This window comes from Streptomyces sp. NPDC004609 (assembly GCF_042873655.1).
GTDB lineage: Bacteria > Actinomycetota > Actinomycetes > Streptomycetales > Streptomycetaceae > Streptomyces.
Genome location: NZ_JBIALS010000018.1, coordinates 57,672 through 115,342, shown reverse-complemented (window position 1 = coordinate 115,342; position 57,671 = coordinate 57,672). Strand labels below are relative to the sequence as shown.

Below are 57,671 nucleotides of genomic sequence, written 5' to 3'. Positions count from 1 at the left end.
CCGAAGGGGGAGGAAGTGTCGCTCATGGGGTTCCTGTCGAATGAGACCGGTGAGGTGATAGGGGGAATCCTAGGGGCCGAAGCGGTGTGTCATCGAGCGGATGCCGGTTTGATCTGGAGAATGTCCAGCCTTTTGAGTGGCTAGCCGTCCGACGACTTGCCACTCGAACGGGTAACACCGGCCGTCGCACCGGCTTTGACGGCCCCTCCGGAGCCGCCCGACGACGACTTGCCGCCGGACGAGGACGGAGTCTCGAAGGACTCCAGGGCCTCCAACACGTCCTGGACACGGGAGATCTCGGCCTGGATGTCCTCGCGCCTGCGCACCAGTACATCCAGCTCCCGCTTGCCGTCGCCGACCATCCGCCGGGCCTCGGCGTCGGCGTCCGTCTTGATCCGCTCGGCCTCACGGATCAGTTCGGCCTTCTTCTGCTCGGCCTCCTTCAGGAGGCCCTCGGCCTTCTTGACCGCGGCGATCCGCACCCGGCCGGCCTCCGAAGTGGCCTCCGACAGCAGCTCCTTGGCCTTCTGCGCGGACTCGGCCCGCTGCTCGGTCGCGGCCTTCACCAGCTGATCGACCCGCTCGCCCGCGGTCTTCATCTGCTCGGACGTCTCACGGCGGGCCCGCTCGTGCAGCGCCTCGACCTCGTTCTCGACGCGGATACGCAGCTCGTCCGAGCGCTCCCTGATGGCGGTGGCGTCCCGGCGCGCGCCGACCAGCAGCTCGTCGGCGTCCGTACGGGCCCTCTCCACCAGGGAGTTGCCCTCGACCGTCGCCTCCGAGACCAGCCGCTCGGCCTCCTTGCGCGCCGCGCCCACCATCGCGTCGGCCTGCTTCTCCGCCTCCAGGGCGGCGCGCAGCCCCTCCTCCTGGGCCTTGTTGATGAGCTGGTCCGCCTGCTCGGCCGCGTCCCGGCGCCGCTTGGCCGACGCCTCGCGCGCCTCGTCCACGGTCCGGTCCGCCGCCGCCCGCGCCTCGCCGCGCATCCGCTCGGCCGCCGCCTGGGCGTCCGACCTGATCTGCCGCGCCTCCGTCCGGATACGTTCCGCCGCCTGCTGCGCGGAACCCACGGTCTCGGCGGCCTCGGCCCGCAGCCGCTCCGCCTCGGCGCCCGCCTCGGCGACGAGCTGGTCAGCCTGCTCTGCCGCGTCCCGCCGCCGCTGGTCGGCGGCCTGGCGGGCCTCGTCCAGCAGCGTCTGCGCCTCGGCCCTGATCCGCTCGTTCTCGCTCGTCGCCTCGCCGATCAGCCGGTCCGCCTGCGCCGCCGCCTCCGAACGGATGCGGTTGGCGTCGTCGCGGGCGTCCGCCCTGGTCCGGGACGCGTCCTGCTCGGCGGAGGCCACCGCGTCGGACGCCTCCGTACGCATCCGCTGGACGTACTCGGCGGTGTCCACGCGCAGCCGCTCGGACTCCGCGATCGCGTCGGTGACGGTCCGTTCGGCGAGCGCGTTCGCCGCCTCGGTCTCCTCCTGGGCGCGCGTCCGCAGCCGGGCCGCGTCCTCGGCGGCCCGCTCCAGCGCGGCGTGCGCGTCGGCGCGGACCCGGTCCGCCTCCTCCTGCGCCTCGCTCCTGGTGCGCTCGGCCGCGTGCTCGGCGGCGGACCGCAGCCCGGCGATCTCCTGCTCCGCCTGCTCCTGGAGCCCGGCGACGGTGTCCCGCACCTGCTTGGCGGTCTGCTCCGCCGCGGCGACCGACTCACCGGCGCGCCGGTCGGCCTCCTCCACCAGCCGCTGCGCCTCGGCCCCCGCCTCCTCGACCCGGTTGCGGGCCGACGCCAGCAGCTCCTCGCTCTGCTCGCGGGCCCGCTCACGCTCCCGGTCCGCCTCGCCGCGCGCGGACTCCAGAATGCCCTCGGCCTCCCGGCGGCGGCGCACGGCCTCCTCCTGGGCGGCGGCCAGCGCCTCGGCGGCCTCGGCACCCACCCGGTCGGCGGCGGCGGCGGCCTCCGCGCGCAGCCGGTCGGCGGTCTCCTGCGCCTCGCTCTTGAGCCGCTCGGCCTCGTTCGAGGCGTCGCTGCGCAGCCGTACCGCGACGTTCTCCGCCTCGGCGCGGGCCGTCGACGCGTCCTGCGCCGCCTCGGTCCGCAGCCGCTCGGCCTCCTGCTCGGCCTGCCCCTGGAGCGTACGGATGCGCTCGGCGGCCTCCGTACGGAGCCGGTCGATCTCCTCGGCGGCCTCCCGGCGGATCCGCTCGCCCTCCGCCCGGGAGTCCGTGAGGTGCTGCTCGGCGGACTCGACCCGGGCCTCGGCCTCGCCCTGGAGGCGGGCCAGCTCGTCGGCGGCCTCCTGCTGACGGGCCGCGATCGCCCGCTCGGCCTCGTCACGCAGTCCGTCGGCGGCCTGCTCGGCGGCGGCCCGCATCACGCCGGCCTGCTCCTCCGCCTCCGCCCGCAGCCGCTCGGCCTCGGCGCGGGTGCGCTCCAGCGTCTCCTCGGCCTGCCGGCGCAGACCGGACGCGCGCTCGATGGCCTCCGTACGGACCCGCTCGCTGTCGGTGGACGCGCCCGAGCGCAGTTCGTCGGCGTCCGTACGCGCCTTGGTCAGCAGGTCCTCGGCGGTACTGGCCGCCTCCTCGATCTGCTGGACGGCCTCACGGCGGGCCTCGCCGCGGATCCGCTCGCCCTCGGCGACCGCCTCGGAACGCAGCTGCTCCGCCTCGCCGCGCAGCCGCCGCGCCTCCTCCTGGAGCTCGACGGTCCTGGCGCGGTACTCCTTGGTGTCGTCCTTGGCCGCGCCCTTGAGCTGATCGGCCTGCTCGGCGGCCTCGCCGCGCAGCCGGTCCGCCTCCGCCTCGGCCTCCCGGCGGATCCGCTCGGCCTCCTCGCCCGCCTTGCGGGTGGTCTCCCGGGCGTCCTCGGACGCCTTGCTCAGGACCTCCTCGGCGGTCCTCGCCGCCTTCGCCAGCTGGGCCGCAGAGTCCTCCGCCGCGAGCGTACGGGCCTTCTCGGCGGCGGCCGCGAGCCGCTTCTCCGCCTCCGCGCGGGCGTCGGCGAGCAGCTGCTCGGCCTCCGTCTTCACCGCCTCGGCCTCGGAGGTCGCCTCCGCGACCAGCCGGGCGATCTCCGCCTTGGCGGTACGGGTGCGCTGCTCGGTGTCGGACTCGGCGGACGCCTGCTGCCGGGCGGCGGCCTCCTTGGCCTCCGTGACCAGCTTCTCGGCCTCCGCGCGGGCCTCGCGGAGCCTGTCCTCCGCCTCCTGCATCCGCTGTTCGGCCGCCCGGCTCAGTTCGCCGGCCTGCTGGCGGGCCTGGTCGGACTCGGCGGTGGTCGACGAGCGCAGCTGCTCGGCGTGGCTGGTGGCCTCACGCGCCTGGGTGGACGCCGCGTTCAGCAGCCGCTCGGCGTCCTTGCGGGCCCGCAGCAGGATCGACTCCGCCTCGGCGCGGGCCGACTCCGCCTCGGAGCCCACCCGGGAACGGGCCTCGTCGGCGGCCCTCTTGGCCTCCGAGCGGGCCTGTGCCAGGGACTGCTCGGCCTCCGCGCGGGACTCGTCGAGCAGGCGGCGGGCCTGCGACTCCGTACGGGCGCGCAGCTGCTCGGCCCAGGCGACGTTCTCGTTGACGTGCGCCTCGACGGTCTGGCGGCGCTCGGCCAGCTCCTGGTCGAGCCGCTGCCGGCGCTGATTGGCCTCCGCGTGCAGCTCGGCCTGGAGGCGGGCCTGCTGCTCGGCGTGCTCCTGGAGCAGCCGCTGGGCCTGGGCGCGTACCTCCCGCAGCTCCCGCTCGGCGTCGGAGCGCAGCTGGTCGGCCTGGATCTGGGCGTTACGGAGCATCTGCTCGGCCTGATAGCCGAGGTCGGCGCTGTCGTACGCGGGGCGGGACGCGAGATTGCGGCGCGCCTCGTGGAGCTTGGCGCGCAACACCTCGACCTGGTAGCCGAGGTCCTCGGCATGCTGGACGGCCTTCTCCCGCTCGGTCTTCAGCCGGTCCATCTCGGCTTCGAACCGCGAGAGGTGGTCGTCGTCAGCTCGGTGGCTCTCCTGGCGTTCGTAGCCCCGCACTGCGCGGTCCCATCCGTCCCCTGGTCGCAACTGACTCCACACACAAGCACCGCCCGCCGGGCGAACGGCCCCCCGGGGAATGGTGACAGAACAATATGAGAGGACGCGGCGCGGCCCCGACCCGGCCCCGGCCCGGAATTGCCCACTCTACCGGGCCGGGAATCCGGAGGTCAGTGCTCCGTTGCAGAGGTGACGAGTTCGGTCAGTACGCCGTGGCAGTCCTTGGGGTGGAGGAAGGTGATCCGGGAGCCCATCGAGCCGGTCCGCGGCTCGTCGTACAGGACGCGGACGCCCTTGTCGCGGACCGACTGGGCGTCCCCGTCGACATCGGCGGTCCCGAAGGCGATGTGATGGACGCCCTCACCGTTCTTGGCCAGCCACTTCCCCACGGCGGAGTCCTCGCGGGTGGGCTCCAGCAGCTGGAGGTAGGACGCCCCGCCGTCGGACGTATCGTTGATCTTGAGCATGGCCTCGCGTACGCCCTGCTCCTCGTTGATCTCCGTGTGGAAGACCTCGAAGCCGTACGTGGCCCGGTAGAACTCGACGGTCCGGTCGAGGTCGAAACAGGCGATCCCGATGTGGTCGATGCGCGTCAGCATCCCACCAGTGCACCCCCGTACCGATGGTTACGCAACGTGCGGGCGATCACACCGGCCGCACGATGACCCGAAGCGGAACCGCTCAGTACATTGAGGTAAACCCTCGTTCACTCCTCAGCCTCAGAGCTGGAAGGGGATCGTCTCTCATGTCAGGAACGACCGGTACCACCACAGTGATCGTCGCGGGCGCGCGGACGCCCATGGGACGGCTCCTCGGCTCCCTCAAGTCCTTCTCCGCCGCCGATCTCGGCGGCTTCGCGATCAAGGCGGCCCTGGACCGGGCGGGCATCGGACCCGACCAGGTGCAGTACGTGATCATGGGCCAGGTGCTCCAGGCGGGTGCGGGACAGATTCCGGCGCGCCAGGCGGCCGTCAAGGCGGGCATTCCGATGGACGTACCCGCGCTGACCGTCAACAAGGTCTGTCTCTCCGGGCTCGACGCGATCGCTCTCGCCGACCAGCTGATCCGTGCGGGTGAGTTCGACGTGGTCGTCGCGGGCGGCCAGGAGTCGATGACCAACGCGCCGCATCTGCTGCCGAAGTCGCGCGAGGGCTACAAGTACGGCGCGGTCGAGATGCTCGACGCGATGGCGTACGACGGACTCACCGACGTCTTCGACGGCATCGCCATGGGCGAGTCCACGGAGAAGCACAACACCCGGCTCGGCATCGCCCGTACGGAGCAGGACGCGATCGGGGCGGCGTCCCACCAACGGGCCGCGGCGGCGCAGAAGAACGGGATCTTCGAGGCGGAGATCACCCCCGTCGAGATCCCGCAGCGCAAGGGCGACCCGGTGGTCTTCGCCAAGGACGAGGGCATCCGGCCGGAGACCACCGCCGAGTCCCTGAGCAGGCTGCGGCCCGCCTTCGCCAAGGACGGCACCATCACCGCGGGCACGTCCTCGCAGATCTCCGACGGTGCGGCGGCCGTCGTCGTCATGAGCAGGGCGAAGGCCGAGGAGCTGGGCCTGGAGTGGATCGCGGAGATCGGCGCGCACGGCAATGTCGCCGGCCCCGACAACTCGCTCCAGTCGCAGCCGTCCAACGCCATCAAGCATGCCCTCTCCAAGGAGGGCATCGGGGTCGGGGACCTCGACCTCATCGAGATCAACGAGGCCTTCGCGGCGGTCGCCGTGCAGTCGATGAAGGATCTCGGGGTGTCCCCGGAAAAGGTGAACGTCAACGGCGGCGCGATCGCCCTCGGCCACCCCATCGGCATGTCCGGGGCGCGCCTGGTGCTCCATCTGGCGCTGGAGCTGAAGCGCCGTGGCGGCGGGGTCGGCGCGGCGGCGCTGTGCGGCGGCGGCGGGCAGGGCGACGCGCTGATCGTCCGCGTACCGGCGAAGTAAGCCCTTCACCCGATCGAGGAGAGCGTGATGGTGGACGTCCCCCAGCTGGTCGCCCAGGCGCGGGCGGGCAGGCCCAGGGCCGTGGCCCGGCTGATCTCTCTGGTGGAGGGGGCGTCACCCCAGCTGCGCGAGGTGATGGCGGCACTGGCGCCGCTGACCGGCGGCGCGTACGTGGTGGGCCTGACGGGCTCGCCCGGGGTGGGCAAGTCCACCACCACGTCCGCGCTGGTGAGCGCGTACCGCAAGGCGGGCAGGCGGGTGGGGGTGCTGGCCGTCGACCCCTCCTCGCCGTTCTCCGGCGGAGCGCTCCTCGGCGACCGTGTCCGGATGTCCGACCACGCGTCCGACCCCGGTGTCTACATCCGCTCCATGGCGACCCGCGGTCATCTCGGCGGGCTCGCCTGGGCCGCCCCGCAGGCCGTCCGGGTCCTTGACGCGGCCGGCTGCGAGGTGATCCTCGTCGAGACCGTCGGCGTCGGGCAGTCCGAGGTCGAGATCGCGGCGCAGGCCGATACGTCGGTGGTGCTGCTCGCCCCCGGTATGGGCGACGGGATCCAGGCCGCGAAGGCGGGCATCCTGGAGATCGGCGACGTGTACGTGGTCAACAAGGCCGACCGCGACGGCGCGGACGCGACCGCGCGCGAGCTGAACCACATGCTGGGCCTCGGGGAGTCCCGGGGGCCCGGTGACTGGCGACCGCCCATCGTCAAGACGGTCGCCGCGCGGGCGGAGGGGATCGACGAGGTCGTCGAGGCCCTGGAGAAGCACCGCGCCTGGATGGAGGAGCGGGGGGTGCTCGCCGAGCGGCGGCACCGCCGGGCCGCGGGCGAGGTGGAGACCATCGCCGTCACCAGGCTGCGTGAGCGCATCTCCGATCTGCACGGAGACCGCCGGCTGGAGGCGCTGGCGGACCGGATCGTGGCGGGGGGCCTGGACCCGTACGCGGCGGCGGACGAGCTGGTGGCGGGGCTGACGGAGCGCGGCTGAGCGGTACGCGGGGGCCGGTGTCGGTCCCGGTGGGCCGAGGGCGTTTCCGAGGATCTTGCTGGGCTCGGGGTCCCGGAGGCGTGGGGCCTGGGGCTCGGGGTCCCGGGAGCGTGCTCGGTCTCACGGTCCGGGCGGGCCGTGCTCCGGTGTCAGGGCCCTGGCACGGGCCGGGGGTGCGGGCGGGCGCGGGTGGGCCGGGCGTGTACGGCCGTGCGGGTGGATTGTGGGATTCACCGGCCTTCCCGGGCCGTCGGCGGCGCCGGTCGGGTGCCGGGCCGGTGTGGACGGGGTGCGCGGGCGCGGTGGGCCGAGATGGGTGCCTGCGGGCCAGGGGGGCCAGGCCCGCAGGCGGTTCATGGGGGAGGGTCAGTCGTCCGACGCGGGGGCGGCGGTCGCCTTGGCCGTCCGGGGGTCGACCAGGATGTCGTGCGAGGCGCCGTCGTCCGTCCGGATCTCGACCTGCCAGTGGGCGTCGTCGAGCTCGATCTCCGTGATCGTGCCGGAGCGGAGGGCGAGGGCCGCGTCGGCGGCCTGCTGGGCGGTGACCTCGGGCCGGGGGAGGGCGCCGTCCGCGGTGTCGGCCCCTTCGTTCCCGTCCTCGGCGTCGTTCCCGGCGCCGTGGTCTCCGGCGTCGCCGGTGTCGCCGGCGCCGTCCACCCGGGAGTCCAGCACCGCGCCCGAGGCCGCGTCCACCCTGACCTCGTGGTCGCGGCCGTCGGCGGCGCGGATGTCGATCTCCCAGTCGCCCTTGCCCTCGTCGTCGCGGTCGGCGGACTCGACCGAGCCGGGGGTCTTCTCCTGCGCGATCCTCAGGGCCTCGGCGGCCGTGACCTTCGCGGTGGGGACGGAATCGTCGCCGGACGCGGCGTAGGCGGTGACGGCTCCGCCCACGACCAGTGCCGCGGCGGCAGCGGCGATGACGATCTTGCGCTTCATGAGGAGCCTCCGGAACGGTACGGGTTCGACGGATGCCAATGTCCCCGCCCGACCCTGAAGGCAGGCTGAAGCCACCTGAAGCGATCTTCAGGTCCGGTTTGCGACCCTGAAGACATGCGTTTGCTGATCGTGGAGGACGAGAAGAGGCTCGCCCTCTCCCTCGCCAAGGGCCTGACCGCCGAGGGCTACGCCGTGGACGTGGTCCACGACGGCGTGGAAGGGCTGCACCGCGCCTCCGAAGGGGCGTACGACCTGATCGTCCTCGACATCATGCTGCCCGGCATGAACGGCTACCGCGTATGCGGCGCGCTGCGCGCCGCCGGCAGCGATGTGCCGATCCTGATGCTCACCGCCAAGGACGGCGAGTACGACGAGGCGGAGGGACTGGACACCGGCGCCGACGACTATCTGACCAAGCCCTTCTCGTACGTCGTCCTGGTGGCGAGGATCAAGGCGCTGCTCCGCCGCCGCGCCCGCGCCGGCGGCTCGCCGGTGCTGAGGGTGGGGGACCTGCGGGTGGAGACCGCCGCCCGGCGCGTGTTCCGCGGGGAGGCGGAGGTCGCTCTCACGGCGAAGGAGTTCGCCGTTCTGGAACAGCTCGCCGTCCGCGCCGGGGACGTCGTCAGCAAGGCGCAGATCCTCGACCACGTCTGGGACTTCGCCTACGACGGCGACCCGAACATCATCGAGGTCTACATCAGCGCGCTCCGCCGCAAGCTCGGCGCCGAGCGCATCCAGACCGTGCGCGGCGCCGGGTACCGGCTGGTGGCCGCGCCATGAGATCGGTACGGGCCAAGGCCGCGCTCGGCGCCACCGGCGTCGTCGCCGTCGCGCTGATCGCCGCGGGTGCGGCCGTACTCCTCGTGCTGCGGGCGTACCTCGTCGACCAGGCGCAGCTCCAGGCCGAGGTCGCCGCCCGGGACATCGCCTCGCGGATCGTCCGCGAGCTGCCCGCCGACCGGCACGATCTGCGGGCGGGCGAGGGCCGGCCGGTCCAGGTCGTCGACGAGGACGGGCGCGTGCTCGCCGTGAGCGAGGACCTGGAGAAGATCTCCGGCACCGGCAGTACGAGCGTGACGCCCGTGTCGCCGTCCGGCGGCGACACGGACGAGGGCGGCGGGGACGGGGACGGCACCCCCGCGCGGGGTGAAGTCGCCGCCGGGAAGCCCGTGTTCAGCACGGGCGAGGCGACCGTGGACGGCGACACCGTCGCGTACCGCTTCGCCGCCGTGGAGGCGACTATGGACTCGGGCCCGACCGTGACCGTCTACGCGGGCGCCCCGCTCTCCGTCGAGGAGGACGCCGTGGGGTCGGTCCGCGACGCCATGCTCGTGGGGCTGCCGGTGCTGCTCGTGGTGGTCGGTTCGGTGACCTGGTTGGTGACCCGGCGCGCGCTCCGCCCCGTCGAGGCCATCCGGGGCGAGATGGCCGCGATCACGGCGTCGGAGGACCTCTCCCGGCGGGTCCCGGAGCCCGGTACCCGGGACGAGGTCGCCCGGCTGGCACGGACCACCAACGAGACCCTCGCCGCGCTGGAGGCGTCCGTCGAGCGGCAGCGCCGGTTCGTCGCGGACGCCTCGCACGAGTTGCGCAGCCCCATCGCGTCCCTGCGCACCCAGCTCGAAGTGGGGCAGGCGCACCCGGAGCTGCTGGACGTCCCGGGCGCGGTCGCCGACACCGTACGGCTGCAGCAGCTCGCCGCGGATCTGCTGCTGCTGGCGCGGCTGGACGCGGGGGAGCGGCCCGGCCGGTCCCGGATCGACCTCGGCGCGCTGGTACGCGAGCGGGTGGCGCAGCAGCCCCGCGGCGAGGGTGTCCCCGTGACCGTGGACGCGGCCGACGGGGTCGAGGTCTCGGGGTCCCCGGGGCAGTTGGCGCGGGTGCTCGGCAATCTGCTGGACAACGCGCGGCGGCACGCGACGACGGCGGTCACGGTGACCGTGCGCCGGGAGGGTGATCACGCGGTGCTGAGGGTCGCGGACGACGGGGAGGGCGTACCGGTGGCGGAGCGCGAGCGGATCTTCGAGCGCTTCGTCCGCCTGGACGACGCGCGCAGCCGGGACGAGGGCGGCGCGGGGCTGGGCCTCGCGATCGCCCGGGACGTCGCGGAGCGCCACGGCGGCAGTCTCGCGGTGGTCGGGCCGAAGGGGCCGGGCGCGGTGTTCGAGCTTCGCCTGCGGGCGGTCTGACGGGGGCGGTGCCGTGGTGTGACCGGTTCCCGGTCTCGCCCTCCGTCCGCCATCGCCGGACGGGCTGGGGGGTGGTCCGGGCGGGCTTGGGGTGGTCCAGGGGTGGTCCGGACGGGCTGGGTGGGGGTGTGCCGGACGGGCCCCGGTGGGGCGGGCCGGGGGTGGGTACCGCCGGACGGGTGGGGTCAGGGCTTGCCGCGGTGGCCGCGGAGGTGGGTGGCCACCGGGGAGAGGGACGTTCTCAGGTCCGAGAGGGCCTCCGGGGTCATCAGGTCGATGAAGTGCTTGCGCACCGACGCGACATGGTGCGGCGCGACCCGGCGCATGGTCTCCGCGCCCTGCTCGGTGAGCACCGCGTACAGCCCGCGCCGGTCCGACTCGCAGTTCTCCCTGCGGACGAGGCCCGCGTTCTCCATCCGGGTGATCTGGTGGGACAGCCGGCTCTTGGACTGCAGGGTGGCCGCGGCGAGGTCGCTCATCCGCATGCGCTGTTCCGCGGACTCGGAGAGATTGACCAGGATCTCGTAGTCGTTGTTGGTCAGGCCGAACGGCTGGAGGTCCTTTTCGAGCTGGTGCATCAGCAGCCGGCTGACGTCCAGATGCGTACGCCAGGTGACTTGCTCGTCATCGGTGAGCCAGCGGGTGGCCGTCTCGGTCTCCATATGTGGATTCTACCTAAGAAGTTGAAAGACGTACGAACTGGGAGTGTGACGCCGGGCACCCAAACGCCGGGCATCCGGCACGCGAATGCGCAGTGTACGCAGTGCCCGTGGGGCGCAGACGTTCGACGTCACACTCCGCAGACGTCTCTCACAGGCCGAAACGGCGCTGGAGATCCCCCAGCTGGCCGGGCAGACGCGGGGCGGACCCGTGTTGACCAGGGGCTCCCGACCCTCCGTGACCGCCCGGAACCCCCGCCTGCGCCGGAGGCACCCCCGTCGCCGTCTCCGCCATCAGCGCCTCGGACGACTGGAGCAGTACGGTCCCGGCGCCGACGAACTCGAACTGGTGCTCCTCGCCGGAGGCCCCGCCGATCCCCGTCAGCGCCCGCAGGCCGCCCATCACGCCGGTCATATAGCCGTGGTCGTAGTGGTGGCAGGGCGACGGGCAGTCCGCCCAGCCGACCAGGGCCTGCGGATCCACCCGGATCGGGGGCTCCATGAACACCACGGGCCCATTGGACGCGGCGACGAACTTCCCGGTGCCGATCAGGGTCAGAAAGCCCGGCACGATCGACTGCTTCAGCGCCAGGGACGGCTGGTAGGCCAGCAGATTCCCGGACCGGATCGTCAGATTCCCGTCGTCCAGGTCGAAGGAGTTCACATCGAAGGCGCGGTCCGCGAGCAGCATCTTGCCGCTGCCCTCCGCCACCACCCAGTCACTCGCGTGCAGCGGGGAGTGGAACGAGGTCCGGAGCAGCCGGTCGAGGCGCCCGTGGCCGATGCCGTTGAACTCGATCTGCCCGTAATAGGCGATCATCTTGCCCTTCTGGAGGAACCACTGGCTGCTCTTCAGTTCCACACAGAAGGTGTACGCGTTGACGTTGTCGTCGCTCGGCAGCGACATCGGGTCGAGAACGTCAGGGCCCATCACAGCTTCTCCTCCGATGCCTGGACATACACCGCGCCACTGCCGCTCAGCTCCAGCTGGAATCCCTCGCCCGAGCCGCGCCCCACCATGTCGCGCCACCCGAGCGCGGTGGAGAGCTTGTTCTGGACATCGCCGTGGTGGGCGACGTACGCCTGGGGGTCCACATGGACCGGCCGCCCGGGCACGATCGGCAGCTCGACCACCCCGCCGTGCGCCATCACCGCGACGGCGCCGTGGCCGCGCAGGGTGGTCGTGAACAGCCCCTGGCCGGTCACCTGGCCGCGCACCATGCCCATGACCCCGCCCTGCGAGCCCATGAACATCGTGTTCTGCTCCAGCGTCCCGTCGAAGGCGAGCAGCCGGTCCGCCTCCACGTACAGCATGTTGCCGGTCAGATTGACGACCTGGATGTGATGGCCGCCGTGGCCGAACCACACCGTGCCCTGGCCTTCGACGGTCATCAGCGGCGTCGCCTCGCCCGCGACCCGTCGCCCGATCATGGAGCCGATGCCGCCCTGGCCGCCCGCCGAGTTGGGGGTGAAGGCGACGTCACCCTTGTACGCCAGCATCGCGCCGCGCTGGCTGAACATCCGCTGGCCGGGGACGACCGTCGCCTCGACCATCTTCGAGTTGATCTCACGGAAGGGCATCTCAGACATCCCCTCCGACGGTGTTGCGCTCACTGGGCTGTACGTAGACCAGACCGTCGCCCTCGAAGCGGATCTGGAACGCCTCGCCGCCGCCCTCGCCCATGAAGGTGCGGAAGGTCACACCGGACTGGAAGTTCTGCTGGAGGTTGCCCTGGTGGGCGATGTACGCGCCGGGGTCGACCGAGAGCGGGTACTGCGGGGTCACCCGCAGCACCACCGCGGGGCCGTCCGACATGATCGCGGCCTGGCCGCTGCCCTCGACGGTGGTGGTGAACAAGCCGTTGCCGCTCGCCCCGCCGCGCAGACCGGTGAAGCTGGTGCCCGTGCGCAGCCCCGCGTCCGCGGCGAGCAGATTGCTCGACTCGACGTACAGCTTGTCGCCCTGCAGGCTCACCAGATTGATCTCGGACGCGCGGTCGGCGAAGAAGCAGGTGCCCTGGCCCTTCACCTCCATCATCACCATCTGCTCACCGGTGAGCCGGCGGGTGACCATCCCGCGGATGCCCTCACCGCCACCGGACAGCTTCATGAAGGCCATCTGGCCGTCGTAGGCGACCATCGACCCGTTCTTCGCTTTGACGGTGTCGCCGGCCATGTCGACCGCGAGCACCTTGCTCCCCTGGAGCCTGAACGTTGCCACGGGCCGACGGTAGCCGCCCGTAGTGGGGCGGGAACAGGTATCGCGGGAGGTTCCCGGCCCGCCGGACGGACCCCGGACAAAGCCTTGGCAAAGGCGGCTGTCAGAATGGGTCCGCGCTTGTGAGCGCGTTCACAAGATCGAATCCCGTCGTCCCCCCGAAGGTGCACCCGTGGACATCAAGACCGCCTCGTCCCTCCACCGCCTCCGTCTGGTCTCCGCTCCGGAGGCCGTCTCGTTCATCCTGCTGATCATCGCCTCGGTGCTGAAGCGCACGACGGACTTCAACGCGGTCCCGGTCCTGGGCATGATCCACGGCGTGCTGTTCATCATCTACGTCCTCTTCTGGGCGGACGCGTGGAACCGCACCAAGTGGGATCTGAAGACGGCGGCCCTCTACTTCGTGCTCTCCGTCCTCCCGCTCGGCGGCTTCGTCGCGGAGCGCAGGCTCAAGCGGGCCGCGGAGGCCGAGGTGATCGCGTCGCGTGCGCGTCGTGAGGGCACGGTCAGCGCGTAACGCCCGGCAGGGGCCGCCCCTCGCGGCCCGTCCGGGGGCTCTCCACCGGGCCCGCCGCCCCCGGCCCCGCGGGTTCTCTTGCTCGTGTGTCTCCGGGGTGTGTCTCCGGCGGGAGGGCGCTCCCGGCGCGAGGACGCGCGTACACCCGCGGCCCGGGGCGGAGGTTTCCCCACGGCTGTCCCCGGGGCCCGGCGCGGCCCGAGGACGGCCATCGGAAGCGCGCGGGCCGAAAGGACCGAGGAGCGAGACGGGGCTGACTGCCATATGACCAGTCGGTAGGGTCTCAGACGTGCCCAAGCCGCTCAGCCTCCCCTTCGATCCCATCGCCCGTGCCGACGAGTTGTGGCAGCAGCGCTGGGGGCCCGTCCCCTCGATGGCCGCGATCACCTCGATCATGCGGGCGCACCAGATCCTGCTCGCCGAGGTCGACGCCGTCGTCAAGCCGTACGGGCTGACCTTCGCGCGCTACGAGGCGCTGGTGCTGCTCACCTTCTCCAAGGCCGGTGAGCTGCCCATGTCCAAGATCGGCGAGCGGCTGATGGTCCACCCGACCTCGGTGACCAACACGGTGGACCGGCTGGTCAGGTCCGGGCTGGTCGACAAGCGGCCCAATCCGAACGACGGCCGCGGCACCCTCGCCTCCATCACGGACAAGGGGCGCGAGGTCGTGGAGGCGGCCACCCGCGAACTGATGGAGATGGACTTCGGGCTGGGCGCGTACGACGCCGAGGAGTGCGCGGAGATCTTCGCGATGCTGCGCCCGCTGCGGGTCTCCGCGCAGGACTTCGAGGAGAAGTAGCCGGCCGGCACCTTGTCCGACCCGGCCACGGGGTGATATTTGCGCCCCGTTAGGCTCGGCGCCATGAAACAAACCGTGCTGACCCGCTACCGGGTGATGGCGTACATCACCGCCGTCTGGCTGCTAGTGTTCACCGGCGCCATCGTGCTGAAGTACGGCTTCGACACCGGCGACACCATGCTGATCTCGCAGATCCACGGTGTGCTGTTCATCGTCTACGTGATCTTCGCCTTCGATCTCGGCTCCAAGGCGAAGTGGCCCTTCGGCAAGCTGCTGTGGGTGCTGGCGGCCGGCTGTATCCCCGTGGCCTCCTTCTTCGTCGAGCCCAAGATCACCCGTGAGGTCCGGGCGCTGATCGACGACGGCGTCGCCGAGCCGGTGAAGGCGTAAGCGACACCGACACCTGGCGCCTTTGCCGTCGGCGTCACCCGTTCGGTCCGCCGCCGCCCCGCCCCGCGCCGGACCCCTCACCGCCACGTGTCCATGCCCGTGGCGGTCCGCCGTTTCCACGGTTCCACGGTGTGGCATCGACATTTACTAGGACGTCCTAGTAAATTGGTGGCATGGACGCTGACGCGATCGAGGAAGGCCGCCGTCGCTGGCAGGCCCGCTACGACAAGGCCCGCACGCGCGACGCGGACTTCACCACGCTCTCCGGGGACCCCGTGGAGCCGGTCTACGGGCCCCGGCCCGGGGACTCGTACGAAGGCTTCGAGCGGATCGGCTGGCCCGGTGAGTACCCCTTCACCCGCGGTCTGTACCCGACCGGCTACCGGGGCCGCACCTGGACCATCCGCCAGTTCGCCGGCTTCGGCAACGCCGAGCAGACGAACGAGCGCTACAAGATGATCCTGGCCGCGGGCGGCGGCGGACTGTCCGTCGCCTTCGACATGCCCACCCTCATGGGGCGGGACTCCGACGACCCCCGCTCCCTCGGCGAGGTCGGCCACTGCGGGGTCGCCATCGACTCCGCCGCCGACATGGAGGTCCTCTTCAAGGACATCCCCCTCGGCGATGTGACCACGTCCATGACCATCAGCGGGCCCGCCGTGCCCGTCTTCTGCATGTATCTGGTCGCGGCCGAGCGCCAGGGCATCGACCCCTCCGTGCTGAACGGCACCCTCCAGACCGACATCTTCAAGGAGTACATCGCCCAGAAGGAGTGGCTCTTCCAGCCCGAGCCCCATCTGCGGCTGATCGGCGATCTGATGGAGCACTGCGCCGAGGGCATCCCCGCGTACAAGCCGCTCTCGGTCTCCGGCTACCACATCCGCGAGGCGGGGGCCACGGCCGCGCAGGAGCTGGCGTACACCATCGCCGACGGCTTCGGCTATGTGGAGCTGGGGCTCAGCCGGGGGCTGGACGTCGACACCTTCGCGCCCGGCCTCTCCTTCTTCTTCGACGCGCATCTCGACTTCTTCGAGGAGATCGCCAAGTTCCGCGCGGCCCGGCGGATCTGGGCCCGCTGGATGCGCGATGTGTACGGCGCGCGGTCCGACAAGGCGCAGTGGCTCCGCTTCCACACCCAGACCGCGGGTGTCTCGCTGACCGCCCAGCAGCCGTACAACAACGTCGTACGGACGGCGGTCGAGGCGCTCTCCGCCGTTCTCGGCGGCACCAACTCCCTGCACACCAACGCGCTGGACGAGACCCTCGCGCTGCCGAGCGAGCAGGCCGCCGAGATCGCGCTGCGCACCCAGCAGGTGCTGATGGAGGAGACCGGGGTCGCCAACGTCGCCGACCCGCTGGGCGGCTCGTGGTACGTGGAGCAGCTCACCGACCGGATCGAGGCCGAGGCCGAGAAGATCTTCGAGCAGATCAAGGAGCGCGGCAGGCGGGCGCACCCCGACGGGCAGCACCCCATCGGGCCCATCACGTCGGGGATTCTGCGCGGGATCGAGGACGGCTGGTTCACCGGTGAGATCGCCGAGTCCGCGTTCCGCTACCAGCAGGCCCTGGAGAAGGGCGACAAGCGGGTCGTCGGCGTCAACGCGCACCACGGCTCCGTCACCGGCGATCTGGAGATCCTGCGGGTCAGCCATGAGGTGGAGCACGAGCAGGTGCGGGAGCTGGGCCGGCGCAGGGCCCGGCGGGACGACGCTCTCGTACGGTCGGCGCTGGACACCATGCTGGTGGCCGCGCGCGACGGCTCGAACATGATCGGTCCGATGCTGGACGCGGTCCGCGCTGAGGCGACGCTGGGCGAGATCTGCGACGCCCTGCGCGAGGAATGGGGCACCTACACCGAGCCGCCCGGCTTCTGACCCCGTACACCGAGCGCCCCGGCTTCTGGCCCGGCTCCCGGCCGCCGCCTCGCACAGCGCCATGCCGTCCCCGGCGGCTCAGCGGCTCAGGGACGCCAGGCCCGACAGCAGCAGGGTGGTGAGGCTGCGCGCCCACGGGCGGTCCACCGGCTCCGCGCTGACCAGGGTCCGGTGCACGACCGCCCCGGCGATCACATCGAAGATCAGGTCCGCGTTGCGGGCCGCCTGTGCCGGGTCCGTCTCGTACGGCAGCTCACCGCGGGCCTGCGCACGGGCGCGCCCCTCCAGGACCAGGCGCTTCTGACGGTCCACGACCGCCCGGCGGATACGGCGGCGCAGGGCCTCGTCGTGGGCCGACTCGGCGACCACCGCCATCAGCGCGGTCCTGGCCTCCGGGCGCTCCAGCAGTGCCGCGAACCGGAGGACCACGCCCTCGACGTCGGCGGCCAGGCTGCCGAGATCGGGGAGGTCCAGCTCGTCGAAGAGGACGGCGACGGCATCGACGACCAGCTCGTTCTTGTTCGCCCACCGGCGGTAGAGGGTGGTCTTGGCGACCCCCGCGCGGGTGGCGACATCGCCCATGGTCACCTTCGACCAGCCGAGCTCGACGAGCGCCTGACGCGTCGCGTGGAGGATCGCGCCGTCGGCCTCGGCGCTCCGGGGGCGTCCCGTACGACTCGCACGGACGCCTTCAGGGGGGACGCGGCTCTGCATGACGGCGACCATACCGGCGGGTAAGCCCCTCGGTGTGAGGCAGTTCACCGGAGGAATCTCACAGGGCTCCGGTCCCGCACAGTTACGCTACGGCCCGTAGCGAAAGCCGTGACCGGCTGTGCGACAACCACCGGCGCGGGGTGGGGACCCCGCGCCAAGGATTCACCCGTTGCGGTTCTACCGGCCGCACTTTTCCCCTGAGCGTGCCGAGGGGGGAGGATGTACTCATGCAGCCTAGGAACATGTCCATGAGTGGCGTCGTCGACCTCGCCGCGCTGAAGGCGGCCAGTGAGGCCAAGGCGAAGGCGGAGCAGGCCCGTGCCGAGGCCGCCCGCCAGGGTGGCGGCGGTGCCGTAGCTCCCTCCAGTCTCGTGATCGACGTCGACGAGGCGGGTTTCGAGCGCGATGTCATCCAGCGGTCCGCCGAGGTCCCGGTCGTTCTCGACTTCTGGGCCGAGTGGTGCCAGCCCTGCAAGCAGCTCAGCCCCCTGCTGGAGCGCCTGACGCAGGAGTACAACGGCCGCTTCGTGCTGGCCAAGATCGATGTCGATGCCAACCAGATGCTGATGCAGCAGTTCGGCATCCAGGGGATTCCCGCCGTGTTCGCGGTGGTCGCCGGGCAGGCGCTGCCCCTCTTCCAGGGCGCGGCCCCCGAGGAGCAGATCCGCCAGACGCTGGATCAGCTGATCCAGGTCGCCGAGCAGCGCTTCGGGCTGACCGGCGTGGCGGTCGACCCGGACGCCGAGGGAGCCGAGCCCGCGCCGGTCCAGGAGCCCGCCGGTCCCTACGACGCGCTGCTGGAGGCCGCCGTACAGGCCCTGGACGCCGGTGACTTCGGCGGCGCGGTCCAGGCGTACCGGAACGTGCTGTCCGACGACCCCGGCAATACGGAGGCGAAGCTCGGTCTGGCCCAGGCCGAACTGCTGCGCCGGGTCGGCGACCTGGACCCGCAGAAGGTCCGCCAGGACGCCGCCGAGAAGCCGGACGACGTGACGGCGCAGATCGCCGCGGCCGATCTGGATCTGGTCGGCGGCCATGTCGAGGACGCTTTCGGCCGACTTGTCGAGACGGTGCGCCGGACGGCCGGCGAGGACCGTGACGCGGCGCGGGTGCGGCTGCTCGAACTGTTCGAGGTGGTCGGAGGGGACGACCCCCGGGTGACGGCCGCGCGGTCGGCGCTCGCGAGGGTGCTGTTCTGAGGCGGGTTGCGAAAGTCCTGGCCCGATCGCTGTATTGAGGCGGTTCTGGGGTGAATTGCGGCGGTGGTGCGAGGGATGCGCCACCGCCGCTTTGGCGGCACGGTGCGGAAACCTGGCCCCGCTTTACCAAAACTTGGTAATTCGATCAGCTGTTACTCGCAGTAAATCAAAGGGTTTCTTCCGTCCGTTTATCTCCGGCATTGACCCCTTCTGGCGGCATGGCCGGCGGCACCCTGTGTGGCCGGGCGGCGGCGGCCGGTCGTGATGCCGCCATCCGGCCATTACTGGCAAGTAACGAACCCCCTTGTGCCGCGGCCGGGAATGCACCACGATCGGCGACGCTCGGTCCCACACCGCACCCGCCCGGCTCCCCGCCGGTCCGCGGTCCCTGGGTCCCCACCGGGTCGGCCGGCGGCAGTGAGCCGGTCGCGGACAGGGGGGTTCCCGCCGTACGGCGGGGCCTGTCCGACGGATCGCGCGTGATGCGTCAGGCGCGATCCGTGGTTGTCGCTCGGGGGTGATCGCCGGTGTTTCGGACGCGGTACGCGCCTGAAAGCGCGGGCGCTCTCCTTCCCGAGGACGTAGCGCTTCTCCCATCTCAGGACGGACGGATGCGTCCGTACCCGAGGTGTACGTCCGAGAAGGAGGAAAGTCATGGAGTCTGTGGCTCGTGGCGGAACCAGATGGAAGCGGTTCGCCCTGGTCATGGTGCCGAGTGTGGCCGCGACGGCCGCGATAGGCATCGGTCTGGCACAGGGGGCGCTCGCCGCGTCCTTCGCCGTGTCCGGCCAGGAGTTCAAGGTGAAGGCCGGGCACCTCGAAGGCCAGGGGTTCGCGCAGTACGGCGGCGTGGACATGGGGTACGCAAGTCTCAAGGGTGACGAGAAGACCGCTCACCCGGTCGCGATCTCGACGTTCAAGACCGCGACGATCAAGAACATGTGTCAGTCGGTGGTCACGGATGTGCCGCTGCTGGGCAAGATCACGCTCAAGCTGAAGGCGGGCACGGGCAAGACCCCCGTCTCCGCGGAGAACCTGTACCTGGACATCTCCCAGCTCGACGCGAACGCCGAGTTCAGGAACATGGACATCGGTGTCGCGGCCAAGGACACGGACAACCCGGGGACCGGCAAGGGCCCTGCGGTGAAGGACAAGTCCATCCTGGAGAACGGCTTCGCCCAGCAGGCCGACGAGGCCATCCTGGACAACGTCGAGCAGAAGGCGTGGGCGACCACCGCCGGAACCTTCAAGCTCAGCAATCTGAGCATGCGCCTGATCCGTGGCTCCGGCGACGGGATCGAGTGCTTCTGACGGTCATCCGTCGGGCGGGCGGGGCAGCCGCCGTGCTCCACCCCGCCCGTCCGACTCTCCGCACGGCAACACCAGTTCCAGGGAGCTGTTTTCCATGAGCGCCGACTCCATGACCACGGGGCAGAACGAGCACCACCTCCGCGTCATCCGGCGGCGGTTCCGCGACTGGCGGGGGCAGCGCCCCTTCTGGGCGGGACTGTTCACCCTGCTGGGCGGCATCCCCATCGCCTACTTCCCGTACGCGACCTTCCAGCTCGGGCACACCACGCTCTCCTTGGCGACGACAGCGGGCGCCGGCTCGCTGATCATCGGTGTCCTGCTGGTCACGCTGGGACTGACGATGTGGTTCCACCACATCGTGAGGGTGTTCGCGGGAGTCGCCTCGATCCTGCTGGCCCTGGTCTCCCTCCCGGTCGCCAACCTCGGCGGATTCATCGTCGGTTTTCTGCTCGCCATGCTCGGCGGGGCGCTCGCGATCTCCTGGATGCCCGGGGAGCCGCTGCCGGCGCCCGACGCGGGGACCGGCGCGAACGCTCCGGAACCGGTGACCGCCCCGGAACACGCGGGCGCCGGGCGGCCGGGGCAGGGGGATTCCCCGGATGTGAAGACGCAGGACTTCACCATCGAGCCCGACGGCGGGAGGAACAGTGCAGGGTGATGTCACACCGCTGACCACTGCTGGGAGCGATGCGGCACGGGCCAGGAAGGGACCGCGGCACGCGGCCCCGAGGACATCGCTGCTGAGCAAGCTGCAGAAGCCCGCGGGAAAGGCGATGGCCCTGGCGGCGATGCCGACCGCCGTCTTCATGGGCATGAGCCTCACCCCCAAGCTGGCGCTCGCCGACGACAAGGACATCCCCTTCGCCCCCGGACCGTGTGTGACCCGCTCGGACGAGCCCGCGGAGACGGAGCCGGCCTCACCGGAGCCGACACAGTCCGCGAAGCCGTCCGACGAGCCCTCCCGGTCGCCCGGTGAGACCCCGGGCGACGGTGCGGATGCGGGTGACGGCGAGGGCGGTGCAGGCGAAGACGGCGGTGACGAGGCCAAGCCAGGTGAGATGCCGTCCGCCGCCGAAGCCGGACCGACCGGCGCCGGAGCGGGCGCGGGGAAGACGGACGGCGAGCGGGCCGGGGAGGGGGCCGCGGAAGGGGAGAAGCCCGTGGAGGGCGTCGCGGGGAACGAGCCCGCCCCCGAAGCGACGCCGGGCGCGGTGAGGACCCGTAACCCGCTGGATCCGCTGGGCCTCGGCGAGGCGATCAAAGACCTGTTCGACGGGCCCGGCACACCCGGCGAGGAGGAGACGGCCACCCCCGCACCGACTCCGTCCGGGACCGCCTCGCCCGCCAAGCCCCCTGAGAAGCCCGCGGCCACCCCGTCGCCGTCCCGGCCCGCGCAGCGGCCCACCGGCGGGACGGACGGCACCGGTGACGGTACGTCCGACCGTGCGGCGGAGAGGGCGAAGGCAGCCCTCAGGGACGCGGCCGACAAGGCCGGGGCCGAGGTCGAGGAACTCGACGAGGACGCGAAGGGGCTCGAACCCCGGAAGGACGAGGACATACCCGAGGGCGCCAAGCCCCGCTTCCCGTGCCCGACCGCCGACCCCGAGGCGCTGGCCGCGGCGGAACTGGAACCCGGTATCCCCCTGCTCCCCGACGACCCGTGGATCCTCAAGAGCTCGAAGCTCACTCTGAGGGGCCTCGACTACCAGGGCATCGTCGAGGTGAGGACGGGCAGCGGCAAGATCAAGCGCGTACTGAAGTTCACGGCGACGAGCATCGACATCGACAACCTCCACCAGCTCGTGAAGGGCCCGATGGACAGGACGGGGCACGTCGAGGCGCGGAAGGGCTCCACCTCCACGATCCGCCACGGCACGGTGACGATGTACACCGAAAAACTCCAGGGTGATCTTTTCAGCGCCATCCCGGTCACCTTCAGCCCGGACACCCCGCCGCCGCTGAATGTGCCGCTGGCCGTCTTCACCGATGTCACGGTGACCCAGGCCGGTCAGTTCGGCGGGACCCTGAAGATCCCCGGCCTCAGGAACTACTTCACCGGCGGGGCCGCACGCTAGGGCGTGTATCGAAAGTAGCGCCGTCCGCCCGGAGGGCGGGGCCTGCGGCGTCCGGTGCGTGCAGTCGCAAGGCGGAGGGTCGCCCTCGTACTGGACGTACTTGGGTGATTCCGACAACGCAGCGAGTGTGCGTGCTGGGCGTCGCAGGCCAGGCGGGACTTTCGATACACGCCCTAGGTCCTTCGCCTGGCTCGGGCTGGGACGGGGAGGGGTCTGGTGCCGGGATGCTCCCGTGGCCGCACCCCGGGCGGAAGGGCCGTGGGGCCGTCAGCGACCGACACCAACGCAGCGAGGCACCACCCGTGCCCGCAGGGCTACGGCGGAGAAATACGGTGCCGGGGCGCGCGAGCCCGGCAAGATCCGCTACCGGCGGCCCTTGACGTCGAAGCCCCGTCCTCTGCCCGGGCCCAGGGCGTCCCGCCTCGGCGGGGCCTGCTCCGGCCGGGCCCGGAGGACCGGGGCGCACCGGATCGGTCCGGAGAATCCGCCGCCGGGGAGCCGTCGCGGACATGGACCGTACGCCCCGTACGAGGGGTACGGCCCCTGTCCGTGTCCCGGCGGCCGCGCCCGCGTCCGCGCGTGCGGGGGCTCCCGGTGGGAGCGGCGCGCGGTCGACCGGAACGGGTCCGCGTCCGCGCGTGCGGGGGCTCAGCCCTGCGTCCCCAGGTGGTGCACCCGGACCATGTTCGTCGTGCCCGGCACCCCGGGGGGCGAGCCCGCCGTGATGATCATCGTGTCGCCCTCGTTGTGCCGCTGGAGCTTCAGCAGCTCCGCGTCCACCAGGTCGACCATCGCGTCCGTGTTGTTGACGTGCGGCACCACGAACGACTCCACGCCCCAGCTCAGGGCGAGCTGGCTGCGGGTCGACTCCTCGGTGGTGAAGGCGAGGATCGGCTGGCAGACACGGTAGCGGGAGAGCCGGCGGGCCGTGTCACCGGACTTGGTGAAGGCGATCAGGGCCTTGCCGTCGAGGAAGTCCGCGATCTCGCAGGCCGCGCGGGCGACCGAGCCGCCCTGGGTGCGGGGCTTCTTGCCCGGGACCAGGGGCTGCAGCCCCTTGGACAGCAGCTCCTCCTCCGCCGCCACCACGATCTTCGACATGGTCTTGACGGTCTCGATGGGATACGCGCCCACCGAGGACTCGGCGGAGAGCATGACCGCGTCCGCGCCGTCCAGGATCGCGTTCGCCACATCGGACGCCTCGGCGCGCGTGGGACGGGAGTTGGTGATCATCGACTCCATCATCTGGGTCGCCACGATCACCGGCTTGGCGTTGCGGCGGCACAGCTCGATGAGCCGCTTCTGCACCATCGGGACCTTTTCGAGCGGGTACTCGACGGCCAGGTCACCGCGGGCGACCATCACACCGTCGAACGCCATGACCACGTCCTGCATATTGGCCACCGCCTGCGGCTTCTCCACCTTGGCGATGACGGGGACCCGGCGGCCCACCTCGTCCATCACCTTGTGGACGTCCTTGACGTCGTTCGCGTCCCGGACGAAGGACAGCGCCACCAGGTCGCAGCCCATCCGCAGGGCGAAACGGAGGTCGTCGACGTCCTTCTCGGACAGGGCCGGGACATTGACGGCCGCGCCGGGCAGATTGATGCCCTTGTGGTCGGAGATCACTCCCCCCTCGACGACGATCGTCTTCACCTGCTGACCGGTGACCTCGACGACGCGCAGTTCCACATTGCCGTCGTTGATCAGGATCTGGTCGCCCTTGGAGACATCGCCGGGCAGTCCCTTGTAGGTGGTGCCGCAGATGGTCCTGTCGCCGTCCACGTTCTCGGTGGTGATGGTGAACTCGTCACCGCGCACCAGCTCGACCGGACCCTCGGCGAAGGTCTCCAGCCGGATCTTGGGGCCCTGGAGGTCGGCGAGTACGCCGATCGCACGGCCGGTGTCCTCGGACGCCTTGCGGACGCGGTGGTACCGCTCCTCGTGCTCGGCGTGGGTTCCGTGGCTCATGTTGAAGCGGGCCACGTTCATTCCGGCCTCGATGAGCGCTTTCAGCTGCTCGTACGAGTCGACGGCGGGGCCCAGTGTGCAGACGATTTTGGAACGGCGCATAAGGCGGATCCTATCGGTTTGTTTCGGCTCGGAATATTCCGTCTGGCGGAAGATACACATGGGCGGCCGGTCGCTCAGCCGAGTGAATCGGCGGACACCAGCGCGAATGTCTGGCGCGCTATTTCCAGCTCCTCGTCCGTCGGAACCACGGCCACCGCGACCCGTGCGCCCGGCGCCGAGATGATCCGGGCCTCCCGGGAACGCTCCGCGTTCAGCCCGGCGTCCAGCGCGAGCCCCAGTTCCTCCAGTCCGGCCACCGCAGCTTCCCGCACCGCGGCGGCGTTCTCACCGACCCCCGCCGTGAACACCAGCGCGTCCACCCTGCCGAGTACCGCGTAATAGGCACCGATGTATTTCCTCAGCCGGTGGATGTAGATGTCGAACGCCAGCCGGGCCCGCTCGTCGCCCTCCTCCACCCGGCGGCGGATCTCCCGCATGTCGTTGTCCCCGCACAGCCCCACCAGGCCGCTTCTCGTGTTCAGCAGGGCGTCGATCTCGTCCACCGACATGCCCGCGACCCGCTTGAGATGGAAGGTGACCGCCGGATCGATGTCACCGGAGCGGGTCCCCATCACCAGCCCCTCCAGCGGGGTCAGACCCATCGAGGTGTCGACGCACCGGCCGCCCGCGACCGCCGAGGCGGACGCGCCGTTGCCCAGGTGCAGCACGATCACATTGACGTCCTCGGGCGCCTTCCCCAGCAGCCTCGCCGTCTCCCGCGACACATACGCGTGCGAGGTGCCGTGGAAGCCGTAGCGGCGGATCCGGTGGGCGTCCGCCGTCCGCGTGTCGATCGCGTAGCGCGCGGCCGACTCCGGCATCGTCGTGTGAAACGCGGTGTCGAAGACGGCGACCTGCGGCAGATCGGGGCGCAGCGCCCGCGCGGTACGGATACCGGTGATGTTGGCCGGATTGTGCAGCGGAGCCACCGGGACCAGCCGCTCCACCTCCGCCAGCACCTCGTCGTCGATCACGGTCGGCTCGGTGAACCGCAGCCCGCCGTGCACCACCCGGTGGCCGATCGCCGCCAGTTCGGGGGAGTCCAGCCCCAGCCCGTCGGCCGCCAGCTCGTCGGCGACGGCCTTCAGGGCGGCGTCGTGATCGGCGATCGGGCCGCACCGCTCCCGCTGCCCGGCGCCGTCGCCGCTCAGCGGGGTGTGGACCAGCCGGGACGTGACCTCGCCGATCCGCTCGACGAGCCCGACCGCCAGGCGGGAGCCGTCGCGCATGTCGAGCAGCTGGTACTTCACCGACGAGGAGCCGGAGTTGAGGACGAGGACTCGGGTCGCGGTCACGGTTGCGGGGCCTTCTGTGGAGGGACGGTCGGTCGGAACGGACGGTGGTCCGGGAGGGACGGTGGGAGCGGACGGGTGGTCAGGGGCGGGACGGTCGTACGGAGGCGTACGTCATACGGAGGCGGGCTGCGCGGCCCGCGCGGGCTGATCGGCCGACGGGTCGGGCTGTGCCTGGATCGCCGTGATGGCGACCGTGTTGACGATGTCGCCGACAAGAGCGCCGCGCGAGAGATCGTTCACCGGCTTCCGCAGCCCCTGGAGCACCGGTCCGACGGCGACCGCGCCCGCCGACCGCTGCACGGCCTTGTAGGTGTTGTTGCCGGTGTTCAGGTCCGGGAAGATCAGCACGGTCGCCCGGCCCGCCACCTCGGAGCCGGGCAGCTTGGTCGCCGCGACGGACGGCTCCACGGCCGCGTCGTACTGGATCGGGCCCTCGATGCGCAGATCGGGGCGGGCCCGGCGCACCAGCTCCGTCGCCTCCCGCACCTTGTCCACGTCCGCACCCGAACCGGAGGTCCCGGTGGAGTACGAGAGCATCGCGATCCGCGGCTCCACCCCGAAGCGGGCGGCGGTGGCGGCCGACTGGACGGCGATGTCCGCGAGCTGCTCGGCGTCGGGATCCGGGTTGATCGCGCAGTCCCCGTACACCAGCACCCTGTCCGCGAGGCACATGAAGAAGACGGACGACACGATGGCCGCTCCCCCCGGGGCCTGCGTCCCGGGTGGTGCCCCCAGGGCCCGGGTCTTGATGATCTCGAACGCCGGGCGGATCGTCGCCGCCGTCGAGTGCACCGAACCGGAGACCATGCCGTCGGCGAGGCCCTCGTCCACCATCAGCGTGCCGAAGTAGTTCACATCCGCCACGACGTCGTACGCCAGCTCCACCGATACGCCCCGGTGGGCGCGCAACCGCGCGTACCGCTCGGCGAAGCCCTGGCGCAGCTCCGAGGTCACCGGGTCGATCAGCTGCGCGGCGGACAGATCGAAGCCCAGGTCGGCGGCCTTCTTGCGGATGACCTCGGGGTCGCCCAGCAGGGTCAGGTCGCAGACGTCCCGGCGCAGCAGCACATCGGCGGCACGCAGCACCCGCTCCTCCGTGCCCTCGGGCAGCACGACCCGGCGGCGGTCGGCGCGGGCCTGCTCCAGCAGCTCGTGCTCGAACATCATCGGGGTGACATGGCCGCTCCGGGCCACCGCGAGTCGCTCCAGGAGCTCGCCCGTGTCGACATGCCGTTCGAACAGTCCGAGCGCGGTCTCCGCCTTGCGCGGGGTGGAGGCGTTCAACTTGCCTTCAAGGCCGAAGAGTTCGGTGGCGGTGGGCCAGCTGTTCCCCGGCACCGAGATCACCGGGGTGCCGGGCGCGAGCCGGGACGCCAGGGTGAGGATCTCCGGGGTGGGCCGCTCGTTCAGGGTGAGCAGCACCCCCGCGATGGGCGGGGTCCCCGCCGAGTGGGCGGCCAGCGCGCCCACCACCAGATCGGCGCGGTCGCCGGGGGTGACCACCATGCAGCCGGGGGTCAGCGCGGCGAGGAAGTTCGGCAGCATCGCCCCGCCGAAGACGAAATCGAGGGCGTCGCGCGCGAGCCCCGAGTCGTCGCCGAGCAGCACCGTACCGCCGAGCGCATGGGTGATCTGGGCGACCGTGGGCGCGGCGAGCGCGGGCTCGTCGGGCAGGACATAACAGGGAACCGGAAGGCGGGCCGCAAGCCGCTCGGCTATGGCCGCGCGCTCGTCGGGAGCGACCCGGTTGACGACCATTGCGAGAACACTGCAGCCCAGGGCCTCGTACGCCCGGTGGGCATTGCGCGCCTCGGCCCGTACGGACTCCGCGGTCTGACCTCGGCCGCCCACGACCGGAACCACCGAGGCGCCGAACTCATTGGCGAGCCGGGCGTTGACCGCCAGCTCGTCCGGGAGCTGGGTGGCGGCGAAGTCGGTGCCCAGCACGAGGACGACCTCGTACTCCCGCGCCACCCGGTGGAAACGGTCGACGAGCCGGGAGACCAGCTCGTCGGTGCCCTTCTCGGCCTGGAGGGCGGACGCCTCGTGATAGTCCATGCCGTACACGGACGCGGGGTCCTGGGTGAGCCGGTAGCGGGCCCGCAGCAGCTCGAACAGCCGGTCGGGACCGTCGTGCACCAGCGGGCGGAAGACACCCACCCGGTCCACCTGGCGGGTGAGGAGCTCCATGACCCCCAGATCGACGACCTGGCGGCCGTCCCCGCGATCGATCCCGGTCACGTACACGCTGCGTGTCACGCGTGCTCTCCCGTCCGCCCGTATCGGTGCTCGTACTCATCGCTCGAAACTGAAGTGCCCGGAGGCCGTGCCGAGGCCCTGCCCGGGCGGCCCGCGCGAGAGGCGGGGCCGTGGCCCGTGCCGCGGTCCGGGCCGCCGCCCGTGCTCCCGCTCGGGTACCCGTTCACACCCGCTCGCCCGTGCTCGGCACAAAACCGCTGGTCGGCGGCTGCTCCCCCTTGACAGTACCTCCGCGGGTGGATATGGCGCCTGCCGGGTAGGCGCCCATGGTCCTCCGGCGGAAAAGGCGGCGGGAAGGCCTGCCACGATTGGGAGCGCGGGGCCCTGTAGCCCATGAAACAATTGACTTTCGGCTCACCTGTCCCACGACGAGCAGGAGACACAGCGCGATGCGTATCGGAGTGCTCACCGCAGGGGGCGACTGCCCCGGACTGAACGCAGTGATCCGGTCGGTCGTGCACCGGGCCCTCACCGGGCACGGCGACGAGGTCATCGGATTCGAGGACGGCTTCAAGGGGCTCCTCGACGGTCACTACCGCCCCCTCGACCTCAACGCCGTCAGCGGCATCCTCGCCCGCGGTGGCACGATCCTCGGCTCCGCGCGGCTGGAGCGCAACCGGCTCCGCGAGGCCGCCGAGAACTGCGGTGAGATCCAGCGGCGGTACGGCATCGACGTCCTCATCCCGATCGGCGGCGAGGGCACCCTCACCGCGTCCAGGATGCTGTCCGACGCGGGCATGCCCGTCGTCGGGGTGCCCAAGACCATCGACAACGACATCTCCGCCACGGATCGGACCTTCGGCTTCGACACCGCCGTCACCGTCGCGACCGAGGCCATCGACCGGCTCAAGACCACCGCCGAGTCGCATCAGCGGGTGATGGTCGTCGAGGTGATGGGCCGGCACGCGGGCTGGATCGCCCTGGAGTCCGGCATGGCGGGCGGCGCGCACGGCATCTGCCTGCCGGAGCGGCCCTTCCAGGTCGAGGACCTGGTGAAGATGGTGGAGGAACGCTTCTCCCGGGGCAAGAAGTTCGCCGTCGTCTGCGTCGCCGAGGGCGCGCACCCCGCCGAGGGCTCGATGGACTACGGCAAGGGCGAGATCGACCAGTACGGCCACGAGCGCTTCCAGGGCATCGGCAACCGGCTCGCCGCCGAGCTGGAGTACCGCCTCGGCAAGGAGGCCAAGCCGGTCATCCTCGGGCATGTGCAGCGCGGCGGAGTGCCGACTGCGTACGACAGGGTGCTCGCCACCCGCTTCGGCTGGCACGCCGTGGAGGCGGCGCACCGGGGCGACTTCGGGCGGATGACCTCGCTGCGGGGCACGGATGTGGTGATGGTGCCGTTGGCGGACGCGGTGACCCGGTTGAAGATGGTCCCGACGAGCCGGATGAACGAGGCGGAGTCGGTCTTCTGACGCCCTCCCTCCCCTGCCCCGGGTACGGCCGGGTGCCGGTACGGTCGCGGCCCGGCCGGTCCGTAACCCCGCCCCGGCCCCTGCTCTGATACCGGTGCCGGTGCCGGTGCCGGTCCGTGACCCGGGCCCCCTCCGTGGCTTCCGGCCCGGTTCCGGTCGTACGGCTCCGGGGCCGCCCGGCGCCCGGAGCGGTGACGGTCCGTCTCCCGGACTCCGTACCCACGCTTCCGACCCCGCGTGTCCGATGCCGTGCGGGTCGGCTCCGGCGCAGGTGCCGGCCCCGGCTTCCGGCTCCGGCGGCCGGCCGTGATCGTCCCCCCCGGTGGGCGTTCACGGCCGGCCGTGTTCCCCCGCGCCCGCTGCCGTAACGGCGGGCCCGGGGCCGGTTTTCCGCCGTCGCGCTTCCCGGCACGGATGGCGCAGATCACTCTTGAGCCGACCGCCGCGGATAGCAAGGCTGTTCGTGTCCGGGACATGTCCCAGATGTGTCCCAGCATGTCAGCGATGGACGGAGAGCGGATGGATCCCGAGGAGAACAGGGCTCCCGGTCCGGAACAGGCGGGCGGAGCCGCCGAGTTCGTGGCGCGATTACAGCAGCTCAAGGACTGGTCCGGCCTGACCTACCGGGAGCTGACGTCCCGCGCCGAAGCGGTCGGCGATGTGCTGCCGCGCTCCACCGTCGCCAATATGCTCAGCCGCTCCACCCTGCCGCGCGAGGAACTGGTGGCCGCGTTCGTCCGGGCGTGCGGCTGCGGTCCCGGGGCCACCGAGACCTGGCTGAGGGTGCGCAAGGAACTGGGCCGCCGGGAGCGGCAGCCGGCGGAGGTCCCGGAGTACGGGAGCGGGCGGACGCCGGACCCCGCGGCCGGGCGGCCACAGCACCCGGAGGACGGGAAGACGGGGGATCCCGCGGTCGGGCGCACGCCGGACCCGACCGGCGGTGCCGACGGCACACGGCACGGGGAACACGGGGAACCCGGGCAGCGCGGGCAACCCGGGGAACCGGAGCAGCCTGAGGAACACGAGCGATCCGGGCGGCGTGAGAAGCCCGTGGGTCCCGGGCGGCCCGGGCAACTGCCCGCGCCGGCGCGGGACTCCGGGGTTCCGCGCGCGGTATGGGCCGCCGCGGTCGTCGTCCTGGGCGCTGTTCTGCTCGCGGTGGGGCTCACGGTCGCCGGTGACGACGGCGCTGACCCCGCGGAGGAGATGCGGCGCGGCACCGGCGCCCCGGCGAGCGGTTCGCCCGGGGCGGCGCGCGGCGGTGAGCCGGCCCTGGCCCGTCTGAGCGTGCCCTCCCCGGGACCCGTGCGCATCAAGGCCGTCCACTCCGGGCTCTGTCTGGCCGAGCGCGGCGGCGACAGCGGACTGCTCTACCAACTGCCCTGCCGGTCCGGCTCCATCCCGGGCTTCTCCCTCCAGCGGCGCGGCGAGGACTGGCGGATCGCCACCCGCCATCCGACGTTCGGTCCGGGCTGCACCGGGGTGAGCAACGGGTCGAGGGAGACCGAAACCCCGCTCAACGACCAGGAGTGCGGCAAGCGCGGTACGGCCGAGGCGTTCCGGCTGGAGCCGTTCGGCGGAGAGGCGGGCGTCTTCCGGCTGCGGCCCCTGCACAGCGATCTGTGCGTGGGGGTGGAGGACCGGCTGGTGGGGTCCGGTGCGGAGATACGGCAGCAGACCTGCGAGAAGTCCGGCGCGGCCCAGACCTTCGCGCTGGAACGCGCCGCCGGGGTCCGGCGTTGAGGCGGACGCGGGCCGAGCCGCCGCGCCCAGCCGGAACCCGCAGCCCTGCCGAAATCCGCAGCCCTGCCGGAACCCGCAGCCCCGGGCCCGGCCGGAGCGCGAAGCCCGGCCACACCCCGGAGCCGCGCCCGGGCCGGGACCCCGCCGGGCCCCCGGGCCCGCTCGGCACCCGGACCCGTCGTGAGCCCCGGACCCCGCCCGATCCGGGGAGTCCGGCGCCGACCCGGCTCGGAGCCCGGCCCGGAGCCCGGCCCGGTCTCCGGGCCCCGCTGAGGCGCGGTGATCCCGTGCCGGGCCCGGGATCACAGAGCGCCGGACCCGTCCGGAGCACGCCGCTCGCCGTCCTCGTCCGGGTCGGCCAGGACCCAGAAGTGATCGCCGACCAGCTCCAGGAACTCCCGTCCGGCGGCTTCGGTGTCCTCGGCGGTCGCCGCCCAGCCCGGACCGGCGTCCGCCGTCCGTACCCGGTACGCGGTGTGCAGCTCCTCCAGAACGGCCGTGATCAGCTCCCGGTCCATCGGCACCAGCTTCGCCACCGGCCGTACGTACCCCTGCCAGCGTGCCTTGACGGCGCTCCGCAGCAGCTGCGCCAGCTCCCGGTCCCGGCCGAGCGCCCGCATCAGCTCGCGCGGGCGCAGGTTCAGCGCCTCCGCGAGGAGAGCGGTCTGCCGCTCATTGCCCCGCCAGCGGCCGGACTCCTCCATCCGGGCATACGCGCCGGCCGCCATGCCGATGAGCCGCGCCAGCTCGTCGGGGGCCAGCTCCCGCGTCAGCCGGTGCTCCCGGAGGGTGGTGGCCGCGTTGAGCAGATCCTCCGGAGCGCACCACAACACCCCGGCCAGCGCGGTCAGTTCCCGTATGCCGGGTGCGCCGATGCCCCGCTCCCAGGAGACGATCGTGTCCTGATGGACGTGGAGTCCGTACTGCGCGCGGAGTCCGTACGAGACATGGCCGGGTGTCATCCCGAGAGCCTCCCTGAGACGGCGCGCGGCGGAGCGGTTGAAGGGAGGGGTGGGGGCGTGCTGCACGCGCTCACCGTAAGGCGCCCGAGGGGCCTCCGACCAGGGTGTGTTCGCCCGACATCCTTATGCCGCGGGGGTGTCCGGGCGGTTTCGATTCCGCCGGGTGGCGTCCGGTCGCACAGACCGGGAACACGGGGTGGACGGTGGATGACGGGAGGGCGATGCGGGGGCGGGGAATCCGGAACGGACAGCGGGGGAGAGGCCCGGTGAAGAGGTCGGGGACAGGCCGGGGACGGGAGTGGGGAACGGACCCGGGAACGGGGTGGGGGAATCCGCCGGGGGAGCGGTGGATCACCCGTCTGCTGGTTCCCTCGGTGGCGCTGGCCGTGCTCGCCGCCGTCACCGTGATCGTACGGAACCAGGTCCTCCATGACGCTCAGCTGGCGGCCAACCGAGCCCAGCTGAAGAGGGCCTGCCAGGGGCTGCTGCCCCAGGACCGGCTGCGGCCCTTCCTTCCCGACCGCTCCGCGGGACGGCTGGTCGAGTACGGGACGGTCCTCGAACCCGGTCAGGAGAGCCGGGCGCTCCTGGACTGCCGGCTCTCGTGGGACGGCCGGGGCACGGCCGACCCCGACGGCGCGGAGGTACGGGTGCGTGCCGAGCCGCTGCTCCGGATGCGGGAGGACACCCCCGAGGACTCGGCGCAGGAGGGCAGGGCGTTTCCGCTGCCGCTTCCGCCGAGCGCGGTGGGCGATTCCGAGACCGACGAGGACGAGACCGTCGCCACGCTGCTCGTCACCTGCCCCGGAGGGCTGGTCCGGCGTACCGGGCGCACCGCGGAGCTCCAGGTCATGGTGAGTCTGCCGCTGCCGTCGCGCGGACCCGGCCGGGACCGGGCGGAGGTCCGCGGGTACCGGCTGGCGGCGGCCCGTACCGCCGCCTCGGTCGCCAACTGGATCGCCGAACGCCGGCGCTGCGGCGGTGAGCCCCTGGCCCTGAGCGGCCGGGCGCCCACCGCACCCGATCCGGCGCTCTGCGACTGGCTCGACCCGGCGGCGCTGGGCCTGGGCGGCAGCTGGCAGGCCGGGCGCGACCGGCCGTACCGCACCCGCAACGGCACCTGCGAGACCCGGCGCACCGACCTGGAGACCACCCCCGAACGGCTGACGATCACCTCGATCAGCGTGCGGAGCGCCGCCGGGGCGAAGGGGCGGCAGCTGCACGAACAGCACCGGTGGTACACGAACCCGCCCCCGCGGAAGGACGGGGGGACGGTGTGGCTCGGCGGGGACCCGCTCGACATCGCCGTCTGGGCCGAGGCGGTCTGCGGCGGCGAACGCGCCTATCACCGGATCTCCGTGGTCCCGGAGATTCCCCCGGACAGGAACGGCCAGTTCTTCCTGACCGGGGCCGAGCGCCGGCGGCTGGCCGACGGCGCGCGAGCCGTCCTCACGCGCTATCTCGCCGCCGGCAGCGCCTGGCCGAGGCGGTCGCACTGCCGTGACACCACTGTGGTCGAGGGCCCATGACGAACCCACCGCAGGACCCCGGCCCCCCGGACCCGGACTCCCTGGACCCGGGCCCCTGGGACCCGGACCCGCGGCTCCCGCCCCCGGCCCCGGCCCGTCCGGGCGCCCGCGCACGCGGGGCGGCGGTCGCGGTCCTCGTCCTGCTCGCGCCGCTGGCCGCCTGGTTCGCCCTCGGCGGGGAACTGCCCGACCGGTGGACCGAGGACCGCGCCCTGGACGGCGCGTGCGACGGGCTCCTTCCGGCGCGTGAGACCCGTGACGCGCTCGGCGCGGGCGAACTCGCCGAAAAACGCGAGGAGATACGCGACGAGGGCGGTCTCGGCGACCCGGAGCGCTCGCTGTACGTCCGCTGCGTGATCACCCGGATCGCGCGGGGCGGCGGCGAACACCCCGCCCGCGAGGGGTCGATCGAGGTGGCCGTCCACGGCGTGCCCACCCTGGAGGCGGACCGCGACCGGCGCGACGGCAGTCTGTACGGGGACGCCGACGCCGACCGGCCCGTACCCCTGGGCCACGGCTGGACCGGGTTCTTCGACGGCTACGGCAGGGAGGACACCGCCTGGGCCCGGGTGAGTGCCGCCGTGCTGCTCGACTGCCGGGACGGACCGGACGGACCGGACGGACCGGAGGGACCGGAGGGCCGTTCCGATCTGCTGATCACCGTGGACGGCGATGTGGAGGGCACGGCCGTCGACAACCCGGCCGACCGGGTCCGGCTGGTACGGATCGCCACCGCCACCGCCCGGAGAGCCGCCGAACGCCACGGCTGTGACGCGCCCCTGGGCCGGGTACCGGACACCGTGCCGCTCCCGGTCGGCGAGGACGAGGACGTCGAGCCGTCTGCCGCCGTCGGCACCTGTGCGGGCGTCCCCGCCTTCGAGGGGGCCCGCGTCTGGGAGAGCCCGCGCGGCGCCACTCCCCGGGAGCACTGCGAGGTCGGCGACGGCGACCGGGCCGAGGCGTACGAACTGGACGCGTACTACGGCCCGTACGCCGAGGACATGCGTCTGCGGATGAGCACCGGGACCGAGTACGACGGCGCGTACACCACCAGCGCGGTCTGTCCTGCAGGGGATGAGCCCGCGCTCTACGTGGTCCGGATGCGGCGCGGCCCGGAGAAGAGCCAGGCGTATCAGCGCGCGGTGCTGAAGGCGTTCGCCGGGCGCTCGGCACGGGAACGCGGCTGCACGGTTCCCAACCGCCCGGCCGTCTACCGGGCCACCGCGGGCCCGGCCGTGCCCTCACCGCCCCCGGTGCCCTCCGGGGAGGGGGACCGGCCGGGCCCGAGCGTGCCTGACGGGATTGACCTGACGGGATTGACAGGATTCACAGGACTGACGGGCCTGGCGCCGGGACCGGCCGGAACCGGCCGACGGGCTGAGCGGGAGGAACTCGTCCCACCCGTCGAGGACGAAGCTCCGGACGGCCCACCCCCGGACCACCGCCGACCCCTCGCGCCGTACGGGCCCGGCCCCTTCCGCCGGTGAGGCCGCGTCCGTACCCGGGCCGTCCCGTGGCGGGTTCCGGCGCATCCGGGTCGTGCACCCAAGGGGCCGGCGTCTTCGTGGTCGTGACCGGGTTCGGGGCGCCGGCACACCGGACGGGTGGTCAGGAGGCGCCGTACAAGCGGTGTTCGGGCCCTCAGCTCGCACGGCGGCTGGGGAGCGGACGCCCGGAATCCGGAGTTCAGGATCGGGACGGCAGCCAGCGGTACTGGAGTTCGGGGCGGCCGATCTGGCCGTACTGGGGGCTGCGGGCCGCGCGCCCCTGGGCGACGAGATGCTCCAGATAGCGGCGCGCGGTGATCCGCGAGATCCCGACCGCCGCGCCCGCCTCCGCGGCCGTCAGCCCCGTCGCCGACCCCCGCAGGGTCCGGGTGACCGCCTCCAGCGTGGGGCCGCTCAGTCCCTTCGGCAGCGCACCGCCCTCGGGGGCGCGGAGCGCGGCGAGCGCCCGGTCCACCTCGTCCTGGCCGCTGGCCTCACCTGCCGCGGCCCGGAAATCCGCGTACCGGCCGAGACGGTCGCGCAGGGTGGCGAACGTGAACGGCTTCAGTACGTACTGCACCACCCCCAGCGACACCCCCTCCCGCACGATCGCCAGTTCGCGCGCGGAGGTGACGGCGATGACGTCCGCCGAGTGCCCGGCCGCGCGCAGCGACCGCACGAGCGCCAGCCCGTGCCCGTCCGGGAGGTACAGATCAAGGAGCAGCAGATCCACCCGGGTGCGCTCCAGCGTCCGCACGGCCTCGGACCGCGAGTGCGCGACCCCGGCCACCCGGAAGCCGGCGACCCGGCCGACGTAGAGCGCGTGCGCGGCGGCGGCGACGGGATCGTCCTCGACGACCAGGACGCTGATGGGCTCCGGTTCCCCGCTCATACGGGCACCTCCGCGGTGTGCAGCGGCGATCGTACGGCACGGGGGAGCCGGGCCGCCCCGCGCCTCCGCTCGCGTACGGCCCCCGGTACGGCTGCGCCGGGGGTGATCTCCCGCACGGGCGGCCGCCTCCGGCGCGGCGGCCGGAATGCCGTACGGGTCATGCCGGCACCCCCCTTCGCAGCGGCAGTCTGACCGTGAACCGGGCGCCGCCGTCCGGGCCCCCGTCCAGGACCACCGTGCCCCCGCCGCGGCGCACCGCCTGCTGGACCAGCGCGAGCCCCAGGCCACGGCCGGGCCCATGGGTGGACCAGCCCCGGTCGAACACCTCGTCCGCGCAGGCGGGATCGATACCGGCACCCGTGTCGTGCACCCGGAGCAGCAGTTCGCCGTCGTCGGCGTGCGCGGTGACCGTGACCCGGGCCCTCGCCGGCCGCGCTCCGCCGGGCTTGGCCGCCGGGGGCACCGCCGGTTCCGGCTCCCCGCCCCGGGGGCGCGGTACCGGGCCCGGCCGTACGGCAGCCGGCACTTCGCCCGGCCCCGGGGCCGGCGGCACCGACGTGTCCGGGGCCGGGGCCGGGTGTCCGGCGGGGCCCGGACCCGGCTCCGGATGTCGTCCGGGCGCGTCCGCCACGGTGGCCGGCCGCCCCGGAGACCCCGGTCCGTCCGGCTCCGGCGCCCGGTGCGGCTCCCGTTCCAGCACCCGGTGCGGCCCCGGTTCCGGCTCGCGCGCGGGCCGTCGGGGGCCGGGGGCATCCGGCAGCGCCGCGTCGGATGCCGCGTCCACCGCGTTGTCGATCAGATTGCCGAGGATCGTCACCAGATCGCGCGCCGGGAGCGACGGCGGCAGCACACCGTCGTCGATCCGGCTGTCCTCCGCCAGGACCAGCTCGACACCCCGCTCGTTCGCCTGGGCGGCCTTGCCCAGCAGCAGCGCCGCGAGCACCGGTTCACCGACCGCGCCCACCACCCGGTCCGTGAGCACCTGGGCCAGTTCCAGCTCCGCCGTGGCGAAGTCGACGGCCTCGTCCGTACGGCCGAGTTCGATCAGTGACACCACCGTGTGCAGCCGGTTCGCGGCCTCGTGCGCCTGGGACCGCAGCGCCTGGCTGAAGCCGCGCTCGGAGTCCAGCTCCCCCGAGAGCGCCTGGAGTTCGGTGTGATCGCGCAGGGTCACCACGGTGCCGCGTTTCTCCCCGCCCACCACCGGGCTGGTGTTGACCACGACGATCCGGTCCGCCGTCAGATGGACCTCGTCGACGCGTGGTTCGGACGCCAGCAGCGCTCCCGTGAGCGGTCGGGGCAGCCCCAGCTCGGCCACCGGGCGGCCGACCGCGTCCCCGGCCAGGCCCAGCAGCTCCCGCGCGCCGTCGTTGACCAGCGCGATCCTGCGCCGTCCGTCGAGCATCAGCAGTCCCTCGCGCACCGCGTGCAGCGCGGCCTTGTGATAGTCGTGCATGCGGCTGAGCTCGGCCGCGTTCATGCCGTGCGTATGGCGCCGCAGCCGGGCGTTGATCACATACGTACCGACGCCGCCGAGCGTCAGCGCACCGCCCGCGACCACCAGCAGGGCCGCCACCTGCTCCCGTACGCGCTCGGTGATCCGCTGGATGGTGATACCGGCGCTGACCAGGCCGACGACGCGCCCGTCGTCGTACACGGGCACGACGGTCCGGATGGAGGAGCCGAGCGTGCCGACGTGCTTCTCGCTGTAGATCTCGCCCCGCAGCGCCTGTTCGGTGTGGCCCAGGTACTTCCGGCCGATCTGGTCCGGTTCCGGATGGGTCCAGCGGGTGCCGTCGGGGGCCATGATCGTGATGAAGGTGACGCCCGCGTCCCGGCGCAGGCCCTCCGCGTACGGCTGGAGCGCCGTGGTGGGGCGTTCGGTGCGGGTGGCGGCGATCACCGAGGGCGAGCGGGCCACGGCGGTCGCGGTCGCCGTGGACTGGAGGCGGGCGGTGTCCTCCGCCTGCGACCGGTCCGTGAGGTACGCGAACAGGGCACAGCCCGCCACGATCGCGGTGACCAGCACGACCTGCATCGCGAAGAGCTGTCCCGCGAGGCTGCGCGGGCGGCGTAGGCGCATGGGCACCAGTCTGCACGCCCCCTCCGGCGCGGCTTCCGGCGCGTCCGGACCCGCGACCCGGCCCCCGGCCCCCGCGACCCGCGCCCTGCGACCCGCGCAGGCGATCGACGGGGTCGTGGACGCCCGGGCGTGACCGACACGGGGGGCGAACGGACGCGCTCGTGAACGAAAGGAACGCAACGGTGACCCGGGTCACAAGGTGATGGATATTCACGGAGATCCATACGGGACATGGACAGGCTTCACCGAGGAGGACCCGTGACTGCAGGCGCACGCGGAAGGGACCGCACGCACTATCTGTACATCGCCGTCATCGGCGCGGTGGTGCTCGGCATCGCCGTGGGCTTCGCCGCCCCCGGGGTCGCCGTCGAACTGAAACCGATCGGCACGGGGTTCGTGAACCTCATCAAGATGATGATCTCGCCGGTCATCTTCTGCACGATCGTTCTCGGCATCGGTTCGGTGCGCAAGGCCGCGAAGGTGGGCGCGGTCGGCGGGCTCGCGCTGGGCTACTTCCTGGTGATGTCGACCGTCGCCCTGGCCATCGGGCTGCTCGTCGGCAATGTGCTGGAGCCCGGCGCCGGGCTCCAGCTCACGGACGCGGCGCGCGAGGCGGGCGACAAGGCGGCCGAGGGCGCGGGCGGCGAGTCCACCGCGGACTTCCTGCTCGGGATCATCCCGACGACCATGGTCTCCGCCTTCACCGGCGGCGAGGTCCTCCAGACGCTGCTGGTCGCCCTGCTGGCCGGATTCGCGCTCCAGGCGATGGGCCGCGCGGGCGAACCGGTGCTGCGCGGTATCGGGCACCTCCAGCGGCTGGTCTTCCGCATCCTGGCGATGATCATGTGGGCCGCTCCGGTGGGCGCCTTCGGCGCGATCGCGGCCGTGGTCGGCGAGACCGGCCTGGACGCGCTGAAGTCGCTCGCGGTGATCATGATCGGCTTCTACGCGACCTGCGCGCTGTTCGTCTTCGTGGTGCTGGGCGCGCTGCTGAAGCTGGTCACCGGGATCAATCTGCTGTCCCTGCTGAGGTATCTGGGCCGCGAGTTCCTGCTGATCCTCTCCACCTCGTCGTCCGAGTCGGCCCTTCCGCGGCTGATCGCGAAGATGGAGCACATGGGGGTGAGCAAGCCCGTCGTCGGCATCACCGTGCCGACCGGCTACTCCTTCAACCTCGACGGCACCGCGATCTACCTCACCATGGCCTCGCTCTTCATCGCCAACGCGATGGGCGACCCGCTGAGCGCGTCCGAGCAGATCTCCCTGCTGATCTTCATGATCATCGCCTCGAAGGGGGCGGCGGGCGTCACCGGCGCCGGTCTGGCGACCCTGGCGGGCGGCCTCCAGTCGCACCGGCCGGAACTGGTCGACGGTGTGGGCCTGATCGTCGGCATCGACCGCTTCATGAGTGAAGCGCGCGCGCTGACCAACTTCGCGGGCAACGCGGTGGCGACCGTTCTGGTCGGCACCTGGACGAAGGAGATCGACAGGACGCGGGCGGCGGAGGTGCTGGCAGGCCGGATCCCGTTCGACGAGAAGACCCTCCTCGACGACGGCCACGGCGCGCCGCCCGACGAGAACGACTCCGGCGCGGAGGTTCCCGGGGCGCGGGAGGAGAAGGAGGTCCCCGAGAAGGTGTGACCTTCGGGGCCGGGTGGTTCGTGCGTACTTCCCCCACGCACGAACCACCCATTACCTTGGGTAACAGCAGATGGTCCGCAGTTCGTCCGCCCCGCGCCCACCCTCCGTGACCCCCCATGGCGGAGGGCGGGCACGGGGCGGCGCAGGTCCCGTACCGGACCCGGCCGCGCTCGCCTTCCTCCCGCCTTCGCGGCGGCCGGGCGGACGGAGTGAAGGCCGCCGATGGGGTGCCGTACCGGAAGACCGTCGTGGATGTTGTGCCGGGCGCGCTGGAGGACAACGCCGGGTGGACCGATGCCCGGGAGCCCCGGCACCCCCCGGACCTGAATCGGACGCGGTCGGCCTTGCCCTGACCTCGGCGTCAACGTCTACGGTCGAAGGCATGCGAATCGGCGAGCTGGCGGAGCGGGCCGGGACCACCACCCGCACTCTGCGATCGGAGCGTAGCCCTCCCGGCGGGCGCGCCGGCCGTACGGGACCGTCCTACGGGGCTGGGACCGGGCCTGCGGGCCGGGCCGGATTCCGTACGGCAGGCCCTGCCCCGGCCCCGCCGCACCGGAGCACGCACCGGGCCCGGCCCCGTACGGGCGTCCCGGGCCCGTACGGCGACAGCGCCCACCGGCCCCGGGCCCGTACCGGTGCGCACCGGTTGGCGAAGGGCGGTGCCACGGCCCGTGGCGGGCCCGTGTCCCGTACCGGTGCGCACCGGGGCGGGCGCGCACCGGCACCGGACCGGGCTTCCGTGGGCGCGTCACCGGTCCGGGCCGGGTGTCCGCACGCGGTCCCCTTCACGCGCCCGCGTGCAGATACGCGGCCCAGCGGGTCGGGATCGCCGGATAGGCGTCGCGGGCCGCGCGCAGGGCCGTGTTGAGAGCCTCGGCCGAGGCTGTGAGGTCCGGGGGGCGGGTGCCGTCCGCGGTGAGGAACGAGTACACCGACCGGGCCACGGCGGCGCTGTCGGGCGTACGCCACAGGGTGCCGATGACACTCCGGAAGCCCGCGAGCTGGAACGCCGAGGCCAGGTGCATCGGCTCGTCCGGCATCGAGGGATGCTGCTCGGCCGTGCCGCAGGCCGAGAGGAACGCCAGCGCGCCGTGGTCCAGCCGGACGTCGTGCACATGGGCGGCGGTGAGCTTCTTGCCCGACGCCAGATGCAGCCCGTTGCCCAGCAGGGTGCCGAGGGCGGCGTTGCTGTCGCCGTGACAGGCGAAGTGCGCGATGGGGTAGTGGCCCAACTGCGCCTCCACGGTCGCGAGATCGGCCTCCTCGCCGCTCAGCATCCGCGACCCGGGCACCAGCGCGAGGACGTCACGGGCCTCCGCCTCCGCCTGGGGCAGCGAGGGCATCCGGGGCGTCTCGGGGACCGTCACGACGAGCGCCCCCGCACTCCGCCGCGTCCGCCCCGGGCCACCGCCGTCCCCGTCGTTCCCGCCGTCGCCCGGTCCGGTCTCCGTACGGTCCCGCATCGCGTGGGCGAGGGCCGCGAGCGTCGGCGTGGACGAGGACACGACGCGGTCGATCACCGTACGGGGGCGGACGTCGCCGCCGCCGTACGGGTCCCGGTGGTGGCCCGCGGTCTGCAACGGCAGCCGGACCAGCGGGCCGACCGGGCACCACCACAGCCGGGGCAGAGCGCCCGCGGACGGGGGCGGCAGCCGGTCGACGACCGGGCCGGCCAGCTCGTCCCACAGCCACTCCAGCACCCCGTGCAGCTCCGACTGGGCCGCCGCGCGCCGCGCGAACCCCGCTTCGAGGTCCGTCGCGTCGGAGACCGCCGTCTCCAGGCGGTCGACCCGCTCCAGCACCGCGCCCGCCGTCAGCCCCGGCAACGGCACATGGCGGACCGGCCGTCCCGGATCCGCCGGTACGAGCAGGGCGTCCCCCCGGTCCTGATGGGCCACCACCAGCACCACCGGGGCCCCGGCGATCCGGCGCCGCACCTCGGCGAGCGTCTGCGGACGCAGCAGCTCCGCGAACCGGGGGTGCCGGGAGAGCCGTTCGAGGATACGGTCCCGTTCGGCCGCCAGCCTGCGGGTCTCGGCCGCCCATTCCGCGCGTGGATCCCACTCCCTCGTCGACTCCCCCAACGTGCGCCCGTCGCGGGTGTGCACCACTTCGATCGTGAAGGACTCGACGTTGGCGTAGACATCACTCTGCGCCAGCCGGGACTCGATGCGCTCCAGGTCGTCCGCGGCCCGGGGGGCGAGGGCGCGCAGCGGCGTCCAGTACCGGCGGGCCGCCACGGCCTGCCCGTACAGCACCGCCCGGCCGCTCTCCAGCAGTTCCACGGCCCGCTCCGGCCGCCCCACGTCCACGGCGAGCGCCGCGGCGTCGGCGGCGAGCCGCGCTGCCCTGCGGGTGGCGCCCTGGCGTACGGGCCCGGTCAGCGACCGCCGGGCCATCGCCGGAATCTCGTCCAGGGCGGCCTCCAGCGCCCGCAGCGCGCGCTCGGGATCCCCGGCCCCGCGGGCGAGCCGGGCCAGCCGGCTTCTCGCCTCGATCCGCTTGGCCGCCGGGAGCGTCCGGTCGGCGGCGACGATCGTGTACGCCTCCACCGCCTCCATGCGCAGCGCCTCGTCCCTCTCACCGGTCAGCCGGTACGACGTGGCGGCCGCACGGGCGAGATAGTCGTTGCGGGCGGACCAATAGGTGTCGCCCGCCGGGGTCAGCGCCACGGCCTCCCGCGCCATCCAGGTCGCGTCGGCCAGCATCTCGGGGTCGCCCGTCGCCTCGTGGCACTTCAGCCGTACCAGGGCGATCGTGCTGAGGAAACGCGGCTGGTCGTGATGGTCCGACGGCAGCATGCTCAGGCCCCAGCACAGGATGGCGTCGGCGTCCGCCAGCAGTTCCACGCCGCGCTCACCCGAGGAGACGGCCATGATCTCCGACGCCAGATTGAACAGCAGCTCGTGCTTCCTCGGATGGTCTTCGGGAAGGGTGGTCGCGGCCTCCTGGGCGACCGACACCGCCTCGTACGAGAGTTCCGGGTCGTCTCTCTCATCGGCCAGCCGGCGCAGGGAGCGCGCCAGGTTCGACTGCCAGAACACACGGTTCGGGTGATCGGCGGGGGTGAGGGCGACCGCCTCCCGGCGCAGCTCGACGGCCTCCGCCAGCAGCGAGGCGTCCCCCAACAGGGTCGCGGCCGTGGTCAGGATGTCCGCCAGCCGGTTCAGCCGGCCGGGGGTGTCGGGATCACCGGCCGCGAGCAGCGACCGTGCCTCGCGGGCGGTGGCCAGCGCGTCGTCCCCGCGGGCGCGGGGGGAACCGTCCTGGGCCGCGTACAGGGTGCACTCCGCGAGGACGGCGCGGGCCCGGTAGCCCAGCGGATGCCCGGCCCCGGCCGCGTCCGCCGCCCGGACGGCCGCCAGCCGCGCCCGCTCGGCCGACGCGCCCTCGCCGCCCTGGAGCCGGTCCGCCAGCTCCGCCTCGGCGGCGACGACCAGCACCAGGGGCCGCCGGGGGTCTTGGGGCGGCACGATGTCCAGCAGCACATCCGCGGCCCGCCGCCGCTCGCCCCCGGGGACATCGGGGTCCTCGGCGGTGCGGAGCGCCACGTCGAAACGGGAGTTCCCCGGCTCGTGAGAGGCGTTCGTGTCCCCGGTGGTGAGGGTCATGTGCCCGGAGGGCGCGGGGGCGCCGCGGTCGGTCGCGGGGCCGCTTCCCGGGTCGTGACGGCCGTGCCCCGGGTCCGCGGGCCCCGGGGCGGGGACCCCGCCTCCCGCCGGCCGGCCGGTGCGGGCGCCGTCCGCTGTGGTGCGCGCGCCGGGGGTGGCCGGCACGGGGTGACGGCCGAGGGCGGATTCCACGACGGTGTCGTACGGGGTCCCGGTGGTGGCGCCGTCCGTCGTAGGGGAGTCGGGGCCGGACCGGGTGCCGTTCCCCGCCGGGTGCCGGCCGGGAGCGGCTTCCGTGCCGGTGCCGTCCGGGCCCGGGCTCCCCCCGATGACCGTTTCGCGGCCGAGGGCCGTTTCCCCGCGGAGGATCGTCTCGGCCTCCGCCGCGCCGAGCCGTTCGGCGGCGCGGACCCGCAGGGCCTCCAGCCGCTCCCGGTGTTCCCGCACCCGGCGGTCGCGCGTGTCCGTGGCCCGTACGAGATCGCGGGTGGCTCTCAGTGCCTCGGTCAGGGTGTCGGCGGAACCGGTCGCCTCGTACAGCCGGGTCAGCGCCGTTCCCAGCGCCCGTGCGGCCGCCAGGCTCGCGGGGACGGCGCGCCCCGCCAGCTCGGCGGCGCGGACGTAGTCGGCCACGGCGCGCTCCAGCGGGGCCGGATCGACCGGCACGCCGGGGCGCCGCTCCCCGTGCCCGTCCCCCCGGCCGCCTCCGTCCCGGTCCCCGTCGTACTGAAGGGCGGCACAGTGCCCCCTCAGCACCAGCCGGTTGGCCAGATGAGGGTCGTGCTCCTCGGGCCGGGTCGCCTCCACGGCCAGGGTGGCGACCTGCTCGGCCTCGCCGAACCAGTCCCGGTCCCCGCCCGCACCGGACTCCCCGGCGCGGCGCGCCAGCACGGAGTGGTCGGTGAGGACCGCCGCGCGCTCGACCGGTGACAGGGTCTTCTCCGCCAGCCACCGGTTCTGGAGCCCGATCGCCGTGGTCAGCGCGCTGATGTCGCCGAACTCGTACGACCGGTCCATGAGGAACCGCAGCTGGTCGATCCGGGCGGCCCCGAGGGCGACGGGCTCCGGCGGGGCCCCGGGCCGCCGCCTGCGCAGGAGCGGGCGGCGAGGCGGCGGTGCGGTGGCGGGCCCGCGCAGCGGCTCGGGCAGCCGGTCCGCCACACCGTCCGAACGCCCGCCCCGGGTCCCGGACCCGGCGACCGCGCCCAGCCGGGCCGCCAGCGCCAGCGCGGCCCGCCGCTCCAGCAGCCCATGGACACCCGGCCACTGGAGATAGCGGTACCAGCGCGCCAGCGCCAGCCCGGCCAGGTGCGCGGGATCGGCGCGCGCCGCGTCCCCCGCGCCCTCGTCCGGGAACTCGGGGAGGTCCAGCACCGGCAGCTCGTCGGGGTCACCGGTCCGCTCGTACGCGGCCACACAGATCCCGATCTCCTCCGGCGTCGGCCCGGTCCGGTCGGTCACCACAGCCTCCGTACTTCGGCAGCACGTATCTTCGGAAGGTGTTCGGTACGACAGTCCGTCAAACTGTCGCCACAGCACGTAGTTTGACGCCTGTCGGTGAATCAGGGGAGTGGTGCCCGCGTGGCCGTGGACGAGGTGGCGGAGAAACTGGCGCGGCTGTGCCCGCAGGCCGAGGGCGACTCACTCGCCGAGCACGCGCGGGCGTACGGGGCGGGCGAGGTGCTCGACCGGCTGACGGCGGCCGTCCGCGCGGGCCGGGACGGACCCGGACTCGCGGCGGATCTCCACGCGCTGGACGAGGCGTTCGCGCGTCACGGCATCGACGGGCTGACCACGGGCGCTCGCGGCTACGAGACCCCGAGGGGAGGCCGGGAGCATCCGGTGGTGACCGTATGGGCCTGCCCGGCGCCCCGGCCGTGCTCGCGGATGGTGCCGAGACAGGACGGCGAGCGGGACGGCGCCGGGCCGCCGTGCGCGCTGACGGGGCTGCGGCTGGTCTCCCGCCGGATCCACCTGTGAGCGTCGTCCTGGCGGAGCTGGGGCGCCAGGTGGCGGGCCGCTGGGCGGCCGTGCTGCTGCTCCCGGGCGCCTTCTACATCTGCGCGGCGGTGGTCGCCGCCGTGCTGGGGCACGGCCACGCTCTCGACCCGGGGCCGCTGCGGACCTGGCTCGACGCGGTCGCGGCGGCGCCCGCGGGCGGCCGGGCGGGGTCGGTGCTGATCGCCGCGGTCGCGTTCACCGCCGCGTCGGCCGCCGCCGGGATGGCGGCCGCGGGGGGCGAACTGCTGGTGGAGCGGCTGTGGTCCGCCTCGGGGCGGGAACCGCTGCTGCGCCGCTTCACCGCGGCCCGCAGGCGCCGGTGGGAGCGTGCCGAGGCCGAGGTGCGGGCGGCGCTGGCGGAGTTCGCCGCCTCGGGCGGCGCCCCGGCGGCAGCGGAGCGGCTGCGGACCGCGATCGCCCGCCGTGACGCCGTCTGCACGGTGCCCGCCGACCGGCCGACCTGGGCCGGTGACCGGCTGAACGCCGTCGACCAGCGGATCCACGACCGCTACCGCCTGGACCTGTCCGCCGCCTGGCCCCGGCTGTGGCTGGTGCTCCCGGAGACCGTACGCCCCGAACTCGTCGCCGCGCAGACGGCCTGCGCGTCCGCCGCGCGGCTCGTGGGCTGGGGCCTGCTGTATCTCCTGCTCGCGGTGTTCTGGTGGCCCGCCGCCCTGCTCGCGGTGGCGATGCTGCTCGCGGCCCGGCACCGCACCAGGCTGGCCATCGGGGTCTACGCCGACCTCGTGGAGTCGTCGGTCGACATGTTCGGGCGGGATCTGGTGCTCCAGCTGGGTGTCAACTGCCCCGGGCGGCTGACCCGGGAGATCGGCGAGGAGGCCAACTCGCTGCTGCGCAAGGACCGTACGGACCACTCCGGCGGCTGACGGCGGGGGCTTTTCCATTTTTTTGTGGCTCGGTTCTCCCCCAGACTCCGTCCGGGGGGACCCCCACCGGGGGCCTTCAGTGTGCGTCGACGGTCGACCGTGCTCGACCACTCGTTCCTCGCGGCCTCCGCGCGCTCTCCCTTTCGACACCCACGGCCCCCTTCGGCTCACTCGCCAGGCCCATGGGGTGAACGGAAGGGTGCGGGCTCCCTCCCCACGGCACCGGCACAATCCCACCCGCACCCCGCACCCCGCACCCGGTCCACCGCGGCACCGCACCCCCGTGCCTCGCCCACGTCGGCACCCACCCCGCACCCGTCCACCCCGGCACTCCCGTCCCGGCCCCCTCCACGCCCGGCACCCCCGTCCCGGCCCCTGGCCCACGCCCTGGCCCTCAACACCCGCGCCCCGCCACCGGCCGGACGCCCGTCACGCCTCGGTCCGGGTCGGTGCCGGGCGGCTGTCGATGCCCTCGATGCTGGAGACCGTCACATCGGGCGCACCGGGAAGCCGGACGGTGAACCCGGGCCCCTGGAGGAGGCCGCCCCGGCGTTCCAGCACGGTGACCCCGGGGATGGCCAGCACCAGCCGGTCGTGCCGCGTCTGGTCGCGACGCGACATCAGCCGCCGGTCGACCGTCAGCACCGGCGGAGCCGACAGCCGGGGCCGGTGCGGATGGTGGGCGAAGACCCGCACCCTCAGCCGCCCCTCGCCCAGCGCCCGCTCCGCGTCGGCGAAGTGCTCGGCCAGCGCGCCCGTGGCGTCGGCGACCGGGTCGGCGATCTCCCGTCCGTCCGTCGCCGGGTCGTACGGTTCCTCGACGTCCGCCGGACCCACGATGTCGCAGCCGACGGCCCACTCGGGGTCCAGCAGCCTGCGGCCCGTCCCGAGGTCCACCCGTGCCTTGTGGTGGGTGCCCAGCGTCAGTTCGGCGCCGTAGCGGGTGGCGGACATCGCCACCGGGATCATCCCCGTGTACCGCAGCTGCCGTGCGCAGCTGAGCAGCACCTTCGCGATGGGGAGAACCGGGTCCGTGCCCCGCAGCCCGGCGGCCTCCCGGTGCCGGCCGAGCCTGCGCAGTACGTCGGCGTGGTCGTCGCGGATCGCCGCCACATCGGGATGATCGGCGCCGAAGGCGTTCTCACAGGCGCCGACCAGCGCCGGGTACTGCTCCGCCGCCTCTTCCAGACGCCCCTGGAGCACCAGCGTGACGACGAGGTTGTTCGCGGCGTTCAGCGTCAGCGGATTCTCCGGGCCGACCGTCTGCGCCCGCGCCTGGTACACGGCCCCGAGCAGATCCACGGACTCGTCCAGCCGGCCCCGGTCCCTCAGCACGAGCGCCAGATTGTTCAGACAGGTGAGGGTGAACAGATGCCGCTGCCCGACGCTGCGGGCGAACCCCTCGTACGTCCGGCGGTACTGCTCCTCCGCCTCCCGGAGCCGCCCCGCCGCGTGCAGCTCGCCCGCCAGTTCGTGCCGGAAGGCGGCGGTCTCCAGCCCGTGCGCCCCGTGCCGCCGCTCCAGCCCCTCCAGTCGCTCCCACAGCTCGGCTTCCCCCGCGTCGGCCATCCCGGCTCCCTCGCCCCCGTGACTGAGCACCCGGCCGGCGCCGGGCCCTCGGCGGGTGTGTCACCCACACCCCTGTTACCCACAGCCCGCGCCGCGATGCGCGGCGCACCTCAGGTCAGCAGGACCACACAGCCGCGCCGTTCGAGGGTGTCCACCAGGCCGGGGGCGGGGTCGATGTCGTTCCAGCGGAGGTCGAGCTTCTCCAGCGACGGCATCGCGGTCAGCCAGTCGGGCAGGGTGCGCAGGCGGTTGCTCCGCAGGTCGAGGGTGCGCAGAAGCGGGAGTCCGGCGAGGGACGGCGGGATGTGGGTGAGGGCGTTCTCCCGGAGGTCGAGTTGGCGCAGCTCGGTCAGGCCGGTGACCGAGGCGGGCAGCCGTTCCAGCGCGTTGCCGCGCAGCCACAGCTCCCGGAGCCGGTGGAGGGAGCCGATCGACTCCGGCAGGGACGTCAGCCTGTTGTGCTGGGCGCGCAGTTCCACGAGGGACGCCATGTCGCCCACGGTGCCGGGGAGTTCGGTCAGCCCGTTCTCGCCGGCGTTGAGGTAGCGCAGGGCGGTCAGCCGGCCCAGTGAGCGGGGGAGTCCGGTCAGCCGGTTGTCGTGGAGATAGAGGAAGCCGCTGAGGTCCGTCAGCTCTCCGATCTCGCCGGGCAGGGCGTCGAGCGCGTTGTGCCCGAGATCGAGCGTGCGCAGCCGCCGCAGGCGACCGATGTCCGGCGGCAGGGTCGTCAGATCGTTGTCGGCGAGGATCAGCACCCGCAGGTCGGTCCGCCGCCAGACCGACGCGGGAACCGTCCCCAGCTTCCGGCGCCACAGGTTCAGTGTCCGCTCCATGGGAGCCGATGTTCTCAGGAAGCGGGCCCGGAAGGCGCCCGGATACCCGCAGGACGCCGGCGCACCGGCCTCGTCCACGGGCCCGTGCGCACCGGCCGGCCCGCGCGGGGGGACGCGCACAAAAATACCCCGGTCCGATATTGACGGCCGAGGTAATCGTCTGCGTATATTGGGTGTTTCCCTACCCGTTCAGTTGATGAGCATTTCCAGGGTACGGATAAAAGCACTGGTGACACCATATCGCGTCAGGAGCTGAATTGTCAACCGAGGAATTGCGGAACGAACAGCAATTCGTCTCCCTTCTCTACGGCCGCCTCGACGACCTCCGCGAGCAGGCCGAGGCCGGCGTGCGGACGTCGATTGCGCAGGTCGGCACCGGACTTCAGGCGAGAGTCGAGCGCGATGTGAGCACGGCCGAGCAATCCGCGCACCTGACCGCGCTGAATGCCGTGGACTCGGGGCTGTGTTTCGGCAGGCTCGACCTCCGGGACGGCATCCGCCATCACATCGGGCGCATCGGAATCCGCCGGGACGACGAGGAACTCACCCCGATGCTCATCGACTGGCGCGCCCCCGTGGCCCGGCCCTTTTATCTGGCGACCGGGTACGAACCCATGGGGCTGCGCCGCCGCCGGCACATCACCACCCGGGGGCGTACCGTCACCGCGCTCCACGACGAGATCCTCGATCTGGCGGACGGCACCCGCACCGGCTACGAGGACCCGGACGGCGACGCCGTGCTGCTCGCCGCGCTGGGGGCCGCGCGGACCGGGCGGATGGCGGACATCGTGCAGACCATCCAGGCCGAGCAGGACCGCATCATCCGCGCCCCGCGCCAGGGAATCCTCGTCGTCGAGGGCGGGCCGGGCACCGGGAAGACGGCCGTCGCGCTGCACCGTGCCGCGTATCTGCTGTACGCGCACCGGGAGCAGCTCGCCCGCCGGGCCGTACTGATCGTCGGACCGAACCCGGCGTTCCTCGGTTACATCGGCGAGGTGCTGCCCTCGCTCGGCGAGACCGGTGTGCTGCTCTCGACCATGGGGGAGCTGTTCCCCGGCGTGCACGCCACGGGCACCGACACGGTCCCGGCGGCCGAGGTCAAGGGCCGCGCCGCGATGGCCGAGGTGCTCGAACGGGTCGTACGCGATCGCCAGCGGCTCCCCGAGACCGTCCCCGAAGGCGACTACGAGGCCGAGGGCACCGTGCCCGAGCCGGCCCTGCTGATCGAGCACGAGGAGTACGGCACCCTCCGCCTCCACCGCGAGATGGCGTACGAGGCCCGCGACCGGGCCCGTGCCACCGCGCTGCCGCACAACCTCGCCCGGCCGCACTTCGCCTTCCGGATCATCGACGCGCTCACCGAGCAGCTCGCGGACCGGCTGGGCGCCGACCCCTACGGCGGGCCGAGCCTCCTCGGGCCCGACGACGTCGCCCAGCTCGGCAAGGAGATCGCCACCAGCGCCGAGGTCCACGCGGCGATCGACGAACTGTGGCCCCCGCTCACCGCCGAGCAGCTGGTCTCCGGCTTCCTCGCCGAGCCGGAGCCGTATCTGCCGCACTCCGACGCCCTGTGGATCCGGCGCACGGAAGGGCCCTGGACCCCCGCCGACGTGCCCCTCCTCGACGAGGCCGCCGAACTCCTCGGCGTCGACGACAGCGCCGAACGCGCCGCCGCCGAGGCCGACCGGCAGCACCGGATCGCCTACGCCCAGGGTGTGCTCGACCTCTCCCAGGGCTCCAAGACCTACGAGTTCGAGGACGAGGAGTCCGAAGTCCTCGCCGCCCACGACATCATCGACGCCGAGCGGATGGCCGAACGCCACGAGGAGGCCGACCACCGCAGCGCCGCCGAACGCGCCGCCGCCGACCGGACCTGGGCCTTCGGGCACATCATCGTCGACGAGGCCCAGGAGCTGTCCCCGATGGCATGGCGGCTGCTGATGCGCCGCTGCCCCACCCGCTCGATGACCCTGGTCGGCGACCCGGCGCAGACGGCGGACGAGTCCGGCGCGGGGTCCTGGCAGCAGATCCTCGGGCCGTACGCCGGCGACCGGTGGACCCTCGCCCGGCTCGGCGTCAACTACCGTACGCCCGCCGAGATCATGGACCTCGCGGCCGCCGCGCGCCGGGAGTCGTACCCCGGCTTCGAGCCGCCGCGCTCGGTGCGCTCCACCGGAGTCGGGCCCTGGTACGAACGCGCCCCCGGGGACGGACTCGACGCCGTGGTCCGGGCGGCCGTCGCCCGCGAGACGCCCCGCGAGGGACGGCTCGCCGTCATCGTGCCGAACGAACTCCAGTGGGAACTGCCCAGCCTGTGGAACCTCAAGCCGGTCGACCTCACCCACAACGTCGTGCTGCTCACCCCGCGCGAGGCCAAGGGCCTGGAATTCGACTCGGTCATCGTCGTCGAGCCGGCCCTCTTCGGGGCCAGCGACCTGTACGTCGCCATGACCCGGGCGACCCAGCGCCTCGGCATCATCCACATGACGGAGCTTCCGCCGGTGCTCCGGCCGGACGAGCACCGTCAGGTCCCCGTCTGACCGCGCCGGCGGCCACCACCGCCGAGCGGGTGTGCGCCACCGGGCGATGACACAAAGGATCCGCGTCCCCCTCGGACGCTGCCGGTGAACGGTACCGTCCGAGGGGATCGCCCGTCAGCGCGGAGAGCCCGCCCTCACACCGGCCGCAGCCACACCGTCGCCAGGGGCGGCAGCGTGAGGCAGACGCTCGAACCGCGGCCGTGCGAGGGCGTCGGATCCGGCTGCACCGGACCGTCGTTGAGCACGTCCCCGCCGCCGTACCGCGCCGCGTCCGTGTTCAGGACCTCCGACCACACGGGGATCCACTCCGGCACACCCAGCCGGTAGCCCTCGCGTACGACCGGCGAGAAGTTGCTCACCGACAGCAGGGGGGTGCGGGAGGCGTCGAAGCGCAGAAAGGCGAAGACGTTGTCCTCCGCCGCGCCGCCGTCCACCCAGGCGAAGCCCTCGGGGTCCGTGTCGCGCTCCCAGAGCGCCGGGGTCCCGCCGTACACCGTGTTGAGGTCGTGGACCAGCTGCCGCACACCCCGGTGGTCCGGCTCGGCCGCGTACGACGGATCCAGCAGCCACCAGTCCGGGCCGTGCGCCTCCGACCACTCCGCGCCCTGGGCGAACTCCTGCCCCATGAACAGGAGCTGCTTGCCCGGGTGCGCCCACATGAAGCCGAGATACGCGCGGTGGTTGGCCCGCTGCTGCCACCAGTCGCCCGGCATCTTGCTCACCAGGGAACGCTTGCCGTGCACGACCTCGTCGTGGGAGATCGGCAGGATGTAGTTCTCGCTGTACGCGTACACCATCGAGAACGTCATCTCGTTGTGGTGGAACCTGCGGTGCACCGGCTCGTGCTCCACATAACCGAGCGAGTCGTGCATCCAGCCCATGTTCCACTTCAGCCCGAAGCCGAGACCGCCGAAGCCGCCCGCCCCCACCTCGTGGGTGGCGCGGGTGACCCCGTCCCAGGCCGTGGACTCCTCGGCGATGGTGACCACACCCGGGCAGCGCCGGTACACCGTCGCGTTCATCTCCTGGAGGAAGGCGACCGCGTCCAGGTTCTCCCGGCCGCCGCGCGCGTTCGGCGTCCACTCGCCGTGCTCGCGGGAGTAGTCGAGGTAGAGCATCGAGGCGACCGCGTCCACCCGCAGCCCGTCGATGTGGAACTGCTCGCACCAGTACGCCGCGTTGGCGACCAGGAAGTTGCGGACCTCCTTGCGGCCGTAGTCGAACTCCAGCGTGCCCCAGTCCGGGTGGGCCGCCCGCGACGGGTCCTCGGGCTCGTACAGCGGGCGGCCGTCGAACTGGGCGAGTGCCCAGTCGTCGCGCGGGAAGTGCGCGGGCACCCAGTCCATGATCACGCCGATGCCCGCCCGGTGCAGCGCGTCGATCAGATACCGGAAGTCGTCGGGGGTGCCCATCCGGGAGGTCGGCGCGTAGAAGCCGGTGACCTGATAGCCCCACGAGCCGCCGAAGGGATGCTCGGCGAGCGGCATCAGCTCGACATGGGTGAAGCCCAGGTCCTTGACGTACGCGGGCAGTTGGAGCGCGAGCTCGCGGTAGGTCAGTCCGGGGCGCCAGGACGGGAGGTGGACCTCGTAGACGGAGAAGGGCGCCTGGTGGGCCGGGCGGTCGCCGCGGTGCGCCATCCACTCCTCGTCCCGCCACACGTACCGTGACTCGGTCACGATCGACGCGTTCGCGGGCGGTACCTCGGCGCGCCGGGCCATCGGGTCGGCGCGCACGGTGAGCGAACCGTCGGGACGCATGATCTGGAACTTGTAGAGGGACCCGTCGCCGACTCCCGGGACGAACAGCTCCCACACACCCGACGAGCCCAGCGACCGCATGGGGAAGCCGGTGCCGTCCCAGTGGTTGAAGCCGCCGGTGATCCGCACCCCGCGCGCGTTCGGCGCCCAGACCGTGAACCGGGTGCCGGTGACGCCCTGATGGGTCATCACGTGTGCGCCCAGCGCCCGCCACAGCTCCTCGTGGCGGCCCTCGCCGATCAGATGCAGATCGAGCTCGCCGAGCGCGGGCAGAAAGCGGTACGGATCGTGGGTCTCGACCTCGTGGGCGCCTTCGCCGTTCTCGCCGTCATAGGCCACCAGCAGCCGGTAGTCGGGGGCCGTGCGCATCGGCAGCACGCCCGAGAACAGGCCGTCGCCATCCTCGTGCAGCTCGGCGCGCAGCCCCTTCGCGAGCACGGTCACGGAACGGGCGTACGGGCGCAGCACCCGCAGCTCCACCCCGCTGCGGCACAGGTGTGCGCCGAGCAGCGCGTGCGGGTCGTGGTGGCCGCCCGACAGCAGCCGCCCGCGCTCGTCGTGCGTGAGGGGCGGGGCCGTCAGCACACCGTGGCCGGGCCCGGGCTTCGTCCCGCGGGGCTTCGGGGCGGCGTCCCCGCGGACCGCAGCCCTCCGGGTGCCGGATGCGGGATCGGACACCGGGCCGGGGACGGGATCGGGCCGCCTCCCGGACGCCGGGACCGGCCGTCCGCCGGACGCCGCCGTGTGCCGCCGGCCGGAGACCGGCGCGGAGTGCTGGGGCGGGGCATGGCGGGACGCCTGGGGGGTCCCCGGTGCGGACCGTACGGCCGACCTCGGGGTCGTGTCCTGCGCGGGTGCGTCGGAGTCGGAGGAGTCACGGTACGGGGGTCGGGCGGCGGTCACGGGGAAGTGCCTCCTTCGGAGAGGGTGGGGGGTAGGGTCCGGCCTCGCGGTCCGCCCCGGGGGGCGGGGGTTTCCGGGTGCCGGTGTGGTCCGCGCCGGGCGTCGGCGTGTGCGTCGGTGCCGGTGGCGGGTGTCCGCGCCGGGTGCCGGTGCACGGGTCGGTGGCTGTGTCCGTGTCCGTGCCGGGGATCGCGCCGGGTTGTCCGGCCCGGCACCGCACCCCTGTTCCGGCCCGGTCCACGGGACGGCGGTCAGTCACGGGCCGCGAGGCGGTCGATCGCCGCCATGGGGACCGCCAGCCAGTCGGGGCGGTGCCGGGCCTCGTACACGACCTCGTACACCGCCTTGTCGGTCTCGTAGGCGCGCAGCAGCTCGGGCTCCGCGCGCGGATCGTCGCCGGACGCCTCCGCGTATCCCGCGCAGTACGCGGACCGGCAGCTCTCCGCCCAGGCGGGGTTCCAGGGGCGGTGGGTGCGGGCCGCGTAGTCGAACGAGCGGAGTATCCCGGCGATGTCGCGCACCGGCGGCTGGGGCCTGCGGCGCTCGTCGAGCGGGCGCGCCGGCTCGCCCTCGAAGTCGATGACCGACCAGCCGCCGTCGCGCCGGGAGCCGTGGGCGGGATCCGCGTACAGCGTCTGGCCCAGATGCAGATCGCCGTGGACCCGCTGGGCCCGCCAGGCCCGGCCTCCGCGCCCCTCCCGCCCCAGCGCGTCGAGCGCGTCGAAGGCGGTGCGCAGCCGGGGCACGTACGACAGCAGCGCGGGCACCGCCTGCGCGGCCTCGTCGAGCCGTCGCCGCATCGCCGCCGCGAGATGCTCGGTCTGGGCCCGGCCCAGCGTCACCGTGGGCAGTTCGGCGGCCAGCGCGGTGTGCACCTCGGCCGTCACCCGGCCGAGCGCCCGGGCCTCGTCGGTGAACGGCCGCCCGCCCGCGAGCGCGTCCAGCGCGAGCCGCCAGCCGTCCCGCGAGCCGCGCAGGAAGGGCTGGAGGACGCCGAGGGTGTACGGGCGGGGCGCGGTCGACTCGTACCAGGCGACCGGCACGGGGACCCGTTCGCACCCGGCGCGGGCGAGCGCCAGCGGCAGTTCCAGATCGGGGTTGGGGCCCGGCTGGACCCGCCGCAGGACCTTGAGGATGTACGCGTCCCCGTACACGAGCGAGGAGTTGGACTGCTCGGCGTCCAGCGGCCTCGCGGTGAGTCCGCCGGGGACGGCGGAGGCCCCCTCGAACCGGTCGAAGCGCAGGGGCCCGAGCGTGCCCGGCGTGCGCAGCCGCTCCAGGAGCAGCTCCGCGAGCCGGGGGTCGCGCAGGCCCTCGTAGACCGTCCGTCCCGCGAGCGGGCCGCGGGCCGGACGGCCGATGAGGGCGGGGGCGAGATGGGGCGGCAGTGTCTCGCGTACTCCGAGGAGGAGTTGGTAGCAGTCCTCGCCGGAGTCGGCGAAGTCGGCCGGATCGCGTGGGGTCTTTGCCCGGAGCCCCGGCCGCTGTTCCACGTCCACCAGCAGGTGCAGCAGCCCCGGGCCGGTGCCGGTCACGGGCAGAAGCTCGGTCGCGGAGACGAGCGAGAAGCCGGTGACGGGCCGGCCCTTCCCGGCGAACCAGCGCTGGCGTGGCAGCCAGGCGTGCAGGAGTGGCGCGAGGGACGGGAGGAGCGGGATACGGGCGAGGGGAGTCCGGGTGGAAGCAGCCTCCGACATGGCATCGCGTCCTTTCCCCGAGATACACCCTAAATGACGCCGAATGCGCAGAGTGTCCCGGATCATGGCATTGACTGTCCGGCGGCGCGCGGGGATGGCAAAGAGAGTGCCCGGTGCGAGGCGGTGGAAACGCGTTTGGAGGTATGGGGCGGGCGCCTGGTACGCGGATGAGCCCAGGCGCCGGACGCGTCCGTGCTTCAAGGGCGCTGCTCGTGTGTCGGTGGCGCTTCCCGTGTGTCGGTGGCGCCCGTGCTTCAGAGGCGCTGCCGGTGTGTCGGCGGCGCCCGTGTGTCGGCGGCGCTGCACCCGAACCCCCGCGCCCCGAACGCCGGCCGGGACGATTCCGCGTGTCCCCGCCTTTCGTGGGCGGAGCCCGGCCCCCGGGTGCCGGGGCCGCGAACCCCCGCCAGGGCCCGGTGCGCCACGGCATGGTCGCGCGGCCCCGCCCGCCGCCGCCGCGGCGCGGCCGGTGGACCCGGCGGCGCTGCCCGCGGCCGGTCCCGGCACGGCGCCCCACGGTGGAGCCGGGCCCCGGAAGGCAGGGCCAACCCACCAGAGGCCGGGCCCGGCACGGGCGGTACGGATCGGCCCCACCGGCACCGGGGAAGCCGGGGGCGGGGCTCAAGCCCCGGGGGAGGGGCCGCACCCGGGGCGGCGGTGCGGGGCCTCCCCCCGGGGTAACGGCGTGGCGTCAGAGCGGCGGGGGCACCGCAGCGGCCGTCCCGGCGGGGGCTGCCGGGTCCTTCCGGAGGCGGAACCAGTAGAAGCCGTGACCGGCCAGGGTCAGCAGATACGGCCACTGCCCCACCGCCGGGAACCGCACCCCGCCGATCAGTTCGACCGGCCGCCGCCCGGTGAACTCCCGCAGATCCAGCTCGGTGGGCTGGGCGAACCGCGAGAAGTTGTGGACGCAGAGCACCAGATCGTCCTTGTACTCGCGGGTGAACGCGAGCACCGCGGGGTTCGTGGACGCCAGTTCGGTGTACGAGCCCAGTCCGAAGGCGGGATTCTGCTTGCGGATCTCGATCATCCGCCGGGTCCAGTGCAGCAGCGACGAGGGGCTGCTCATCGACGCCTCGACATTGGTGACCTGGTAGCCGTAGACCGGGTCCATGATGGTCGGCAGATAGAGCCGCCCGGGGTCGCAGGAGGAGAATCCCGCGTTCCGGTCGGGGGTCCACTGCATCGGCGTCCGCACCGCGTCCCGGTCGCCGAGCCAGATGTTGTCGCCCATGCCGATCTCGTCGCCGTAGTACAGGATCGGCGAGCCGGGCAGGGACAGCAGCAGCGCGGTGAACAGCTCGATCTGGTTGCGGTCGTTGTCCAGCAGCGGGGCGAGCCGCCGGCGGATGCCGATGTTGGCCCGCATACGCGGGTCCTTGGCGTACTCCGCGTACATGTAGTCGCGCTCTTCGTCGGTGACCATTTCGAGGGTCAGCTCGTCGTGGTTGCGCAGGAAGATGCCCCACTGGCAGCTCGTGGGGATCGCCGGGGTCTTGGCGAGGATTTCCGAGACCGGGTAGCGGGACTCGCGCCGTACGGCCATGAAGATCCGCGGCATCACGGGGAAGTGGAACGCCATATGACACTCGTCGCCGCCCTCGGCGTAGTCGCCGAAGTAGTCGACGACGTCCTCGGGCCACTGGTTGGCCTCGGCGAGGAGCACGGTGTCGGGGTAGTGCGCGTCGATCTCCTTGCGCACCCGCTTGAGGAAGGAGTGGGTGCGCGGGAGGTTCTCGCAGTTGGTGCCCTCCTCCTGGTACAGATACGGCACCGCGTCCAGCCGGAAGCCGTCGATGCCCAGGTCCAGCCAGAAGCGCAGCGCGGAGACGATCTCCTCCTGCACGGCTGGGTTGTCGTAGTTGAGGTCGGGCTGGTGCGAGAAGAAGCGGTGCCAGTAGTACTGCTTGCGCACCGGGTCGAAGGTCCAGTTGGACGTCTCGGTGTCGACGAAGATGATCCGCGCGTCCGGGAACTGCTTGTCGTCGTCGGCCCAGACGTAGTAGTCGCCGTACGGCCCGTCGGGGTTGCTGCGGGACTGCTGGAACCACTCGTGCTGATCGCTCGTGTGGTTCATGACGAAGTCGATGATGACGCGCATACCGCGCTGGTGCGCGGCGTCGACGAACTCCACGAAGTCGGCGAGATCGCCGAACTCCGGCAGTACGGAGGTGTAGTCGGCCACGTCGTAACCGCCGTCCCGCAGAGGGGACTTGAAGAACGGTGGCAGCCAGAGGCAGTCGACCCCCAGCCACTGGAGGTAGTCGAGCTTGGCGGTGATGCCCTTGAGGTCGCCGACGCCGTCTCCGTTGCTGTCCTGGAAGGACCGCACCAGGACTTCGTAGAAGACGGCCCGCTTGAACCAGTCGGGATCGCGGTCCCTCGCGGGGGTGTCCTCGAACAGGTCGTGGACGGGCTCGTTGACGATCATGATGTGGGTGACCCTCCGATCGGCGGGGACGGTCGCAGAACGACGATGTGCGCGGGCGTACGGCCCGGCTCTAGGCGCACATAGGCCGCTCTGCCCCAGTGATAGGTCTCGCCGGTGAGCTGATCGCGCACCGGGGCGGTCTCGTGCCACGCGTGGCCGAGTCGCGGCATGTCCAACGAGACCGTCGCCTCCTGGGTGTGGTGGGGGTCGAGGTTGGCGACGACAAGAACCGTGTTCGAGCCG

The 57,671-nt window shown here is 72.8% G+C and carries 43 protein-coding genes (2 of these 43 cut by a window edge); 21 read left to right on the top strand and 22 right to left on the bottom strand.

Annotated features, from left to right (window positions below; translation table 11 throughout):
- From ACFYT4_RS19370 to mce, 3 genes are all read right to left on the bottom strand, one after another.
- A protein-coding gene (locus ACFYT4_RS19370; protein WP_389270008.1) for a cellulose-binding protein crosses the window boundary here: on the bottom strand, window positions 1-26 show its 5' portion. Its footprint begins 913 nt before the window's first position; 26 of the gene's 939 nt are visible here — the first part of the coding sequence; the start codon lies at window positions 24-26; the stop codon falls past the left edge of the window.
- Window positions 27-140: 114 nt separating this feature from the next.
- Window positions 141-3,998 carry a polarized growth protein Scy gene (scy, locus tag ACFYT4_RS19365; protein WP_389270006.1) on the bottom strand — a complete coding sequence of 1,286 codons (3,858 nt, stop codon included), beginning with the start codon at window positions 3,996-3,998 and terminating at the stop codon, window positions 141-143.
- A gap of 170 nt (window positions 3,999-4,168) precedes the next feature.
- On the bottom strand, window positions 4,169-4,597 hold the full coding sequence (mce, locus tag ACFYT4_RS19360; RefSeq protein WP_389270004.1) for a methylmalonyl-CoA epimerase: 429 nt from the start codon (window positions 4,595-4,597) through the stop codon (window positions 4,169-4,171).
- 146 nt (window positions 4,598-4,743) lie between these two features.
- Between mce and ACFYT4_RS19355 the strand changes: the two genes are divergently transcribed.
- Together ACFYT4_RS19355 and meaB are read left to right on the top strand one after the other, a co-directional pair.
- Complete coding sequence (locus tag ACFYT4_RS19355) at window positions 4,744-5,946, top strand: acetyl-CoA C-acetyltransferase (RefSeq protein ID WP_389270002.1); 1,203 nt, start codon at window positions 4,744-4,746, stop codon at window positions 5,944-5,946.
- Between the two features lie 27 nt (window positions 5,947-5,973).
- Window positions 5,974-6,933: a methylmalonyl Co-A mutase-associated GTPase MeaB gene (gene meaB / locus ACFYT4_RS19350; protein ID WP_389270000.1), complete on the top strand. Its 960-nt coding sequence runs from the start codon at window positions 5,974-5,976 to the stop codon at window positions 6,931-6,933.
- Between the two features lie 366 nt (window positions 6,934-7,299).
- On the opposite strand, the gene ACFYT4_RS19345 is transcribed toward meaB, so the two are convergent.
- A complete protein-coding gene (locus ACFYT4_RS19345) occupies window positions 7,300-7,869 on the bottom strand; it encodes a PepSY domain-containing protein (RefSeq protein WP_389269998.1) in 570 nt (189 codons plus the stop codon).
- 114 nt (window positions 7,870-7,983) lie between these two features.
- Between ACFYT4_RS19345 and ACFYT4_RS19340 the strand changes: the two genes are divergently transcribed.
- Both ACFYT4_RS19340 and ACFYT4_RS19335 read left to right on the top strand, forming a co-directional pair.
- Window positions 7,984-8,649, top strand: a complete 666-nt coding sequence (locus tag ACFYT4_RS19340; protein WP_389269996.1) for a response regulator transcription factor — start codon at window positions 7,984-7,986, stop codon at window positions 8,647-8,649.
- On the top strand, window positions 8,646-10,058 hold the full coding sequence (locus ACFYT4_RS19335; RefSeq protein WP_389269994.1) for a sensor histidine kinase: 1,413 nt from the start codon (window positions 8,646-8,648) through the stop codon (window positions 10,056-10,058). Before ACFYT4_RS19340 ends, ACFYT4_RS19335 begins: the two co-directional genes overlap by 4 nt.
- Window positions 10,059-10,243: 185 nt before the next feature.
- On the opposite strand, the gene ACFYT4_RS19330 is transcribed toward ACFYT4_RS19335, so the two are convergent.
- The 4 genes from ACFYT4_RS19330 to ACFYT4_RS19315 all read right to left on the bottom strand — a co-directional run bounded on the left by ACFYT4_RS19330 (window position 10,244) and on the right by ACFYT4_RS19315 (window position 12,938).
- Entirely contained in the window at window positions 10,244-10,720 is a 477-nt protein-coding gene (locus tag ACFYT4_RS19330) for a MarR family winged helix-turn-helix transcriptional regulator (protein WP_389269992.1), read from the bottom strand.
- A 148-nt stretch (window positions 10,721-10,868) separates the two neighbouring features.
- Window positions 10,869-11,648 carry an AIM24 family protein gene (locus ACFYT4_RS19325; RefSeq protein WP_389269990.1) on the bottom strand — a complete coding sequence of 260 codons (780 nt, stop codon included), beginning with the start codon at window positions 11,646-11,648 and terminating at the stop codon, window positions 10,869-10,871.
- On the bottom strand, window positions 11,648-12,298 hold the full coding sequence (locus tag ACFYT4_RS19320; RefSeq protein ID WP_389270109.1) for an AIM24 family protein: 651 nt from the start codon (window positions 12,296-12,298) through the stop codon (window positions 11,648-11,650). Before ACFYT4_RS19320 ends, ACFYT4_RS19325 begins: the two co-directional genes overlap by 1 nt.
- Before the next feature lies 1 nt (window position 12,299).
- Window positions 12,300-12,938, bottom strand: coding sequence for an AIM24 family protein (locus ACFYT4_RS19315; RefSeq protein ID WP_389269988.1), 639 nt, complete (start codon window positions 12,936-12,938; stop codon window positions 12,300-12,302).
- Window positions 12,939-13,107: 169 nt separating this feature from the next.
- On the opposite strand from ACFYT4_RS19315, the gene ACFYT4_RS19310 reads away from it, so the two are divergent.
- The 4 genes from ACFYT4_RS19310 (at window position 13,108) to ACFYT4_RS19295 (ending at window position 16,515) form a co-directional block, all read left to right on the top strand.
- Entirely contained in the window at window positions 13,108-13,452 is a 345-nt protein-coding gene (locus tag ACFYT4_RS19310; RefSeq protein ID WP_389269986.1) for a DUF3817 domain-containing protein, read from the top strand.
- Between the two features lie 289 nt (window positions 13,453-13,741).
- Entirely contained in the window at window positions 13,742-14,251 is a 510-nt protein-coding gene (locus tag ACFYT4_RS19305) for a MarR family winged helix-turn-helix transcriptional regulator (RefSeq protein WP_389269984.1), read from the top strand.
- 63 nt (window positions 14,252-14,314) lie between these two features.
- A complete protein-coding gene (locus tag ACFYT4_RS19300; protein ID WP_389269982.1) occupies window positions 14,315-14,641 on the top strand; it encodes a DUF3817 domain-containing protein in 327 nt (108 codons plus the stop codon).
- A gap of 173 nt (window positions 14,642-14,814) precedes the next feature.
- Window positions 14,815-16,515, top strand: coding sequence for a methylmalonyl-CoA mutase (locus tag ACFYT4_RS19295; RefSeq protein WP_389269980.1), 1,701 nt, complete (start codon window positions 14,815-14,817; stop codon window positions 16,513-16,515).
- Between the two features lie 78 nt (window positions 16,516-16,593).
- Here ACFYT4_RS19295 and ACFYT4_RS19290 read toward each other — a convergent pair whose 3' ends face one another.
- Window positions 16,594-17,229, bottom strand: a complete 636-nt coding sequence (locus tag ACFYT4_RS19290) for a TetR/AcrR family transcriptional regulator (protein ID WP_389269978.1) — start codon at window positions 17,227-17,229, stop codon at window positions 16,594-16,596.
- Between the two features lie 227 nt (window positions 17,230-17,456).
- Between ACFYT4_RS19290 and ACFYT4_RS19285 the strand changes: the two genes are divergently transcribed.
- The 4 genes from ACFYT4_RS19285 (at window position 17,457) to ACFYT4_RS19270 (ending at window position 21,814) form a co-directional block, all read left to right on the top strand.
- Window positions 17,457-18,428: a tetratricopeptide repeat protein gene (locus tag ACFYT4_RS19285; RefSeq protein ID WP_389269976.1), complete on the top strand. Its 972-nt coding sequence runs from the start codon at window positions 17,457-17,459 to the stop codon at window positions 18,426-18,428.
- Window positions 18,429-19,082: 654 nt separating this feature from the next.
- Window positions 19,083-19,739, top strand: a complete 657-nt coding sequence (locus tag ACFYT4_RS19280) for a DUF6230 family protein (protein ID WP_389269974.1) — start codon at window positions 19,083-19,085, stop codon at window positions 19,737-19,739.
- Between the two features lie 94 nt (window positions 19,740-19,833).
- A complete protein-coding gene (locus ACFYT4_RS19275; protein ID WP_389269972.1) occupies window positions 19,834-20,397 on the top strand; it encodes a DUF6114 domain-containing protein in 564 nt (187 codons plus the stop codon).
- Entirely contained in the window at window positions 20,387-21,814 is a 1,428-nt protein-coding gene (locus ACFYT4_RS19270) for a hypothetical protein (protein ID WP_389269970.1), read from the top strand. Before ACFYT4_RS19275 ends, ACFYT4_RS19270 begins: the two co-directional genes overlap by 11 nt.
- A gap of 648 nt (window positions 21,815-22,462) precedes the next feature.
- On the opposite strand, the gene pyk is transcribed toward ACFYT4_RS19270, so the two are convergent.
- From pyk to pta, 3 genes are all read right to left on the bottom strand, one after another.
- Window positions 22,463-23,887 carry a pyruvate kinase gene (gene pyk / locus ACFYT4_RS19265; protein WP_389269968.1) on the bottom strand — a complete coding sequence of 475 codons (1,425 nt, stop codon included), beginning with the start codon at window positions 23,885-23,887 and terminating at the stop codon, window positions 22,463-22,465.
- Between the two features lie 74 nt (window positions 23,888-23,961).
- The gene (locus tag ACFYT4_RS19260; RefSeq protein WP_389269966.1) at window positions 23,962-25,182 is read right to left on the bottom strand and encodes an acetate kinase; all 1,221 of its coding nucleotides are present in this window, start codon (window positions 25,180-25,182) and stop codon (window positions 23,962-23,964) included.
- Window positions 25,183-25,293: 111 nt separating this feature from the next.
- Window positions 25,294-27,441 carry a phosphate acetyltransferase gene (gene pta / locus ACFYT4_RS19255; RefSeq protein WP_389269964.1) on the bottom strand — a complete coding sequence of 716 codons (2,148 nt, stop codon included), beginning with the start codon at window positions 27,439-27,441 and terminating at the stop codon, window positions 25,294-25,296.
- A gap of 389 nt (window positions 27,442-27,830) precedes the next feature.
- Here pta and ACFYT4_RS19250 point away from each other — a divergent pair, with 389 nt between their 5' ends.
- Window positions 27,831-28,856, top strand: coding sequence for an ATP-dependent 6-phosphofructokinase (locus tag ACFYT4_RS19250; RefSeq protein ID WP_389269962.1), 1,026 nt, complete (start codon window positions 27,831-27,833; stop codon window positions 28,854-28,856).
- A gap of 504 nt (window positions 28,857-29,360) precedes the next feature.
- A complete protein-coding gene (locus tag ACFYT4_RS19245; RefSeq protein WP_389269960.1) occupies window positions 29,361-30,599 on the top strand; it encodes a helix-turn-helix domain-containing protein in 1,239 nt (412 codons plus the stop codon).
- A 302-nt stretch (window positions 30,600-30,901) separates the two neighbouring features.
- On the opposite strand, the gene ACFYT4_RS19240 is transcribed toward ACFYT4_RS19245, so the two are convergent.
- Window positions 30,902-31,561, bottom strand: a complete 660-nt coding sequence (locus ACFYT4_RS19240) for a helix-turn-helix domain-containing protein (protein ID WP_389270107.1) — start codon at window positions 31,559-31,561, stop codon at window positions 30,902-30,904.
- Between the two features lie 266 nt (window positions 31,562-31,827).
- Between ACFYT4_RS19240 and ACFYT4_RS19235 the strand changes: the two genes are divergently transcribed.
- Together ACFYT4_RS19235 and ACFYT4_RS19230 are read left to right on the top strand one after the other, a co-directional pair.
- Window positions 31,828-33,090, top strand: a complete 1,263-nt coding sequence (locus tag ACFYT4_RS19235) for a hypothetical protein (RefSeq protein WP_389269958.1) — start codon at window positions 31,828-31,830, stop codon at window positions 33,088-33,090.
- Window positions 33,087-34,577: a hypothetical protein gene (locus ACFYT4_RS19230; protein WP_389269956.1), complete on the top strand. Its 1,491-nt coding sequence runs from the start codon at window positions 33,087-33,089 to the stop codon at window positions 34,575-34,577. The genes ACFYT4_RS19235 and ACFYT4_RS19230 overlap by 4 nt, the downstream gene beginning before the upstream one ends.
- Before the next feature lie 199 nt (window positions 34,578-34,776).
- Here the strand turns inward: ACFYT4_RS19230 and ACFYT4_RS19225 are convergent, their stop codons facing one another.
- Together ACFYT4_RS19225 and ACFYT4_RS19220 are read right to left on the bottom strand one after the other, a co-directional pair.
- Window positions 34,777-35,469, bottom strand: coding sequence for a response regulator (locus ACFYT4_RS19225; protein WP_389269954.1), 693 nt, complete (start codon window positions 35,467-35,469; stop codon window positions 34,777-34,779).
- A 157-nt stretch (window positions 35,470-35,626) separates the two neighbouring features.
- Window positions 35,627-37,552 (bottom strand): ATP-binding protein, encoded by a 1,926-nt coding sequence (locus tag ACFYT4_RS19220; RefSeq protein ID WP_389269952.1) that lies wholly within the window; start codon window positions 37,550-37,552, stop codon window positions 35,627-35,629.
- On the opposite strand from ACFYT4_RS19220, the gene ACFYT4_RS19215 reads away from it, so the two are divergent.
- Both ACFYT4_RS19215 and ACFYT4_RS19210 read left to right on the top strand, forming a co-directional pair.
- A complete protein-coding gene (locus ACFYT4_RS19215; RefSeq protein ID WP_389269950.1) occupies window positions 37,551-37,685 on the top strand; it encodes a hypothetical protein in 135 nt (44 codons plus the stop codon). The genes ACFYT4_RS19220 and ACFYT4_RS19215 overlap by 2 nt on opposite strands.
- Window positions 37,686-37,810: 125 nt before the next feature.
- Window positions 37,811-39,193 (top strand): cation:dicarboxylate symporter family transporter, encoded by a 1,383-nt coding sequence (locus ACFYT4_RS19210; RefSeq protein ID WP_389269948.1) that lies wholly within the window; start codon window positions 37,811-37,813, stop codon window positions 39,191-39,193.
- A gap of 788 nt (window positions 39,194-39,981) precedes the next feature.
- On the opposite strand, the gene ACFYT4_RS19205 is transcribed toward ACFYT4_RS19210, so the two are convergent.
- Window positions 39,982-44,268, bottom strand: coding sequence for a CHAT domain-containing protein (locus ACFYT4_RS19205; protein ID WP_389269946.1), 4,287 nt, complete (start codon window positions 44,266-44,268; stop codon window positions 39,982-39,984).
- 120 nt (window positions 44,269-44,388) lie between these two features.
- On the opposite strand from ACFYT4_RS19205, the gene ACFYT4_RS19200 reads away from it, so the two are divergent.
- Window positions 44,389-44,787 (top strand): hypothetical protein, encoded by a 399-nt coding sequence (locus ACFYT4_RS19200; RefSeq protein WP_389269944.1) that lies wholly within the window; start codon window positions 44,389-44,391, stop codon window positions 44,785-44,787.
- Window positions 44,784-45,695 carry a hypothetical protein gene (locus ACFYT4_RS19195; RefSeq protein ID WP_389269942.1) on the top strand — a complete coding sequence of 304 codons (912 nt, stop codon included), beginning with the start codon at window positions 44,784-44,786 and terminating at the stop codon, window positions 45,693-45,695. The genes ACFYT4_RS19200 and ACFYT4_RS19195 overlap by 4 nt, the downstream gene beginning before the upstream one ends.
- 429 nt (window positions 45,696-46,124) lie before the next feature.
- Here the strand turns inward: ACFYT4_RS19195 and ACFYT4_RS19190 are convergent, their stop codons facing one another.
- Window positions 46,125-47,264 carry a tetratricopeptide repeat protein gene (locus tag ACFYT4_RS19190; RefSeq protein WP_389269940.1) on the bottom strand — a complete coding sequence of 380 codons (1,140 nt, stop codon included), beginning with the start codon at window positions 47,262-47,264 and terminating at the stop codon, window positions 46,125-46,127.
- 110 nt (window positions 47,265-47,374) lie between these two features.
- A complete protein-coding gene (locus tag ACFYT4_RS19185; RefSeq protein WP_389269938.1) occupies window positions 47,375-48,097 on the bottom strand; it encodes a leucine-rich repeat domain-containing protein in 723 nt (240 codons plus the stop codon).
- Window positions 48,098-48,369: 272 nt separating this feature from the next.
- Between ACFYT4_RS19185 and ACFYT4_RS19180 the strand changes: the two genes are divergently transcribed.
- Window positions 48,370-50,637 (top strand): HelD family protein, encoded by a 2,268-nt coding sequence (locus tag ACFYT4_RS19180; RefSeq protein ID WP_389270105.1) that lies wholly within the window; start codon window positions 48,370-48,372, stop codon window positions 50,635-50,637.
- A gap of 134 nt (window positions 50,638-50,771) precedes the next feature.
- Here ACFYT4_RS19180 and glgB read toward each other — a convergent pair whose 3' ends face one another.
- The 4 genes from glgB to ACFYT4_RS19160 all read right to left on the bottom strand — a co-directional run.
- Window positions 50,772-52,982: a 1,4-alpha-glucan branching enzyme gene (gene glgB, locus ACFYT4_RS19175; RefSeq protein WP_389270103.1), complete on the bottom strand. Its 2,211-nt coding sequence runs from the start codon at window positions 52,980-52,982 to the stop codon at window positions 50,772-50,774.
- 569 nt (window positions 52,983-53,551) lie between these two features.
- Window positions 53,552-54,997 (bottom strand): maltokinase, encoded by a 1,446-nt coding sequence (locus tag ACFYT4_RS19170; RefSeq protein ID WP_389269936.1) that lies wholly within the window; start codon window positions 54,995-54,997, stop codon window positions 53,552-53,554.
- 691 nt (window positions 54,998-55,688) lie between these two features.
- Window positions 55,689-57,428: a maltose alpha-D-glucosyltransferase gene (gene treS / locus ACFYT4_RS19165; RefSeq protein ID WP_389269934.1), complete on the bottom strand. Its 1,740-nt coding sequence runs from the start codon at window positions 57,426-57,428 to the stop codon at window positions 55,689-55,691.
- A protein-coding gene (locus ACFYT4_RS19160) for an alpha-1,4-glucan--maltose-1-phosphate maltosyltransferase (RefSeq protein WP_389269932.1) crosses the window boundary here: on the bottom strand, window positions 57,425-57,671 show its 3' end. 1,742 nt of this gene lie beyond the right edge of the window; 247 of the gene's 1,989 nt are visible here — the last part of the coding sequence; the start codon falls outside the window, past its right edge; it ends in the stop codon at window positions 57,425-57,427. Before ACFYT4_RS19160 ends, treS begins: the two co-directional genes overlap by 4 nt.

Excerpts from the sequence above, each read along its gene's own strand:
- mce (WP_389270004.1), bottom strand. The coding sequence starts at position 4,597 with ATGCTGACGCGCATCGACCACATCGGGATCGCCTGTTTCGACCTCGAC.
- ACFYT4_RS19355 (WP_389270002.1), top strand. The coding sequence starts at position 4,744 with ATGTCAGGAACGACCGGTACCACCACAGTGATCGTCGCGGGCGCGCGG.
- meaB (WP_389270000.1), top strand. The coding sequence starts at position 5,974 with ATGGTGGACGTCCCCCAGCTGGTCGCCCAGGCGCGGGCGGGCAGGCCC.
- ACFYT4_RS19345 (WP_389269998.1), bottom strand. The coding sequence starts at position 7,869 with ATGAAGCGCAAGATCGTCATCGCCGCTGCCGCCGCGGCACTGGTCGTG.
- ACFYT4_RS19340 (WP_389269996.1), top strand. The coding sequence starts at position 7,984 with ATGCGTTTGCTGATCGTGGAGGACGAGAAGAGGCTCGCCCTCTCCCTC.
- ACFYT4_RS19335 (WP_389269994.1), top strand. The coding sequence starts at position 8,646 with ATGAGATCGGTACGGGCCAAGGCCGCGCTCGGCGCCACCGGCGTCGTC.
- ACFYT4_RS19330 (WP_389269992.1), bottom strand. The coding sequence starts at position 10,720 with ATGGAGACCGAGACGGCCACCCGCTGGCTCACCGATGACGAGCAAGTC.
- ACFYT4_RS19325 (WP_389269990.1), bottom strand. The coding sequence starts at position 11,648 with ATGGGCCCTGACGTTCTCGACCCGATGTCGCTGCCGAGCGACGACAAC.
- ACFYT4_RS19320 (WP_389270109.1), bottom strand. The coding sequence starts at position 12,298 with ATGCCCTTCCGTGAGATCAACTCGAAGATGGTCGAGGCGACGGTCGTC.
- ACFYT4_RS19300 (WP_389269982.1), top strand. The coding sequence starts at position 14,315 with ATGAAACAAACCGTGCTGACCCGCTACCGGGTGATGGCGTACATCACC.
- ACFYT4_RS19295 (WP_389269980.1), top strand. The coding sequence starts at position 14,815 with ATGGACGCTGACGCGATCGAGGAAGGCCGCCGTCGCTGGCAGGCCCGC.
- ACFYT4_RS19290 (WP_389269978.1), bottom strand. The coding sequence starts at position 17,229 with ATGCAGAGCCGCGTCCCCCCTGAAGGCGTCCGTGCGAGTCGTACGGGA.
- ACFYT4_RS19285 (WP_389269976.1), top strand. The coding sequence starts at position 17,457 with ATGCAGCCTAGGAACATGTCCATGAGTGGCGTCGTCGACCTCGCCGCG.
- ACFYT4_RS19280 (WP_389269974.1), top strand. The coding sequence starts at position 19,083 with ATGGAGTCTGTGGCTCGTGGCGGAACCAGATGGAAGCGGTTCGCCCTG.
- ACFYT4_RS19275 (WP_389269972.1), top strand. The coding sequence starts at position 19,834 with ATGAGCGCCGACTCCATGACCACGGGGCAGAACGAGCACCACCTCCGC.
- pyk (WP_389269968.1), bottom strand. The coding sequence starts at position 23,887 with ATGCGCCGTTCCAAAATCGTCTGCACACTGGGCCCCGCCGTCGACTCG.
- ACFYT4_RS19250 (WP_389269962.1), top strand. The coding sequence starts at position 27,831 with ATGCGTATCGGAGTGCTCACCGCAGGGGGCGACTGCCCCGGACTGAAC.
- ACFYT4_RS19245 (WP_389269960.1), top strand. The coding sequence starts at position 29,361 with ATGGACGGAGAGCGGATGGATCCCGAGGAGAACAGGGCTCCCGGTCCG.
- ACFYT4_RS19240 (WP_389270107.1), bottom strand. The coding sequence starts at position 31,561 with ATGACACCCGGCCATGTCTCGTACGGACTCCGCGCGCAGTACGGACTC.
- ACFYT4_RS19230 (WP_389269956.1), top strand. The coding sequence starts at position 33,087 with ATGACGAACCCACCGCAGGACCCCGGCCCCCCGGACCCGGACTCCCTG.
- ACFYT4_RS19225 (WP_389269954.1), bottom strand. The coding sequence starts at position 35,469 with ATGAGCGGGGAACCGGAGCCCATCAGCGTCCTGGTCGTCGAGGACGAT.
- ACFYT4_RS19215 (WP_389269950.1), top strand. The coding sequence starts at position 37,551 with ATGGGCACCAGTCTGCACGCCCCCTCCGGCGCGGCTTCCGGCGCGTCC.
- ACFYT4_RS19220 (WP_389269952.1), bottom strand. The coding sequence starts at position 37,552 with ATGCGCCTACGCCGCCCGCGCAGCCTCGCGGGACAGCTCTTCGCGATG.
- ACFYT4_RS19190 (WP_389269940.1), bottom strand. The coding sequence starts at position 47,264 with ATGGCCGACGCGGGGGAAGCCGAGCTGTGGGAGCGACTGGAGGGGCTG.
- ACFYT4_RS19185 (WP_389269938.1), bottom strand. The coding sequence starts at position 48,097 with ATGGAGCGGACACTGAACCTGTGGCGCCGGAAGCTGGGGACGGTTCCC.
- ACFYT4_RS19170 (WP_389269936.1), bottom strand. The coding sequence starts at position 54,997 with ATGTCGGAGGCTGCTTCCACCCGGACTCCCCTCGCCCGTATCCCGCTC.
- treS (WP_389269934.1), bottom strand. The coding sequence starts at position 57,428 with ATGATCGTCAACGAGCCCGTCCACGACCTGTTCGAGGACACCCCCGCG.